This is a genomic window from Streptomyces virginiae (genome assembly GCF_040638905.1).
Lineage (GTDB): Bacteria > Actinomycetota > Actinomycetes > Streptomycetales > Streptomycetaceae > Streptomyces > Streptomyces virginiae_B.
Genome location: NZ_JBEZYV010000043.1, coordinates 1 through 48,466 on the forward strand (window position 1 = coordinate 1; position 48,466 = coordinate 48,466).

Genomic DNA, 48,466 nt, shown 5'->3' on the forward strand with positions numbered 1-48,466 from the left:
GCCCGCCTCCTCCACGAGGCCGCCCCGGCCGCCGAGGCCCGGACGGTGCCCCAGCCCGAGCGGGACCACGCCGAGCGGCGTAGCCCCGGGGCGCCTTCTCGCCTCCGCGCGCCTAACGTGGTGCGCAGTGAGTCCGTATACGTGAAGGGACACGCGATGACCGACACCGCATCAGGGGGCTCCCAGAAGGCACCCGGCGACCGGGGGCGCACGACCGTCGCGGACGGGGTGGTCGAGAAGATCGCCGGCCTCGCCGCCCGTGAAGTGGTCGGCGTGCACGCCCTGGGCAGCGGCCTGTCCCGTACGTTCGGCGCCGTCCGGGACCGGGTCCCCGGCGGCGGGAAAGCCGCGGTCAGCCGCGGGGTCAAGGCCGAGGTCGGCGAGGTCCAGACCGCCCTCGACCTGGAGATCGTCGTCGACTACGGCGTGTCGATCCGTGACGTCGCACGGGCGGTACGCGAGAACGTCGTCTCCGCCGTCGAGCGCATGACCGGCCTGGAGGTCGTCGAGGTCAACATCGCCGTGAGCGACGTCAAGCTGCCCGACGAGCGCGACGAGCCCGACGAGGAGCCGGAGTCCCGACTCCAGTAGCGAAAGGGAACTGGCACATGAGCATGGCGGTCGCCGGCATGTTGGCCGGCATGGCCCTGGGGTTCGCCGGCTATTTCGGCGGTTTCGGTGCCTTCCTGCTGGTCGCCGCCCTCGGAGCCGTCGGCTTCGTCGCCGGTCGCTTCCTCGACGGAGATCTGGATCCCGGAACCCTGTTCCGCCGCCGCGACGACCGGCGGCGGGGTGAGCCGCGGTGAGCACCCTCCCGCAGGCCACCCCGTCCGGCCCCACCCCACCGGGCCCCGCCGCGCCGCACACGGGCGTACGGGCCACTCCGGCCGCGGTGGCCGCCGGCGACCGGGGGGCCACCCGGATCGCCGACCGGGTCGTCGCCAAGATCGCCGTGCAGGCCGCCCGGGAGGCGCTCGCCCGAAGCTCCGGCGCGCCCCCGCACGCCACCGTCACCGTGCACCACGACATCGCACGGGTCCGGGTGAGCCTGGAGCTCGACTACCCCTCCGACCTCGCCGCCCAGTGCGCCGCCGTACGCAGCAGCGTGGTCCGCCGCGTCGAGGAGTGCGCGAACATGGCCGTACCCGAGGTGGACGTCGACATCGAGCACCTGCACTCCACCCTCGCCCGGACCGGTGCCGGCCGGGACCGGCGGCTGCGGTGACGGCACACCGCTTCCGCTCCGACCGCCGCATCCCCGCGGCCCTCGTCGCCCTGCTCGTACTCGGCGTGGCCGGCCTGTTCCTCTACGACCTGGCCGCCGTACGGGCCGGCCGCCCCGCCATGGCCTGGCGCCGCGAACTCGCCCACCGGCTGGCGGTCCACACCCCGGCCGACCCGGGCGTGCAACTGGTCGGCTGGGCCCTGGCCCTGGCCGGGGCGGTGCTCCTGCTGCTGGCCCTCACCCCCGGGATCCGCAGGATCCTGATGATGAGGAGCCCCGACCAGGACGGCGGCTTGGGCGGTGCCCAGGAAGCCCGCCCCCGGCTGCGGGCCGGGATCCACCGCAAGGACGCCGCCCAGGTGCTGCGCGACCGGGCCGTGGAAGTGCCCGGCGTACGGTCCGCCCGGGTCCGGATGGGCCGCTCCCGCGTCCGGGTGCGGGCCACGTCGCACTTCCGCGAACTGGACGAGGTACGGGCCGACCTGGACGCGGTGATCGCGGTCGGCATCGAGGAACTGGGCCTCGCGCACCCGCCGCGGCCCCGCCTGCGGGTCAGGAGGCGAGCGGATTGATCGGGACCGTCAACCGGATCCTGCTGGCGGTGGCCGGCGCGGTGCTGCTGGCGGCCGGGGTCGTACTGCTGACGGCCGTGCGGCCGCTGGGCGGCCGCGCCGCGCCCCTGCTGAGCGCCGCCGACCGGCGCCGGTACCCGCACGCCGAAGGCTGGTGGTGGTGGGCGCTGATCGCCGCGCTCGTCGTGTGCGTGCTGTTGGCCCTGTGGTGGCTGCTGTCCCAGCTCAAGAGCGCGCGGCTGCGGACGGTCGCCGTGGACACCGGGGACGGAGGCTTCGCGGTGCTGCGCGGCCGCGCCCTGGCGGACGCCGTCGCCGCCGAGGCCGGCGCCCTGGACGGGGTCGCCGGCTGTCGGGTCGTACTGCGCGGCCGGCGGGGCTCTCCCGCCCTGCGGGTGGCGCTGGAGCTGGAGCCCCATGCCGTCCCGGCCGGCACGCTGGCCGGCCTGGCGGGGCCGGTCCTGACCCACGCCCGGACCTCCGCGGGCCTCCCGGACCTGCCGGCGGAGGCCCGTTTCAAGGTCGCGTCCCACCGCGCCCGCCGCGTCAGCTGACGGCCGCCGGGCGGCGCCGGGCGGGCGCGCGCCGCGACGCGGGGTCAGAAGCCGTGCCGGGAGCCGCCGTCGACCGGGAGCATCACGCCCGTCAGGTACGAGGCGGCCGGCGAGAGCAGGAACGCCGCCGTGCGGCCGAACTCCTCCGGGGAGCCGTACCGGCGCAGCGGGATGCGGGACTCGTTGCCCGCGCGGGCCGCCCCGGCGTCGCCGGACAGCGCGTCCAGCTCCCGTACCCGGTCGGTGTCGATACGGGCCGGAAGCAGGCCGACGACGCGGATCCCGCGCGGACCGAGCTCCACCGAGAGGGACTTCGCGAAGCCGGCCAGGCCCGGGCGCAGGCCGTTGGAGATGGTCAGGCCGGGGATCGGCTCGTGGACCGAGCCCGACAGGACGAAGCCGATGACCCCGCCCTCGCCCAGCACCGCGGCGGCCGCCCGGGCGAGGCGCACCGCGCCGAGGAAGACCGACTCGAAGGCGGCCGACCACTGCTCGTCGGTGCTGTCGACGGCGAAGCCCGGAACGGGGCCGCCGACGCTGATGAGGATGCCGTCGAGGCGGCCGAAGCGCTCGTGTGCGGTGGCGATGAGCCGGCCGGCCGCCGCCGGGTCCGCGTTGTCCGCCGCCGCCCCCACGGCGTTCGGGCCGAGTGCGGCGGCCGCGTCGGCCGTCCGCTTCTCGTCGCGGCCCGTCACGAGGACCTTCGCGCCGTCGGCGACCAGTTCCCGGGCGGAGGCGAAGCCGAGGCCTCGGCTGGCCCCGGTGACGATGTAGACACGGTCTTTCAGTCCAAGATCCATGCCCGACACGCTACGCCGTCGCGGGCTCCTGTTCGGCGGCTTCGGCCCGGGCCGCCGCCTCCTCGCGGTCGCGCTTCTCGCGCCGGACGAGGACCAGCCAGCCCACCGGCACCGCGGAGGCGAACAGCCACCACTGGACCGCGTAGGCCATGTGCGCGCCGATCGAGTCGTGGTCGGGGTCGGCGACGGTCTCGGGGCCGGCGTCGCCCGGATCCGGATCGGTCAGCTCCAGGTAGCCGCCGAGTACCGGCCGGCCCAGGTACTCCGCCTGCCGGCCGCTGTTGATCAGCATCACCTGACGGTCGGGCAGGCCCTTGCGGTCCTTGATGCCGCTGCCGCCGCTCGTCTCGTCGGCCTTCAGCCGCCCGGTGACGGTGACCTCGCCCGAGGGCGCGGCCGGCACCGGCGGGTAGGCGCGCGGGTAGTCGCCGCCCGGCACCCAGCCGCGGTCGACCAACACCACCCGGCCGTCGCCGAGGACGAGCGGGGTCACGACGTGGAAGCCGACCTTGTCGCCGTTCGAGGTGCGCATCCGTACGACCACCTCGTGTGCGGAGTCGTACGTGCCGGTCGCGGTGACCGCGCGCCAGAAGTCGGCGCGGGGGACCTGGTGGCCGGGGGAGGTGACCTCGGTCATGGGGACGGGCTTCGCCCGCAGGTTCGCCTCGATCAGCTGGTTCTGCGCGACCCGGTGCACATGGCGGTGGTACTGCCAGAACCCCAGCTTGATCATCACGGGGATGAGGACGAGGGCGACGAGGGTGAGGCACACCCACTGCCGGGTCAGTACAAAGCGGTACACGCCCACGACGGTACCCCGGCCGACGAGGACCCCGGCGGCCGGGTGGCCCTCCGGGGTCGCGGGAAGGAGCGGGAAGGAGAAGGAGCGGCGGTCAGACGTGGTCGACGATGCCCACCTTCCCTTCCGCGCGGGCGCAGTGCCCGCCGCAGAACCACTGGCCCTCGACCTCGACGCCCTGTCCGATGATCTGGACCCGGCAGTGCTCGCAGATGGGCGCCATGCGGTGGATGGCGCACGAGAAGCAGTCGAAGACGTGCACCGCGCCCTGCGCGTGCACCTCGAAGGACATGCCGTAGTCGTTTCCGCAGACCTCACAACGTGCCATGCGCCGCATGCTGCGCACGGCGGAGCGGCGGAACAAGATCCACCCTGGTGAGTCGCCGCGCGGACACCCGGCCGGCCCAACAAGCGGTGGCCGGTCCGCTCAGTCCCCGGCCGGGGCCACGTCCCGCAGCAGCTGCGTGAAGGCCGCCTCGTCGACGACGGGGGTGCCGAAGGACTTCGCCCTGACCGTCTTGGAGGTCGCCGAGTCGGGGTCGTTCGTCACCAGCAGGCTGGTGAGCCGCGACACACTCGTCGCGACGTGCAGGCCCGCCTCGACCGCCCGGTCCTCCAGCAGCTCCCGCTCCACCGAGGTGTCGCCGGAGAACGCGATCCGCATCCCCTGCTTCAGCGGCTTGCCGTCCTCGAACCGCCCCGGATTGGGGTGCGGGCACGGCGGCCGCTTGCGCGAGGGCCGCCAGCTGCCGCCCCGGTACGAAGCCTGGTGCCCCACGCGCGGGGTGGCGGCTGAGTCCGACCACTCCGTCAGCGGCCGGCATTCCAGCAGGGGCAGCCGTACGCCGCCCTGCGCCGCCGCGTGGAGCGACGGACGGAAGGCCTCCGCGAGCACACGGGCGTCGTCGAGGGCGTGGTGGGCGCGCTGCTGGACCACACCGAAGTGCGCGGCGAGCGACTCCAGCTTGTGGTTGGGCAGCGGGAGGTTCAGCTCCTTCGACAGGGCGATGGTGCACAGCCGCTGACGGACCGGCGCGGTCGTCTCGGCGCGCGCGTACTCCCGGGCGATCATCTGCCAGTCGAATATGGCGTTGTGCGCGACCAGCACGCGCTCCGCGAGCCGGCCGGCGAACTCCTCGGCGATGTCCTTGAAGAGCGGCGCGCCGGCGAGCACGTCACTCGTCAGACCGTGGATCCACACCGGTCCCGGGTCCCGCTGCGGGTTGACCAGCGTGTACCAGTGGTCCTCCACGTTGCCCTGTGCGTCGAGCCGGTAGACGGCGGCGGAGACTATCCGGTCGTCGCGAGCGAGCCCGGTGGTCTCCACGTCGACGACCGCGTACCCCTGTGGGTACGCGGTCGGCCACGTCGTCTCTGCGGTCGTACGGTCGTCGAGCATGGTCACAGAGGATATCGGCACGGACTGACACCGCCGCCCCACCCTCGGTCAGCCCGGGGCCGGCGGCGCTGGCGCGAGGAGGGCCGCCACCAGCGCGCGTACGGACAGCAGGAAGAGCCGCTCCGGGTCGGCCGGCCGGGCCAGCGCGCGGGCGAGCCCCGGGTCGTCGGGGGCCGCGGCCGGGTCCCAGAGCTCGCTCTCGGCCGGGCACTGGGCGGGGGAGCGCTCGCGGTTGCGCTCGACGAGCAGGAAGCCGACGATCTGGAACTGCACCGCGCGCACCGCGTCGGCCGCCCGGGCGCCGCGCAGGCCGGCGGCGTGCACCTCGTGGACGAGCGTCTGCTGCGCCGGCAGGAACATCCGCTCCGTGAGACCGCGTTCGTGGACCATCGCGATCAGGTGCGGGCGTTCGCGCAGCTCGCGGCGCAGGATCCGGGCGACCGACAGGATCCGTTCGGCCGGGGTGCGGCCGGCGGGGCGGATCGCACCCATCTCCTGCACGGTCCGCTCCACGAGGGCGTCGAGCAGCGATTCGCGGTTGCCGACGTGCCAGTAGATGGACGTCACCGCGGTCCCCAGCTCGGCGGCGAGCCCCCGCATGGTGAGGGCGCCCGGGCCGCGCTGCTTGACCAGGGACGCGGCGGCGTCCAGTACCTCGTCGCGGGTCAGCGAGGATCTGGCCATGTCAGCGGTCCGCCGATCTGTCGATGCCATCTGTTGATACGTCAGTTTCCTTGCCTGCGAGGGTCTTTACCCTTCATCGGCAGCGGTGTAACTGTGTTACAGAACCGACTCCGCCCTAGACGAGAGATGGTGCGAGACATGGCACGCGTACGGTACGGAGCGCGGACCGAGGCCGAGATCGCCGCGTCGCGCGAGAAGAGTTCCAAGCTCCCCGACATCTGGTCCACCGGCGTGGTGGCCCTCTGGGAGACCGATCCGGACGTGGTCGCCGCGGTCCTCCCGCCGCCGCTGAAGCCGGCCGACCGGCCCCTCGTACGGGCGAACATCAGCAAGGTCGACCTGCCCGGCTACCCGCTCGGCGCCGGCTCGGTGGCCGTCGCCGCCCAACACGACGGCGTGCAGGGCTGGTACCCGCTGGTCATGCCGATGACCCACGAACGCGCCCTGATCGGCGGCCGCGAGGTCTTCGGCGAACCGAAGAAGCTGGGCGAGGTCACCGTCGAGCGCGACGGCCTCGTCGTCCGGGCCCTCCTCGCCCGCCACGGCATCGCCTTCGTCGAGGTGCGCGGCGCCGTGGACCGCCCGCTCCCGCTGCCCGAGCCCACCCGCAAGACCGACTTCTACTTCAAGTTCCTGCCCGCCGTGGACGGTTCGGACTTCGACGCGGAACCGGTCCTGGTGCACTGCGTCCGCAACGAGAAGGTCCGCAAGCTGGAGCACATCACCGGCGACGTCGTCCTGCGCGAGTCGATGTTCGACCCGGTCGCCGACCTTCCCGTACGCCGGATCGTGGAGATCACCATCGGCGAGAAGACCACCGACCAGAAGGGCCGCGTCGTCGAACGGGTCAGCGCCCGGGCCCTCCTCCCGTACGTCCACCAGCGCTACGACGACCCGATGCAGATCCTCGACGGACCCCCCGAAGGGAGCCTGTGATGCGGCTGGAACCCGGACAGGTGGCCGTCGTCACCGGAGCGGCAAGCGGCATCGGCCTCGCCATGGCCCGCCGCTTCGCCGCCGAGGGACTGAGCGTGGTCCTCGCCGACGTCGAGGAGGCCGCCCTGCGCAAGGCCGCCGACGAACTCGCCGCGGACGGGGCCCGGGTCCTCGCGCGGACCGTCGACGTCAGCGACCGCGACTGCGTGCTCGCCCTCGCCGACGCCGCGTACGACGCCTTCGGCGCCGTCCACGTGCTCTGCAACAACGCGGGCGTCGGCTCCGGCGCCGAGGGACGGATGTGGGAGCACGAGCCCAACGACTGGAAGTGGGCCTTCTCCGTCAACGTGTGGGGCGTCTTCCACGGCATCCAGGCCTTCGTCCCCCGCATGATCGCCGGCGGGGCCCCCGGCCACGTCGTCAACACCTCCTCCGGCGACGGCGGCATCGCCCCGCTGCCCACAGCCTCCGTGTACGCCGTCACCAAGGCCGCCGTGGTCACCATGACCGAGTCCCTCTACGCCCACCTCAAGGCGGAGGGAGCCGCAGTCGGAGCCTCCGTGCTCTTCCCCGGCCCGCACATGCTGCGCACCGGACTGTGGGAGTCCCACCGCAACCGGCCCGAGCGGTACGCGAAGCAGCGCCCGCGCAGGACCCCGTACCGCAGCCTCGACCAGTACGAGGCCGCCATGAGGCAGGCCGGCCACGAGGTGGACTTCACCCCGGTCGAGGAGGTCGCCGAGCACGTCGTCGACGGCATCCGCGCCGACCGCTTCTGGATGCTGCCCCCGAGCGAGCACAGCGACCGGCAGATCCGTGCCCGGTCGCAGTCGATGCTCGACCGCGCCAACCCCGCCTACCTGGAGAGCTTCATCCTCGACTGAGGAGCGTCCGCCATGAGTGACACACCGTACGAAGACCCGTACCTGATCATCTCCTCCGACTGCCACGCGGGCCTGCCCACCGAGCTGTACCGCCCCTACCTCGACTCCCGCTTCCACCCGCAGTTCGACGAGTTCCTCGGTCAGCGCGACGCCCGCCGCGCGGAGGCCACCCGCCTGGGCGTCCGCAACGAGGCCTTCGCCGAGAAGTGGTTCCACGATCACGAGGAGGGCCTGCGGGGAGGATGGGACACGGCGCAGCGGCTGAAGGAGCTCGACGGCGACGGCGTCGCCGCCGAGGTCGTCTTCCCCGACGCGGACGCCGTCGACAGCCAGACCGCGGCCCCCTTCGGGGTGGGGCTCGGGCTCTCCGGCGACCAGGACCCCGAGCTCGGCATGGCGGGCGCGCAGGCGCACAACCGCTGGCTGGCCGAGTTCGTCTCGCAGAACCCCGAGCGCCACTGCGGCGTCGCCCTGCTGCCCATCACGGGCGAGCCGGACAAGGTCGTCGCCGAGATCCACCGGGCCAAGGAGTCCGGGCTGGGCGCGCTGATGATCCCCGCCATGTGGGTGGACAAGGCGCCCTACCACGACCGCCGCTACGACCCCGTCTGGGCGGCGGCGGCCGAGACGCGGATGCCGGTCGTCACCCACTCCGGGTCCTCACCGCGCCACGAGTACGGCGACCACCTGGGCATCTTCGTCTCCGAGGTCACCTGGTGGCCGGCCCGCCCGCTGTGGTTCCTGCTCTGGTCGGGGGTGTTCGAGCGGCACCCGGGCCTGCGGTTCGGGGTCGCCGAGTCGGGCTGCTGGTGGCTGGCGAACCAGCTGTGGTTCATGGACCGGCTCTACCTCGGCGCGCACGGCGGCAAGAAGCTCTCGCCCTTCGAGGAGCTGAAGCGGCCGCCGAGCGAGTACCTGGACCGGCAGGTCTTCGTCTGCGCGACGAACACCAAGCGGCGCGAACTGGCCCAGCGCTACGAGATCGGCGTGGACAACATCCTGTGGGGCTCGGACTTCCCGCACCCCGAGGGCACCTGGCCCGACACCCGCAACTGGCTGCGGAAGACCTTCCACGACATCCCGGTCGACGAGACCCGGCGGATGCTCGGGCTCGCCGCGGCTGAGGTCTTCGGCTTCGACACGGAGAAGCTGGCCCCGGTCGCCCGCCGGATCGGCCCCACCCCGGCCGAGCTGGGCCAGTCCCCCGACCAGGCGGCGGTGGCGGCCTCCTGGGCGCGCTCGCGCGAGGTGGGCCGCCACTGGCTGACGGACCACGACTTCCCCGTCCTGGGGGTGGCGCGGTGACCGGTGACGACCGCTACACGGTGATCTCGGCGGACTGCCACGCGGGCGCCGACCTCCTGGACTACAAGCCGTACCTGGAGAAGCGGTACCACGACGAGTTCGACGCCTGGGCCGCCACGTACGTGAACCCGTACGAGGACCTCCTCGCGGACACCGCGGACCGCAACTGGAACTCGGCGCGGCGCCTGGCGGAACTGGAGGCGGACGGCATCGTCGCCGAGGTCGTCTTCCCCAACACCATCCCGCCGTTCTTCCCCGAGGCCTCCCTGATGGCGCAGCCGCCGACGGCCGAGGAGTACACGATGCGCTGGGCGGGCCTCCAGGCCCACAACCGCTGGCTGGCGGACTTCTGCGCGGACGCCCCGGGCCGGCGGGCGGGCGTCGCGCAGATCCTGCTGAACGACGTGGACGCGGCGGTGGAGGAGATCCGCCGCGTCCGGGAGGCCGGCCTGACGGGCGGCATCCTCCTGCCCGGCGTACCGCCCGGCTCGACGGTCCCCGAGCTGTACTCGGCCGCCTACGACCCCGTCTGGGCGGTGTGCGCCGAGCTCGGCGTCCCGGTCAACCACCACGGCGGCTCGGCGTCGCCGCCGCTCGGCGACGAGCCGGCGGCCCGGGCCGTATTCATGGTGGAGACCACCTGGTTCTCGCACCGCGCCCTGTGGCACCTGGTGTTCGGCGGGGCGTTCCGGCGCCACCCGGGCCTCAGGCTGGTCCTGACGGAACAGGGCTCAGGCTGGATCCCGGGCGTGCTGGAGATGCTGGACTACTACCACGGCCGCCTGGTCGCGGCGTCGGCCACGGCCGAGTCCAAGTTCGGGGCGGGCCTCGCCGAGGCGATGGGCAAGGGCCCGAGCGAGGTCTGGCGCGACAACTGCTTCGTGGGAGCGAGCTTCATGCGCCCCCACGAAGTGCCGCTGCGGGACCGGATCGGCCTCGACAAGATCATGTGGGGCAGCGACTACCCCCACGACGAGGGCACCACCCCGTACTCCCGCGAAGGCCTGCGCATCGCCTACGCGGGCCTCCCGCGGGACGAGGTCGCGGCGATGGTCGGCGGCAACGCGGCCCGCGTCTACGGCTTCGACCTGCCGCTGCTCGACGCGCTGGCCGCGAAACACGGCCCCCGGGTCTCGGAGGTCGCCGAACCCCTGACGCAGATCCCACCCGGTGCCACCAGTCCGGCCTTCGCCAAGGGCGGCTCGGTCCGGGTCTGGTGACGGACGGCCCCCGCCGGGGCGGCTCAGGTCATGGAGCGGAGCCGCTCCGGCGGGAACAGTTCGGTGCCGTGCCCGCCACCCGGAACAGAACCGTCTCGAATCCCGTCACTCCCCGCCCTCCCCGAACCGTCGGTAACCGCGATGGATACCGATCGGTAACAACCTCTAGCGGCACCCCCGAAGGCGCCTCTATGGTGCGGACATGCCGAACCTGCCCGATGTCGTGCTGTGGTCCATACCCGCCTTCGTGCTGCTCACCGTCATCGAGCTGGTGAGCTACCGCCTCCATCCCGACGAGGACGCGGAGGGCTACGACACCAAGGACGCCGTCACCAGCATCAGCATGGGGCTCGGCAGCATCGGCTTCGACCTCCTCTGGAAGATCCCGGTGGTCGCGGTCTTCACCGCCGTCTACGAACTCACCCCGCTGCGGGTGCCGTTGCTGTGGTGGACCATCCCGCTGATGCTGCTCGCCCAGGACTTCCTCTACTACTGGCAGCACCGCGGCCACCACGTCATCCGCATCCTGTGGGCCTGCCACGTGGTCCACCACAGCAGCCGGAAGTTCAACCTCACCACCGCCCTGCGCCAGCCCTGGACCAGTGCCACCACCTACTGGTTCTACCTGCCGATGGTGGCCGTCGGGGTGCACCCGGCCGTGATCCCCTTCTGCTACGGCATCAACCTGCTGTACCAGTTCTGGGTCCACACCGAGCGCATCGGGAAGCTGCCCCGGGCCTACGAGTACGTCTTCAACACCCCCTCCCACCACCGCGTGCACCACGCGTCCCAGGGCGGCTACCTGGACCGCAACTACGGCGGCATCCTGATCGTCTGGGACCGGATGTTCGGCTCCTGGGTGGGGGAGACCGACAGGCCCGTCTACGGGCTCACCAAGAACATCGGCACCTACAACCCGCTGCGCGTCGCCACCCACGAGTACGCCGCCATCGCCCGGGACGTCCGCGCCGCCCGAAGCTGGAGCGAGCGGGCCGGCCGGGTCTTCCGCGGCCCCGGCTGGCAGCCCGCCCCGGCCGAGGCCGCCACCGCCGCCGCCCCGGAGCCCGCGCGCGCCGAGGCCGTCACCCCGCCCGCCCCGGAGCCCGCGCGCGCCCAGGCCGTTACCCCGCCCGCCCCCGCTCCCGCCTCCGACCCGGCCGTACAGGAGACCAACGCGTGAGCACCGAGTCCCCCGGTCGCCCCGCACCCTCCTGGGCCGCCCCGCGGGCGGCGGCCGACCGGGCGCGCCTCGGCCGCCTCGCCCTCTACGGCTTCGCCGCCGCCACCGCCGTCGACCTCGGATCGCTGCTGGCCGGCTGGCACCTCGGGCACGTCATCGCCAAGCCACTGCTGATGCCGCTGCTCGTCGCCTACGTGATCACGCGCGGCGCGCCCCGCCTGCTGGTCGCCGCCCTGCTGTTCGGCTGGGGCGGGGACCTGGCCCTGCTCTTCGACGCCGAGGCCGCGTTCCTGGTCGGCATGGGCTCCTTCGCCCTCGGACACGTCTGCTACCTCGTGCTCTTCGGCAAGCGCCCCGCGAACCCCCTGCTCGGGGGCGCCTACGCCCTGGCCCTCCTGGGGACCGTCGCCCTGCTGTGGGCGGATCTGCCCGCGGACCTGCGGATCCCCGTGGCCGGCTACAGCCTGCTGCTCACCGCCATGGCCTTCCGCTCCAGCGCCCTCGGCCTGCGGGCCGGCATCGGCGGCGCGCTGTTCCTGCTGTCCGACACCCTCATCGCCACCGGTGTCGCCGAATGGCCGCAGCTGCCCCGCCCGGACTTCTGGATCATGGCCACCTATCTGGCCGCCCAGTACCTGCTGGCCACTGGCGCGACCTCCCGGGAAGCGGGCGTACGGTAGGACGGTTCCACAGTCGTACAAGACTGAACGATCTCGAACCGGAGGACTGCACCACCATGCGCGCCACCGTCATCCACGCCCCGCACGACATACGCGTGGAGGAGGTGCCCGACGCTGTGATCCAGCGCCCCGAGGACGCCGTCGTCCGCGTCCTGCGTGCCTGCATCTGCGGCAGCGACCTGTGGGCCTACCGCGGCGAAGCCGCGCGCCGGCCCGGCCAGCGCATCGGCCACGAGTTCCTGGGCGTCGTCGAGGAGACCGGCTCCGCGGTGTCCGGACTGCGCGCCGGCGACCTCGTCGTCGCGCCCTTCATGTGGTCGGACGGCACCTGCGAGTACTGCACCGAGGGCCTGTACACCTCCTGCGACCACGGCGGCTTCTGGGGCTCGGTCGGCCACGACGGCGGCCAGGGCGAGGCCGTGCGCGTCCCGCACGCCGACGGAACGCTGGTGAAGCTGCCGGCCGAGGCCGTCTCCGACGACCACCTGCTGACAGGTCTGCTCGCCCTCTCCGACGTCATGGGCACCGGGCACCACGCCGCGCTGGGCGCGGGCGTGCGCGAGGGCTCCACGGTCGCCGTGGTCGGTGACGGCGCGGTCGGCCTGTGCGGGGTCCTCGCCGCCAAGCGCCTCGGCGCCGAGCGGATCATCGCGCTGGGCCGCCACACCGTCCGTACCGACATCGCCAAGCTCTTCGGGGCCACCGACGTCGTCGCCGAGCGCGGCGAGGCCGCCGAGGCGGCCGTGCGCGAGCTCACCGGCGGCCGCGGCGCGCACTGCGTCATCGAAGCGGTCGGTACCGAGATGTCCATGCGCACGGCCGTGAACATCACCCGTGACGGCGGCGCCATCGGCTACGTCGGCGTCCCGCACGGCAGCGGCACCGGCCTCGACCTCGGCGTCATGTTCGACCGCAACATCACCCTGCGCGGCGGGGTGGCCCCGGTCCGCGCCTACATCCCGGAGCTGCTGCAGGACGTGCTCGGCGGCGTGATCGACCCGGCGCCCGTCTTCGACCGCGCCGTGTCCCTGGACGAGGTGCCTGACGGCTACCGCGCGATGGACGACCGCAGCGCGCTCAAGGTGCTGATCAAGCCCTGACCAGGGCCGCCGGAGTGACGGACGGGCCGGGCGGGGAGCACCCCGCCCGGCCCGTCCGTACGGGGTTGCGTACTACTTCACGGCCTTGAGGGCGTCCACGACGCCGTAGCCGTAGTAGCCGGTCTGGCCCCACTTGGCCTGGCAGGTGGTGGCGTTTATCAGCGTGCCCGTGGCGTCGTAGATCTGGGCCGGGCAGGCCGCCTTGGTGGACTGCGCCTTCAGCATCGCCTGGAGCTGGGACGGCGTGGCCGAGGGATGGGCACTCTTGAGCAGCGCCGCGACGCCCGCGACGTGCGGGGCGGCCATCGAGGTGCCCTGCTTGTATCCGTAGCCCCCGCCCGGGACGGTCGACAGCACGCGCCCGTTGGCGTCCGGCGTGGCCGGGACCTGCCACTTGTCGCCGCCGGGGGCCGCGACGTCCACGACCCCGAGGCCGTAGCTGGAGTAGTACGAGCGCAGGCCCTTGTCGCCGGTCGCGGAGACGGTGACCACGCCCGGCAGCTGCGTCGGCAGGTCCAGGCAGACCTTAGGGTCGATGGTGCGCGTCACCGGGGTGGTGTCGTTCGGGCTGGTGGTGTCCTCCAGGGAGTCGGCCGCCAGGTCCTGGTTGGAGTTGCCGGCGGACGCCACGTGCAGGGTGCCCTTGCGCTCGGCGTACTTGGTGGCCCGGCCGATGGCCTCCACCAGCGCCTTCTGGTCGTCGTCGGTCTTGCAGTTGAAGAGCCACGGGTCGACGTAGTAGCTGTTGTTGGTCACCTCGATCCCCTTCTCGGCGGCGAACATGAAGCCGCAGACGACCGCCTCGGTGTAGAAGAGGCTGGTCCCGGGCTCGCTCACCTTGATCGCGGCGATCTTCACGCCGGGCGCCACACCGCTGATGCCGACGCCGTTGCGCGGGGCGCCGATGGTGCCGGCGACGTGCGTGCCGTGGTCGCTGCCGTCGGGGTACGGGCGCCAGGCGCCGTCGGTGGTGTCGGCGACCCCGCCGACGCAGTTGGCCGACTGGCCCTTGGAGAAGTTCGGGGCGAGATCGGGGTGGGTGTCGTCCACACCCGTGTCGATGATGCCCACCGTGACGTCCTGGCTGCCATCGTTGATCTTGTGAGCCTCGTCGGCCTTGATCGTCCGCAGGTCCCACTGGTTGGGTTCGAGCGGCTCCTGACCCTCCTGTGCCCGCGCCGCCGCCTTGGCGGCGTCCGCCTCGCCCAGCAGCTGGGTCGCGCCCTCGTCGGTGGTCTGCACCGCCTGCATCGGGGCCGTCCGGGTGGCGCCCACCGACACGAACAGCCCACGCTGGGCGCGCAGCTGCTGGGCGAAGTCCGGGTTCTGGGAATGTGCGACGACGACCCCGATCTGCTCATAGGCCGTCACCACCGTTCCGCCGGCCCGCTCGACGGCCTTCTTCGCCGCCTTCATCGTGGCGTAGGTGTTCAGGTTCGCCACGTACGACAGCTTGGGGCCGGTGGTCGCGGCCTTCCCGGCCGTCGCCGCGTCCGCGGTGGTGCCCAGCGGGGCGGCGGAGGCCGACACCGAGGGCAGCAGGGCGAGCGAGGCGGTGAGCGCCAGGCCGACCGGCACGGCCAGGGCGCGCCGGCGGACGGATCCCAGATGAGCCATGGGTTCTCCAGATCATCGTCAAAAAGCCGTCCGCACGCGGTCACGTCGGACGGGTCCATGACAAGCGAACCTAGTGCCGCCGTTCCCCTCTCCGCCATCTGTTCGAGAAATCAGTTCTTCAAGAATCCACGGGTGTTGAACCGCCCCGACACGCCGGCCGTGCCGTTGACAGAGGGGGGTCAGCGCCATCGACCCGCCACACGGAGGTTGTTTTGTCCGTCGTCCCCACCGCACCTGCGTCACAAGGAGATTCCCCCGTGACCACCGAAGCAGCGCCGCCTCCGGGCAGCACGGGAACGCCCCTGGCGGGCCCCACGGCCGAAGAGTTCGTGAGCGTCCAGCAGAGCCCCGAGTTCGCCGAACTCCGCCGCTCCTACCGCTCCTTCGCCTTCCCGCTCACCGTGGCCTTCATCGCCTGGTACCTGCTCTACGTCCTGCTGTCCAACTACGCGGGCGGCTTCATGGGGACCAAGGTCTTCGGCAACATCAACGTCGCCCTCGTGCTCGGTCTCGCCCAGTTCGCGACGACCTTCCTCATCGCCTGGCTGTACGCGCGCCACGCCGCCGCCAGGCTCGACCCCAGGGCGGCGGCCATCAAGGCGCGGATGGAGGCCTCCGAATGAGCGGCACGCACCACGTGGCGACGCTCGCCGCAGGCGCCTCCGAGCACCGACCGCTCATCATCACGCTCTTCGGGCTGTTCGTCGTCGCCACCCTGATCATCACGGTCTGGGCCGGCCGCCAGACCAAGGACGCCGCGGACTTCTACGCGGGCGGCCGCCAGTTCACCGGCTTCCAGAACGGCCTCGCCATCTCCGGCGACTACATGTCCGCCGCGTCCTTCCTCGGCATCGCCGGAGCCATCGCCCTCTTCGGCTACGACGGCTTCCTCTACTCCATCGGCTTCCTCGTGGCCTGGCTGGTCGCCCTGCTGCTCGTCGCCGAGCCGCTGCGCAACGCCGGCCGCTACACGATGGGCGACGTCCTCGCGTACCGGATGCGCCAGCGCCCCGTCCGCACCGCCGCCGGCACCTCCACCATCGTGGTCTCGATCTTCTACCTGCTCGCCCAGATGGCCGGGGCCGGCGTGCTGGTCTCGCTGCTCCTGGGCATCACCAGCGACGGCGGCAAGGTGGCGGTCGTCGCGCTCGTCGGCGTGCTGATGATCGTCTACGTGACCATCGGCGGGATGAAGGGCACCACCTGGGTCCAGATGATCAAGGCGGTCCTGCTGATCGCGGGCGCCCTGCTGATCACCTTCCTGGTGCTGGTGAAGTTCGACTTCAACGTCTCCGACCTGCTGGGCAAGGCCGCCGAGAACAGCGGACAGGGAGCCAAGTTCCTCGAGCCGGGCCTGAAGTACGGCAAGGACTCCACCTCGAAGCTGGACTTCCTCTCCCTCGGCCTCGCCCTGGTCCTCGGCACCGCCGGACTCCCGCACATCCTGATCCGCTTCTACACGGTGCCCACCGCGCAGGCCGCCCGTAAGTCCGTGAACTGGGCCATCGGCATCATCGGCGCCTTCTACCTGATGACCATCGCCCTGGGCTTCGGGGCCGCGGCCCTGCTGGAGCGCGCGGACATCCTGGCCTCGAACAAGGCGGGCAACACCGCCGCGCCCCTGCTCGCCCAGGCGGTCGGCGGCGGCGCGGACTCCACCGGCGGCGCCGTCCTGCTCGCCGTGATCTCCGCGGTCGCCTTCGCCACCATCCTCGCCGTCGTGGCGGGCCTCACCCTCGCCTCCTCCTCGTCCTTCGCCCACGACCTGTACGTGAACGTGATCCGCAGGGGCAAGGCCACCGAGCAGGAGGAGGTGCGCGCCGCACGCTGGTCCACGGTGGTCATCGGCGCCGTCGCCATCGGCCTGGGCGCGCTGGCTCGCGACCTGAACGTGGCCGGACTCGTCGCGCTCGCCTTCGCGGTCGCCGCCTCCGCCAACCTGCCGACGATCCTCTACAGCCTCTTCTGGAAGCGCTTCAACACCCAGGGGGCGCTCTGGTCCATCTACGGCGGACTCATCTCGGCGGTCGGCCTGGTGCTGTTCTCCCCGGTCGTGTCCGGCAAGCCGACCTCGATGTTCAAGGACGCCGACTTCTTCTGGTTCCCGCTGGAGAACCCGGGCATCATCTCGATCCCCCTCGGCTTCCTCCTGGGATGGCTGGGTACCGTCCTCACCAAGGAGACGGCGGACCCGGAGAAGTTCGCCGAGCTGGAGGTGCGCTCCCTCACCGGAACAGGGGCGCACTGACATCGTCCGAACACCCAGCGTGGCCGCGTCGTAGGTCCCTACGACGCGGCCACGTCACGTCTCGTTCATTCGGGCATCACACAACGGCACACGCGTCCCGTAGTCTCGAAATAGAACGCGTGAAGTAGATCCAATGTCGCGCGTATGTCTACTTCCGGACAGGGGAGGGGGCCCACAGTGCTTCTCGACACCTATGGCCGCGTGGCCACTGACCTGCGCGTCTCGCTCACCGACCGGTGCAACCTGCGCTGCACGTACTGCATGCCTGAAGAGGGCCTGCAATGGCTCGGCAAGTCCGACCTGCTGACCGACGAGGAGATCGTCCGGCTGATCCGCATCGCGGTCACGCAGCTCGGCATCACCGAGGTCCGCTTCACCGGCGGCGAACCGCTGCTCCGCCCCGGCCTGGTCGGGATCGTCGAGCAGTGCGCGGCGCTGGAACCCCGCCCCATGATGTCGCTCACCACCAACGGCATCGGCCTCAAGCGCACCGCGCAGGCCCTGAAGGCCGCCGGCCTGGACCGGGTGAACGTCTCCCTGGACACCCTGCGCCCCGAGGTCTTCAAGACCCTCACCCGACGCGACCGGCACAAGGACGTCATCGAGGGCATGGCCGCGGCCCGCGACGCCGGCCTGACCCCCGTCAAGGTCAACGCCGTGCTCATGCCGGGACTCAACGACGACGAGGCCCCCGACCTGCTGGCCTGGGCCGTCGAGAACGAGTACGAGCTCCGCTTCATCGAGCAGATGCCGCTCGACGCCCAGCACGGCTGGAAGCGCGAGGGAATGATCACCGCCGGCGACATCCTTGCATCGCTGCGCACGCGCTTCACGCTCACCGAGGAGGGCGCCGACGAGCGCGGTTCCGCCCCGGCCGAGCGCTGGGTCGTCGACGGCGGTCCCGCCACCGTCGGCGTCATCGCCTCCGTCACCCGCCCGTTCTGCGGCGCCTGCGACCGTACCCGGCTGACGGCCGACGGCCAGATCCGTACGTGCCTGTTCGCCACCGAGGAGTCGGACCTGCGCTCCGCCCTGCGCTCGGGCGCCCCGGACGAGGAGATCGCCCGCCTGTGGAAGGTGGCGATGTGGGGCAAGAAGGCCGGCTCCGGCCTCGACGACCCCTCGTTCCTGCAGCCCGACCGCCCCATGTCCGCGATCGGCGGCTGACCCGCGCCGGCCGGTCCGCGCCCGCGGACCGGCCACAGCGCCGAATCAGTGCCGAATAAGCGCCGGATCAGCGCGGGCGCTCCGAGCCTTCGGGCTGCACCCACTCGTCGAGCTTCACCACGTCTTTGAGGAAACCGCGGACCCCCAGGAACTGGGAGAGGTGCTCGCGGTGCTCCTCGCACGCCAGCCACGTCTTGCGCCGCTCCGGCGTGTGCAGCGTCGGGTTGTTCCACGCGAGGACCCAGACGGCCGCGTCACGGCAGCCCTTGGCCGAGCAGGTGGGGATTTCGTCGGGAGCGGGGGAGTCGGAGGAAGTCACGACCTCACCCTAGGGGTGTCCCGAACGGAAAGGCGACGCCGAGCAGCCACGGGGGGAGCTGCCCGGCGTCGGTCCGTCGCTCCGACGGGGGATGCGGAGCGCGTGAGCAGTATGTCACGCAGGACCCGGTGCAGTGCACCGGAACTTCATGATTGATCTGAGCTTTTCTTGAGGTTTCCCGCGTCCAGCGCCGGACGGACCGGAGTCGGGACGAAATGCGAGGGCAGCGACGGCGTCGACTCGCGCCCCGCGTTGGCGATGACCACGGCCACGTAGGGCAGCAGGGCGCCCGCGACGAGCGTCACGACGGCCACGGGGCGGGACACGTTCCACAACAGCACGGTCGCGATGACCGACAGGGTCCTGACCGCCATGGAGATCACGTACCGGCGCTGACGGCCCCGCACGTCCTCGGCGAGCCCCATCCGGGCGCCCGTGATCCGGAAGACCTCGGCCCCGTTCCGCTTCTGTCGCTTCACCCGTTCCACGTCCTACCACCCGATCGCACGGCCGGGCGCTCCCCGGCCCGGACCCCTCCACGGTACGCGCCCCCCGTCGCCACCGGTACGGGGGGATCCCAACGGAACCGCCCGAAATGCGCGCTACGCCGGACCGGCCGACACTGGGCGCACGTGCGCACACCGCGCCAGGAGGAGGCTGGACATGAGCTGGTTGTGGGCGATCGTCGTCGGTTTCGTGCTGGGGCTGATAGCCAAGGCCATCCTGCCGGGCAAACAGCACCAGCCCCTGTGGCTGACCACGCTGATGGGCATCATCGGCAGCGTCCTCGGCAACGCCGTCGCCGGCTGGATCGGGGTCGCCGACACCCGCGGCATCGACTGGACCCGTCACCTGCTGCAGCTCGCGGGAGCGGTCCTCTTCGTCTTCCTCGGCGAGATGGCCTACAAGGCGATGCGCGGAGGCCGCCGCCAGATGACCTAGGGCCGTCCGCGTCACCCCCGGCGCACGGCGGAGGGGCCGGCCGGACCGGGAAGTCCGAACCGGCCCCTCGGCCGTGCCGTACGGGTCCGACGCGTCCCGGGACGCGTCAGGCGCCGGTGACCTCGACCGCCGCCAGGTTCTTCTTGCCCCGGCGCAGGACCAGCCAGCGCCCGTGCAGCAGGTCCTCCGCGGCGGGGACCGCGTCCTCGGCGGTGACCTTCGCGTTGTTCACGTAGGCGCCGCCCTCCTTCACCGTCCGGCGCCCGGCCGACTTGCTCGCGACCAGGCCGGTCTCCGCGAAGAGGTCCACCACCAGGGCCAGCTCCGACACCTTGGCGTGCGGCAGCTCCGACAGGGCCGCGGCCAGCGTGGCCTCGTCCAGCTCCGCCAGGTCGCCCTGGCCGAACAGCGCCCGCGACGCGGCGATCACGGCGGCGCACTGGTCGGCGCCGTGCACCAGCGTGGTCAGCTCCTCCGCCAGCGCCCGCTGGGCGGCGCGCGCCTGCGGCCGCTCGGCGGTCTGCGCCTCCAGCTCCTCCAGCTCCTCGCGGGACTTGAAGGAGAGGATCCGCATGTAGGTGGAGATGTCCCGGTCGTCCACGTTCAGCCAGAACTGGTAGAACGCGTACGGAGTGGTCATTTCCGGGTCCAGCCAGACGGCCCCGCCCTCGGTCTTGCCGAACTTGGTGCCGTCCGCCTTGACCATCAGCGGGGTTGCCATCGCGTGGACGTGCGCGTCCGGCTCGACCCGGTGGATCAGGTCGAGGCCGGCCGTCAGGTTGCCCCACTGGTCCGAGCCGCCCTGCTGGAGGGTGCAGCCGTGGCGCCGGTACAGCTCCAGGAAGTCCATGCCCTGGAGCAGCTGGTAGCTGAACTCCGTGTAGCTGATGCCCTGGTCCGACTCCAGCCGCTTGGCGACCGAGTCCTTCGTCAGCATCTTGTTGACGCGGAAGTGCTTGCCGATGTCCCGCAGGAACTCGATGGCGGACATGCCCGCCGTCCAGTCCAGGTTGTTGACCAGGACCGCGGCGTTCTCGCCCTCGAAGGACAGGAACGGCTCGATCTGCGAGCGCAGCCGGTCCACCCACTCCGCGATGACCGCGGGGTCGTTCAGGGTGCGCTCGGCGGTCGGACGGGGGTCACCGATCTGACCGGTGGCCCCGCCGACCAGCGCGAGCGGCCGGTTGCCCGCCAGCTGCAGCCGCCGCATCGTGAGCACCTGCACCAGGTGGCCGACGTGCAGCGAGGCGGCGGTCGGGTCATAGCCGCAATAGAACGTGACCGGACCGTCCGCGAAGGCCTTGCGCAGCGCTTCTTCGTCGGTGGACTGGGCGAAGAGCCCGCGCCACTTCAGTTCGTCGACGATGTCCGTCACGGTCTCTCGACTCCTTACGTTTTGTGGAAATGCCGTGCTCAGTCTAGGTGGGTCAGACGCCCCTGCTCACCGAACTCATGTTGAAGTCCGGGATGCGGACAGCCGGCATCGCAGCCCGCGTGAACCAGTCGCTCCACTCGCGCGGCAGGGTCTTCTCCGTGCGGCCCGCCTCCGAGGCCCGCGACAGCAGGTCCACGGGGGACTCGTTGAAGCGGAAGTTGTTCACCTCGCCCACGACCTGCCCGTTCTCCACCAGGTAGACCCCGTCCCGGGTCAGGCCCGTCAGCAGCAGCGTGGCCGGGTCCACCTCGCGGATGTACCAGAGGCAGGTCAGCAGCAGGCCCCGCTCGGTGTCCGCGACCATCTCGTCGAGGGACTTCTCGCCGCCGCCGTCCAGGATCAGGTTCCCGAAGCCGGGGGAGACCGGCAGGCCGGTCAGGCCGGCCGTGTGCCGGGTCGTCGACAGCCGGGCCAGCTCGCCGTCCCGGATCCATTCGGTCACCGGGACCGGCAGACCGTTGTCGAAGGCCGAGACGTCGTCGCCGGAGCTGTGCGCGATGACGAACGGCGCGGACTCCAGGCCCGGCGCGTTCGGGTCGCTGCGCAGCGTCAGCGGCAGGTCGGTCAGCTTCTCGCCGAGCCGGGTGCCGCCGCCGGGCTTGGAGAAGACCGTACGGCCCTCCACCGCGTCCCGGGCCGACGCCGACCACATCTGGTAGATCAGCAGGTCCGCCACGGCCGTCGGCGGCAGCAGCGTCTCGTACCGACCGGCGGGCAGCTCGATCTTCCGCTCCGCCCAGCCCAGCCGTACGGCGAGCTCCGCATCCAGCACGGTCGGGTCCACGTCCTTGAAGTCCCGGGTGGAGCGGCCGGCCCAGGCCGAACGCCGGCGGTCCGGGGACTTCGCGTTGAGCTCCAGGGTGCCGTTGGGCTGGTCGTGGCGCAGCCGAAGGCCCGTCGAGGTGCCGACGTACGTGGAGACCAGCTCGTGGTGGGCGAAGCCGTACAGCTCCCGGCCGCCCGCCCGGGCCCGGGCGAAGGCCTCCCCGAGGGCCGGGGCGAAGTCCGCGAACACGGCGGAGGTGGTCTCGGCCGGGGCGTCGGTGAAGTCCGGCGACACCGGGGTCCCGGTGACCAGCGGCTGGGCGTCCTCGGCGGGTCCGGCGCCCCGCGCGGCCGCCTCGGCGGCCCGTACGAGGGGCTCCAGGTCCTCGGCGGTGACGGCGGAGCGCGACACGACCCCCGAGGCCGTGCCCTCCTTGCCGTCGACCGTGGCGATGACCGTCAGGGTCCGGCCGCGGGTGACCCCGTTGGTCGTCAGGGCGTTGCCGGCCCAGCGCAGGTTGGCGCTCGACTCCTCGTCGGCGATGACGACGCATCCGTCGGCGGTGGACAGCTCCAGGGCCCGCTCGACGATCTCGTGCGGCTTGGTCGATCGGCTCATCGGCCTGCCTCCTGCGTGGTGTTCGGACTGTGCTGTCCCGGGGGGCGACCCCCGGACCCCCGGCAGATCTCGTGGTGATCGTGCGTGGTCATCGGCCGGCCTCCTGCGTGGTGTTCAGGATGTTCACGTCGCGGAACAGCGCGGACGGGCAGCCGTGCGAGACCGCCGCGACCTGGCCCGGCTGGGCCTTGCCGCAGTTGAAGGCGCCGCCCAGGACATAGGTCTGCGGACCGCCGACCTTCTCCATCGAGCCCCAGAAGTCGGTGGTGGTGGCCTGGTAGGCGACGTCGCGCAGCTGCCCGGCCAGCCGGCCGTTCTCGATCCGGAAGAACCGCTGCCCGGTGAACTGGAAGTTGTAGCGCTGCATGTCGATCGACCAGGAGCGGTCGCCGACCACGAAGATGCCGCGCTCCACCCCGCCGATCAGGTCCTCGGTCGACAGTCCGCCGGGATCCGGCTGGAGGGACACGTTCGCCATCCGCTGGACCGGCACGTGCCCGGGGGAGTCGGCGAAGGCGCAGCCGTTGGACCGCCCGAGGCCGGTCAGCTTCGCGATCCGCCGGTCCAGCTGGTAGCCGACCAGGGTGCCGTCCTTGACGAGGTCCCAGCTCTGCGCCTGGACGCCCTCGTCGTCGAAACCGACGGTGGCCAGCCCGTGCTCGGCGGTCCGGTCGCCCGTCACGTTCATGATCGGGGAGCCGTACCGGAGCTTGCCCAGCTGGTCGAAGGTGGCGAAGGAGGTCCCCGCGTACGCCGCCTCGTAGCCCAGCGCCCGGTCGAGCTCGGTGGCGTGGCCGATGGACTCGTGGATGGTGAGCCACAGGTTGGACGGGTCCACCACCAGGTCGTAGCGCCCGGCCTGCACGCTCGGCGCCCGCATCTTCTCGGCGAGCAGGCCGGGGATCTCCTCCAGCTCGGCGTTCCAGTCCCAGCCGGTGCCGGTCAGGTACTCCCAGCCGCGGCCGGTGGGCGGGGCGATGGTGCGCATCGAGTCGAACTCGCCGGTGGTGCCGTTGACGGCGACCGCCGTGAGCTGCGGGTGGATCCGGACCCGCTGCTGCGTGGTCGTGGTGCCCGCGGTGTCGGCGTAGAACTTGTTCTCGTGCACCGCGAGCAGCGAGGCGTCCACGTGCGCGACGCCGTCGGCCGCCAGCAGCCGGGAGCTCCAGTCGGCGAGCAGCGCCGCCTTCTCCGCGTCCGGCACCTCGAAAGGGTTCACCTCGTAGGAGGAGATCCACGTCTTGTCCGCGTGCACCAGCTCGTCGGCGAGCTCCACGCGCTCGTCCGAACCGGCGGCCTTGATCACCTGGGCGGACAGCTTCGCCATGGCCACGGCCTGCGAGGCCACCTTGGCGGCGCCGTCCATGGTGAGGTCCACGCCGGAGGCGAACCCCCAGCTGCCCCCGTGCACGACCCGGACCGCGTAGCCGAGGTCGGTGGTGTCGGACCCGCCGGAGGGCTTGGCGTCGCGCAGCCGCCACGAGGCGCTGCGGATCCGCTCCAGCCGGAAGTCGGCATGGTCGGCGCCCAGCGCGCGGGCCCGGGCGAGCGCCGCGTCGGCGAGCGCCCGCAGGGGCAGCGCGGTGAAGGCCGCGTCGATGGAATGGGGCACGGAAGTCCTCCCGGGGTCGGGGACGGTCGCCCCGATCATGTCGCGATCGGGGCCCTTGTGCCTACATCTTTCTGTAGGGACTCGACAGAGCCCGCTGCGAGGCCCTGTCGGGGCTCGATTCTCCGTACGAGCGATGCGACCTATAGGTTTTCGGTATTCAGACCGCTAGCGAAAGGGTGATCCGTTGAGCCGCTCGGTTCTCGTCACCGGAGGAAACCGGGGCATCGGCCTCGCCATCGCCCGAGCCTTCGCGGAGGCCGGCGACAAGGTCGCGATCACGTACCGGTCGGGTGAGCCGCCGCAGGCCCTCACCGAGCTCGGTGTCCTGGCGGTGCGGTGCGACATCACCGACTCCGAGCAGGTGGAGCAGGCCTACAAGGAGATCGAGGACGCGCACGGCGCGGTCGAGGTGCTCGTCGCCAACGCCGGCATCACCAAGGACACGCTGCTGATGCGCATGTCCGAGGAGGACTTCTCCTCGGTCCTCGACACCAACCTCACGGGCACCTTCCGGGTGGTCAAGCGCGCGAACCGCGGCATGCTCCGTGCCAAGAAGGGCCGCGTCGTCCTGATCTCCTCGGTCGTCGGGCTCATGGGGTCGGCGGGGCAGGCCAACTACGCGGCCTCCAAGGCCGCGCTGGTCGGCTTCGCCCGCTCGCTCGCCCGCGAGCTGGGCTCCCGCAACATCACCTTCAACGTCGTCGCGCCCGGTTTCGTGGACACCGACATGACGAAGGTCCTCACCGACGAGCAGCGCGCGGGCATCGTGGCGCAGGTGCCGCTGGCCCGCTACGCGCAGCCCGAGGAGATCGCGGCAGCCGTCCGCTTCCTGGCGTCCGACGACGCCGCGTACATCACCGGAGCCGTCATTCCCGTTGACGGCGGATTGGGCATGGGTCACTGATCACCATGAGCGGAATTCTCGAGGGCAAGCGCATCCTCATCACGGGTGTGCTGATGGAGTCCTCCATCGCCTTCCACGCGGCCAAGCTGGCACAGGAGCAGGGCGCCGAGGTCATCCTCACCGCGTGGCCGCGTCCGTCGCTGACGGAGCGCATCGCGAAGAAGCTGCCCAAGCCGGTCAAGGTGATCGAGCTCGACGTCAGCAACGACGAGCACCTGGCCCGCCTGGAGGGCCTCGTCCGTGACGAGCTCGGCGGCCTCGACGGTGTCGTGCACTCCATCGGCTTCGCGCCGCAGGACGCCCTCGGCGGCAACTTCCTGAACACGCCGTTCGAGTCGGTCGCCACCGCCATGCACGTCTCGGCGTTCTCGCTGAAGTCGCTGACGATGGCCTGCAAGCCGCTCTTCCCGGCGCAGGGCGCGGCCGTCGTCGGCCTCACCTTCGACGCGCAGTTCGCCTGGCCGCAGTACGACTGGATGGGCCCGGCCAAGGCCGCGCTGGAGGCCACCAGCCGCTACCTCGCCCGCGACCTGGGCAAGGAGAACATCCGCTGCAACCTGGTCTCGGCCGGCCCGATCGGCTCCATGGCCGCGAAGTCCATCCCGGGCTTCGGCGAGCTGGCCGAGGTCTGGAACACGCGCTCCATGCTGGAGTGGGACATGAGCGACCCGGAGCCGGCGGGCAAGGGCGTCGTCGCCCTGCTGTCGGACTGGTTCCCGAAGACCACCGGCGAGATCGTCCACGTGGACGGCGGCGTGCACGCGATGGGCGCCTGACCCCCGGTCAGGACCCCGTGTCCGTACGGCGGCGGCCGCGCTTCCCCCCGGGGAGGCGCGGCCGCCGCCGTTCTCGTGTCCGCGCACGGGGGGCCGGGGCCCGGAGGGCCGGCTTCGCTCGCATGTTCACCGGCTGACCGGATCTTCCCGAGTCGAAAACCGGGGCAGATGCCTGCAAACTGGCCAGGTCGGGATCTTCCCGGCTCCGGCGGGGAGGAGGCAGGAGTGCGCACCAGGCCGAGCCGAGCGGTATCGATGCTGGTCACGTCGGTGATCGTGACCGGACTCCTGATCCCGGCCGTCGCCGCGCAGCCCTCCGGAGACGAGGCCGCCCCCGGCCCCGAGGTGGCGGGCCCGGCCGTCGTGGAGTTCTCCGACATCCCCGCCGAGCCCCCCGTGCAGCCCTCGCCGCCCGCCGCCCGTGAACTCTTCGGCGCCGACTGCGCCACCTCGATCGAGGGCTCCCAGGTGACCGCGCACTGCCACAACGCCTACCCGGAGACCGACCTGGTGAGCCTGCACGTGGAGTGCGACCGCTGGTGGGACCTGGACGGCGACGGCGCGGCCGTCGCCGTCGGCCCGACCGGCCGGGCCGAGCTCACCGGCCGCTGCTGGAAGGAAGTCCGCGCGGCCTGGGTCAGCCACCGGCGGGCGTGACCGGAGCCCCCTGGGCGTCCGTGCGGTCCTTGCCGTCCGTGCCGTCCTTGCCGAGGCAGACGAAGGGGTAGCCCGCGGCCTCCGAGGCCGCCGCGTCCCCGTCACCGCGCCGGATCGCGTCGATCAGGCGGGCGTGGTCGAGATGGGCGGCGGGATCCAGCACGGTGCCCACGTCGGCCCGCAGCCAGTCGGCCACCAGCTCGCCCAGGTCCGCGTACAGCTCGATCAGCACGTCGTTGTGCGAGGCCGTCACCACCGCCATGTGCAGACTCACGTCCGCCGCGACGAAGACCTCCGCGTCCCCGCCCGCCCAGGCCTCCTCGCGGCGCGCCAGCAGGGCGTCCAGCTGGCCCAGGTCCCGCTCGGTACGCCGCTCGGCCGCCAGTCGGGCCGCCGAGGACTCCAGCGTGGAGCGCAGCTCGGCGATGTGCCTCGGATCGGCCCCGGCGAAGCGCCTGTGCATGACGCCGGCCAGCTCGCTGGTCGCGATGACGTACGTGCCCGAACCCTGCCGGATGTCGAGGAGGCCGTTGTGCGCCAGTGCCCGCACCGCCTCGCGCACGGTGTTGCGGGCGACGCCCATCAGCTCCACCAGCTCCGGCTCGGTGGGGATGCGCGAGCCGACCGGCCACTCGCCGGAGGTGATCTGGTTGCGCAACTGGGCGATCACCTGGTCGACGAGCGCGGAGCGCCGGGGCGAGGTCAGCGGCATGGGTTCCTCTCACGTACGGGCTGCGACTGGACAACCAATCATCCCATGATTCTATGATGGTTGAATGTCCGAGGAAGAAACCACGACGCTCGACCGGCCCACCGCAGACCGCGCCACGGTCGCCACCCCGCCCGCTACGGCGCAGCCGACCTGGCTCGGCCCGGTGCTCATCGTCGGAATCGTGCTGGCCGCCCTCAACCTGCGCCCCGCCATCACCAGCCTCGGCGCCCTCTTCGAGGAGACCCGCACCGGCCTGGGCATGAGCGGCACGGTCGCCGGACTGATCACATCCGTCCCGGCCCTGTGCTTCGCCGTCTTCGGCGTCACCGCGCCCCGGCTCTCCCGCCGCTTCGGCCCGGTCGCCGTCGTCTGCGCCGGCATGGCCGCCGTCACCGCCGGACTGCTGATCCGGCCCTTCGCGAACGGTGCCGCCGGCTTCCTCGCCGCCAGCGCCCTGTCGCTGGCCGGCATAGCGCTCACCAACGTCCTGCTCCCGGTGATCGTCAAGCGCTACTTCCCCGACCGGGTCGGCACCATGACCGGCCTCTACTCCATGGCCCTGGCCGCCGGCACCTCGCTCGCAGCGGCCGCGACCGTCCCGCTGACCGGTGCCCTCGGGGGCAGCTGGCGCACCGGCCTGCTGATGTGGGCCGCCCTCGCGGTCCTCGCCGTCCTGCTGTGGCTGCCCCTCGCCCGCGCCGCCCGGCGCGCCGACCGGGCCGCTGCGGCAGCCGCAGCCGGCTCGGGCGCCAGCGCCGCCGTACGGACCGACGCGGGCCCGCGGGTCGCCCGTAGCCGTACCGCCTGGGCCCTCGCCTGCTACTTCGGCCTCCAGGCCACCGGCGCGTACGTCACCATGGGCTGGCTCCCGCAGATCTTCCGCGACGCCGGCGTCTCCGCCTCCACCGCCGGCGTGCTCCTCGCCGTCACCATGGTCATGGGCGTCCCGCTCGCCTTCGTCATCCCGGGCCTGGCCGGCCGTATGAGGAACCAGGGGGCCATCGCCGTCACCCTCGGCGTCTTCGGCCTCACCGGCTACCTGGGGCTCTACTTCGCCCCCGCCGCCGGAGCCTGGGCCTGGGCGCTCCTGCTCGGCGTCTCCAACTGCGCGTTCCCGCTGGTCATCACCATGATCGGGCTGCGCGCCAAGTCCCCGGCCGGCGTGGCCAAGCTGTCCGCCTTCGCCCAGAGCACCGGCTACCTCATCTCCATCCCCGGCCCGCTCGTCATCGGCACCCTCTACCAGCACGGCGGCGGCTGGGACCTGCCGCTCGCCCTGATGGCCGGCCTGCTCGTCCCGCAGATCGCCCTCGGCGTGCTGGCGGGACGGGACCGCACGATCGAGGACGAATGCGGCGTGCGAGACTGACCGCATGTCGCCCGTACTCGAACCGAACCCGCAGGACGGCCGCAAGAAGCTCGGCATCGTCCTCGGTGTCTTCCTCGGCATCACCGTGATCATCTCCGTCATCGCGACGATCGCCTCGCCCTGACGCCGGCCACCCCCCCCGGCTGGTGGGGATATCCCCACCAACCCCTAGGGGGCCAGGCTCAGGGTGAAGTGGGGTGTGGCCCGGATGGGAACCGGCGTCCCGGATCCATAGATTCGTAGGCAGCAAGCCAGCCCGGTCCACACACCCACGGAGGCGGCCATGTCGGCCCCCACGCACACACGGTCCCTCCCGTCCGCCCGCCGGGTGAGCGCCACCACCGTGGCGAGCACCCGGCTGCACTGGTGGGCGCCGGCCCTGCCCGCACTCGCCTTCGGGCTGCTCCTGCTGCTCCTCGCCGGATCCGGCGAGGCCCACGCGGCCACCGGCGAGGTCTCCGGTCTCGTCCAGGTCGCCGAGCAGTTCCTGCGCGCCGCCGGCTGACCTCCCGAGCGCCCCTCACCACCTGGGACGAGCCCCCAACAGCCTGCGCCCCACGGCCCGTTTCATGGGAAGCTGGGAGCCATGAGCGCAGACACACCCCGCAGGATCGCCCTCCTCCGGCACGCCAAGGCCGACTGGCCCGAGGTGCCCGACCACGACCGTCCGCTGGCGGAACGGGGCCGCAAGGACGCGCCGGCCGTCGGTCTGAAGCTCGCCGAGACCGGCATCGCCTTCGACCTGGCCCTCTGCTCCACCGCGGCCCGCACCCGCGAGACCTGGAAGCTCGCCGTCCAGGAGATGCCGCACCGGCCGAAGACCCATTACGAGGAGCGGATCTACGACGCCTCGCCGGGCGAGCTCATCGCCCTGCTGAACGAGACCTCCGACGAGGTCTGCGACCTCCTCGTCATCGGCCACAACCCGGGCATGCACGCCCTCGCCGACGCCCTCTCCGGGCGGGCGGAGGGCGACACCCTGGCGCGGATGAACCGCACGGGATTCCCGACCGCCGCGCTCGCCGTCGTCTCCTTCACCGGCTCGTGGAAGTCGCTGGAGCACGGGGTGGGCACCCTGCTGGACTACTGGACTCCCAAGGGCCACTGACCGGCGCCGCACGCGAAGGGGCCCCGGCGGCCGCACCGGCCGCCGGGGCCCGCTCATGTCCGGGATCGGGGTGCCCAGGCCGTCCCTTCCGGATCCTGTCGGGCGGGGCGGGCCCGGCGGGGGCCGAAAGGGGCGGGCTCGGGGCACCGACGGGGGATCAGGCCAGGTCGGCTGCCTCGACCTCCTCGCGGGTGATCCCCAGCAGGTACAGCACCGCGTCCAGGAACGGCACGTTCACCGCCGTGTGCGCCGCCTCGCGGACCACCGGCTTGGCGTTGAAGGCCACGCCCAGCCCGGCCGCGTTCAGCATGTCCAGGTCGTTGGCGCCGTCACCGATGGCCACCGTCTGGGCCAGCGGCACGCCGGCCTCGGCGGCGAAGCGGCGCAGCAGCCGGGCCTTGCCCGCCCGGTCCACGATCTCCCCCGTGACCTTGCCCGTCAGCTTCCCGTCGACGATCTCCAGGGTGTTGGCGGAGGCGAAGTCCAGCCCCAGCCGCTCCCGCAGGTCGTCCGTCACCTGGGTGAAGCCGCCGGACACCACGCCCACCTGGTAGCCGAGCCGCTTCAGCGTACGGATCAGGGTCCGCGCGCCCGGGGTCAGCTGCACCTCGGCGCGGACCTTGTCGACGACGGAGGCGTCCAGGCCCGCCAGCAGCGCAACGCGGGCGTGCAGCGACTGCTCGAAGTCCAGCTCGCCGCGCATGGCCCGTTCGGTGACCTCGGCGACCTCGGCCTCGCACCCGGCGTGGGCGGCGAAGAGCTCGATGACCTCGTCCTGGATGAGCGTCGAGTCCACGTCCATGACGACCAGGCGCTGCGCCCGGCGGTGCAGGCCGGCCGAGACGACGGCGATGTCCACGCCGATGTGCGCGGCGGCCGTGGCCAGCGCCGTGCGCAGCGGCGCGGTCTCCACACCGGAGACGGCGAACTCCACCGCGGTCACCGGATACTTGGCGAGCCGGAAGATACGGTCGATGTTGCCGCCGGCCCCGGTGATCTCCGCGGCGATGGCGGCCGTGGACTCGGCGGTGAGCGGGTGGCCGAGCACCGTGACGTGGGACCGGCCGCTGCCGCGCGGCCGGTTGTCACCGGTACCGGAGAGGATCTCGGCCTGCAGCTTGAGCGATTCGGCCCAGCTGTGGACGGTGGCCCGCAGGTCGCCCTCGGTGCCGCCGACGGGCTTGGTGACGAGGGCGCACAGGACGATGCGGCCACGGGTGACGACCTGCTCGATGTCGACGACGTCGACGGAGTAGGCGGCGAGGGTGTCGAACAGCCCGGCGGTGATCCCGGGACGGTCCTTGCCGAAGATCTTGACGAGGAGGGTGGGGACGTCGGAGGTCTGCGATGCGCTCATGGTGCCATCACCGTATCTTCCCGGCCCCCGGGACAGGACCCCCGTCCCATTTCCTGAACGTGCCGCGTCCCGCTTCCGAACGCGCGGCGTCCCGCTCCCGAACGCGCCGCGTCCGGCGCGGGCGTCACCGCGTCACCGGGACGGAGCCGGCGGCTCCGGCGGTTTCGGCGGCGGCGGAGCGCCCGGCGGGGGCGGCGGCGTGACGGGCGGCCGCTGCGGGCCGGGTACGCCGCGGCGGGTGCGGCGGGACGCCGGTGACCGTCACGTCCCAGGAGACGTCCGGATCCAGGTACGGCACGGCGCACTCGGGCGGCGGCGGACCCTGCCCGCCCCGGCCCTCGCGGCCGCCGCCCCGGCCGCCCCGCCCCGGCCGGCCGGGCGGGCCCGCGGCCGCGTGACCCGTCGGATCAGCGGCCGCCCGGCCCCGGCCGGCCGGCAGCGCACCGGCCCCGCCGGCCGCCGCACCCCACACCGAGCCCAGCAGCAGGGCGTACGGGACGTCCTCGCGCAGCTCCACCCCGGCATCCACCAGGTCCACCCCCGGCACCGCCGGCGAGGCGTCCGCCGACAACCGCGTCAGCCGCACCAGCACCACCAGCGCCACCCCCGTCACCGCCCTCATCCGCACCGCGCACTCCGCGACGCCGCGCCCGGGGGTCCGTACGGCCGCCGGCACGCCCGCGGCGAGCAGCAGCGGGAACACCCCCACCACCAGCAGCCAGACCCGCCCGTCGTACTCCGCGAGCCGGGCCACCGTCACCGGCTCCCGCGTGGAGGCGGACAGCAGGTCGTCCAGCGGATCCGGCAGCAGCCGGGCCGGCTCTCCCGTGGCCCCGCCGCGCACCGGCACGAACAGCCCCAGCAGCACCCCCAGCCAGTTACCGTTCGGTGCGCCCAGCAGCGCGGCGCCCAGCACCCGCCCGGGTCGTTCGTCGCCCAGCGCCGCCCACACCGCCGCGGCCGGCCCCGCAGCCACCGCGACCAGCCCCGCCACCACCGCGGAGGCGGCGGGCCGCACCCGGGCGAGTACGGCCGGCCCGCGCCGAGACCAGCAGCGCCACCGCCGGCACCGCGAGCGCCCGCAGGCCCGCGCCCCAGCAGGGTCGGCCCGGGTGCCACGGAGAAGCCCACCCGGGTCCGCGCCTCGACCAGGTCCCCGGCGCGGTCCGGGAGCAGCCCGCCGATGTCCCCGATCCCGGACACCTCGACCTTCACCGGGGTCCTCGGCAGGCCGCGCCGTCGAGGGTGACCGCGTCGTGCCCGGCCCACGCCAGACCTCCCGCCGTCGCGACGAGCAGCGCCGTGAACGCCACGGCTCTGGCGGCCGTCCCACCCGCGCCCGCCCCGGCCCGCAGCGAGCGCGGGAACACCCCCGCCAGCACCAGGGCTCCGCCAGCGACACCCCCAAGGGCATGGCGTCCAGGGAGGTTTGGGCCCCCGCCCCGGCAACTCCGAGGACCGAGACGTCACCCGAAGGGTCCACGGTTCCACCGACCGCGAGGACCACCACCACGGCGGCCGCCATCGGCCCGAGCGAACCCCCGGCCGCGTCCGCGCCCAGCAGGTGCAGGCCCAGGCCGGCCACCCCCGCCGTCACGATCAGGGACCAGCCGAGCGGTACGCGACGGAAACCCCGGGCGAGAAGTCCCGTATCTCACTCTCCGGGTGACTTTCGACCCCGTCAACGGGCAGACGTGGACGCCCGGGCAAGGCCCGGATTCCACATACGGCGGCAGGCCTGAAATAGTTCCCCCGGATGTTCGCCATCCCTAGACTCCCTGACGTCATGGGGGATTCTCGGGGGACTTAAGTGGGGCTGGAGTGCCGGAACTCGTACTGGAATTGAATGGCAGGACCTGGACGCTCGATCCGTCCAGGTCGTACTCACTGGGGCGCGACCCCCAGGGAGACGTGGTGATCGACGATGCCCGGGTGTCGTGGCGGCACGCCACCATCGCCTGGAACGGCCAGGGTTGGGGGCTCGAGGACCACGGCAGCACCAACGGCACCTACGTGCAGGGGGCCAGAGTCCAGCAGACCGCGCTGGTGCCCGGCACGCCGGTCCACCTGGGCAACGCCACCGACGGACCGCGGCTGAATCTGAGCGCCGCCGCCGCGCCGCAGCCCGCCGTGGCGCAGCAGCAGGCGCAGCAGACCCCGGCCCAGGCGTACGCCCAGCCGCAGGCGGCGGCCTACCAGGCTCCGCAGCAGCAGCCCCAGCAGGCCTGGAACCAGCAGCCTCAGCAGCCGCAGGTCCACGTCCCGCAGCAGCAGGGCGGCGGCGCCGCGCCCCGCCAGCCGCAGGCCGCAGCGCCGGGTTACGCCGGAGACCGCAGCCCGACGACGTTCCACCAGCTCTCGCTGGGCCACGTCATGCGGATCGGCCGTGCGCTGGAGAACGAGCTGGTGGTCTCCGACCTCCAGGTCTCGCGCCACCACGCCGAGTTCCGCTCGATGCCCGGCGGCCGCTTCGAGATCCGCGACCTCGGCAGCCACAACGGCACCTACGTCAACGGTCAGCCGCTGGCGAAGTCCGGCACCCAGCTCCTCGGCCCGAACGACATCGTCGGCGTCGGCCACTCGACGTTCCGCATCGTCGGGGACCGCCTCGAGGAGTTCGTCGACACCGGTGAGGTCTCCTTCTCGGCCCGCCACCTCACCGTCACGGTCGAGGGCGGCAAGCAGATCCTCAAGGACGTCACCTTCGGCGTCCCGGAGAAGTCGCTGATCGGCGTCATCGGCCCGTCCGGCTCCGGCAAGTCGACGCTGCTCAAGGCGCTGACCGGCTACCGGCCCGCCGACCAGGGCGACGTCCTCTACGACAACCGCAACCTGTACAAGCAGTTCGCGGAGCTCCGCCAGCGCATCGGCCTGGTCCCGCAGGACGACATCCTGCACAAGGAGCTGAGGGTCAACACCGCGCTCAAGTACGCGGCCAAGCTCCGCTTCCCCGGCGACACCGCCGAGTCCGAGCGCGCCGCCCGCATCGACGAGGTGCTGCGCGAGCTCAAGCTCGACATCCACAAGGACAAGAAGATCACCGCGCTCTCCGGTGGTCAGCGCAAGCGCGTGTCCGTGGCCCTGGAGCTGCTCACCAAGCCTTCGCTGATCTTCCTGGACGAGCCGACCTCCGGCCTCGACCCGGGCATGGACCGCGACGTCATGCAGCTGCTGCGCGGCCTCGCCGACGACGGCCGCACGGTCCTCGTCGTCACGCACTCCGTCGCCGAGCTGTCGCTGTGCGACAAGCTGCTCGTCATGGCCCCGGGCGGCTCGGTCGCCTACTTCGGGCCGCCGGACGAGGCGCTGAACTTCTTCGGCTACAGCACCTGGGCGGACGTCTTCTCGGCCTTCGAAAACTACCGCGACTACGACTGGGCGGGCCGCTGGAAGGGCTCCCAGCACTACCAGCTCTACGCCGCCGAGCTCGACGCGGTCGCCCCGCAGCCGGTGGTCATGCCGTCGGCGCAGCAGATGCGCCCGACCAAGCCGCAGGGCTGGGGCTCGCAGCTGTGGACGCTGATCCGCCGCTACGTCTCGGTGATCGCGTCGGACAAGGGCTTCATGGGCCTGATGCTGATCCTGCCGGCGGTCCTGGGCGTGGTCTCCACGGTCATCCCGGCGACCTTCGGCCTGGCGCCGCCGACCCCGCCGTCGCGCTTCAACGGCGACGCGGGCACGATCATGCTGATCCTCGCGGTCGGCATGTGCTTCTCCGGCGCCGCCAACTCGGTCCGTGAGCTGATCAAGGAACGCGTCATCTACGAGCGCGAACGCGCGACCGGCCTGTCCCGGACGGCGTACCTCATGTCGAAGGTGATCGTCCTCGGCGTCATCACGGCCATCCAGGGCGTGATCATCTGTGCGATCGGCTTCGCCCCGCGCGACCTGCCCGCCGAGGGCCTGCTGATGCCGCCGGCCGTCGAGCTGTGCGTGTCGGTCATCGCGCTCGGCTTCACCTCGATGATGTTCGGCCTGGTCATCTCCTCGCTGGTGAAGACCGCCGAGAAGACCATGCCGCTGCTCGTCATGTTCGCGATCGTCCAGGTCGTCTTCACCGGCATCCTCTTCCAGGTCTACGACTCCCCGGGCCTGGAGCAGTTCGCCTGGCTGATGCCGTCCCGCTGGGCGGTCGCCGCCGCCGGCACCACGCTGAACCTCGGCAAGCTCATGCCGCCGTGGGACCAGGACAACCCGACCAACACCGACCCGCTCTGGGACGCCACGGTCGGCCAGTGGAGCCTGAACATCATCATCCTGCTGGCCATCGGCATCGCGTGCGGGTTCCTCGTGCAGCGCCTGCTGCGCCGCCACGAGCCCGAGGTCATGCGCGCGGGCAAGTAGTCGCCGGCGCGCAGTACGCGCAACGCCGAAGGGCGGCACCCGGGATCCGGGTGCCGCCCTTCGGCGTTGCGTGCGGGGTGGGCGAGGACCGCCGAAGGCCTAGTAGGCGCTGTTGACGTTGTCCATCGAGCCGTACCGGTCGGCCGCGTAGTTGCAGGCGGCGACGATGTTGGCGACCGGGTCGTACTGGTCGAACTTGGTGCCCTTGACGTGGTACGCCTTGAAGGTCGGGAGGATGACCTGGAGCAGACCCTTGCTGGGGATGCCGTTCTGGGCGTTGATGTCCCAGTTGTTGATCGCCATCGGGTTGCCGCTGGACTCACGCATGATGTTGCGGTGAATACCGGCGTAGGTGCCCGGAATGCGCTCCTTCTTCATGATGAAGAGGGCTTCCTTGATCCAGCCGTCCAGGTTGTTCGCGAACACCGGGGTGCGGGCGGCGGAGCGGCTCGCGGCGGCCTTCTGCTCGCGGGCCTTCTTCGCGGCGGCCTCGGCCTTGGCCTTGGCGGCGGCCTTGGCCTTGGCGTCGGCGTCGGCCTTGGCCTTGGCGGCGACAGCGGCGGCCTTGGCGTTGGCGTGGGCGATGACCTGCTGGGTGGAGAGGTGGCCGTACAGCGCCTTCGTCTGCGTGCCGTTGACGGCCTGGGCCCAGGCGACGGGGGCGGCGGAGATGGTGGTCTCGGCCTCGGCGGTCTCGGCGGGGACGAGGGAGAAGGCGACGGCGGCGGCGCTCAGGGTGGCGACACCGGCGATGGACAGCTTGTGTGCCTTCGTCAGACGACTGTGACCAGGGGTGCGGGAAGCAGACATGGCGGGGCAACCTCTTCGAATAGCGGGGGCCGCAGGAAGGCGCCGAGCGGATCCGGGATCCGCGGCGCCTGGCGACGGGAGCAATTCTTAGCGGCGGCAAAATGCTGTGGCAAAGGTGTGACGTACGATCCCGCTTAGTGGATCAGGGCCGGGCGCCGGGGCCCGCTGTGCGGCCCCGGCGCTACGCCTGCCCGACCTGACAGGACCTGCGCTCTTCCACTAGGGAGCTTCGTAAGTGATGTGGGTCCTATGCCGGGGCTCACATCGCCCTTACGCCGTTCTCACCACGCGTTGCTTCAGCAATGCACTCCGTGACGGTCGTCCTCCTTGAGTAGCAGATGCACGTCACCGAACTCGTGCCAGAGGCAGAGCCGGGCGAGCGCCTGGGCATACCCGAGCCGTACGGCGGCCCGACCCGCGACCGCCTCCAGCATCAGCAGGTGGGACGCCTCGGGCTCGTGCAGCCCGGTCAGCAGACCGTCCACCGCCCGCACACCGCGCTCCGGCGTCACCACCAGGTCGGTCCACCCGCCCGCCGCGCGGACCACCCCGCGCGCGTCCGCCGCCGACTCCAGCGCCCGCACCGCCGTGGTCCCCACCGCGATCACCCGCCCGCCGCCCGCCCGCGCGGCGTTCACCAGCGCCGCCGTCGTGGCCGGCACCGCGTACCGCTCCGGGTACGGCGGCTCGTGCGCCTCCTGCGAGGCCACCCCCGTGTGCAGGGTCAGCGGCGCGAACTGCACCCCCCGGCTCACCAGCCGCGCCACCAGCTCCGCCGTGAAGGGCCGGCCCGCGCTCGGCATCTCGGCCGACCCCGACCCGTCGGCCGCCGGCACCGCGAACACCGTCTGGTACGCCGACAGCGGCTGGTCGCGCTCCGTATAGGCGTACCGGATCGGCCGCCCGTGCTCCCGCAGCAGCTGCGGGACCCCGTACGGCGCGGAGGAGGGTCGCGCCCACCACAGCCGGTCCGCACCCGCCGCCAGGGGCTCCTCCAGCACCAGGCGGCGCCCGCCCGGCAGCTCCACCACCGCCCCCGCCGGCCCGCCCGGGCGCTGCCGGGTGGTCCCCCGGCCCGCCGGAGCGCGCAGCTCCACCGCCCAGCGGCCGTCGTCACCCCGGGTCGAGAAGTGCACCACCACGTCTTCGCCGCCCAGCCGGGCGTCCACGGCGGCCGCGAGGGTGGCCGAGGTGTTCACCACCAGCACGTCACCGGCGCGCAGCAGGTGCGGCAGCTCTCGGAACGCGTGCAGCGACGGCTGCGCACCGCCGGGGGACACCAGCAGCCTCACCGCGTCCCGCCCCAGCCCCGGACCGCGCTGTTCGGCCGGCACACGAGCCAATAGTTCGCGCGGAATGTCCGTTATATACAGTCCTGAAATCGACCCGCCCCCGGTCGCCCCGCTGCCGTTCATCGCTGCGGCCCGCCGCCCGCCGGGGACCCGGCCAGCCCCTCCGCCGTGTACCGCCCGCTCGGCAGGCCCTGCGCCAGCAGCCGCAGCAGCACCGGAGCCACCTCCTCCGGCGCCGGCAGCCCCGCCAGGTCCTCTCCCGGCTCGGCCGCCGCCATCATCCGCGTCCGCATCGAGCCCGGATCCGCCCACCACACCCGCAGCTCCGGCTCCTCCACCGCCAGCACCGCCGACATCAGGTCCACCGCCGCCTTGGTCGCCCCGTACGCACCCCACGTGGCGTACGGAACGACCGCGGCGTCCGAGCTGACGTTCAGCACCGCCCCCGCCGCCGAGGCGCGCAGCAGCGGCAGCCCCTCCTGGACCAGCCCCAGCGGCCCCACCACATTGACCTCGAACGCCTCGCGCAGCCCGCCCGCCGGCTGGACCGCCAACGGCACCAGCGGCTCCGCACCGAGCACCCCCGCGTTGTTCACCAGCAGGTCCAGCCCGCCCAGCCCCCGCGCGGCCGCCACCAGCGCCGCCCGGTGCGCCTCCGAGGACACGTCCCCGGCCACCGCCACGACCCGCACCCCCTCGGCCCGCTCCAGCCCGGCCGCCGTCTCCTCCAGCGCGGCCGCGCCGCGCGCGCTCAGCACCAGGTCCCAGCCCCGCGCCGCCAGCTCCCCGGCCAGCGCCCGGCCGAGCCCCCTGGACGCCCCCGTCACGATCGCCACCGACATGACAGCACCATCGCCTTCGTTCCGATCAGCAGATGCCCTCAACCTAGGAACGGCCGGGCCGCCGCCGCGTCGGCCGCCGGCCCCACCCCCACGGGTCCCTTCGGCCTAGGTCGTATGGGGTGCCCCGGGTCCCCCCACCGCCCGATCCGGCAGGCCACGGCCGCCGGTACGGTGAGGCCATGACCGCAAGCCCCCTGCCGGGCGGACCCCGCAGCGGCCTGGCCGCCGTGAGCACCGCACTGCTCGCCATGAGCCGCCGCCTGGAGGTCCGCGACGTGCTGCGCACGATCGTGGTGTCCGCCCGCGAGCTGCTGGACGCCGAGTACGCGGCCCTGGGCGTCCCCGACGACCACGGCGGCTTCGCCCAGTTCGTCGTCGACGGCATCAGCGCGGAACAGTGGCGTCGGATCGGCCCCCTGCCCCGGCAGCACGGCATCCTCGCCTCGATGCTCCACGAGAACGGCCCCGAGCGGCTCACCGACGTGCGCGAGGACCCCCGCTTCGGCGGCTGGCCCGCAGCCCACCCCGAGATGTCCGACTTCCTCGGGATGCCCGTCCGGGACGGCGAGGAGATCCTCGGAGCGATCTTCCTGGCGAACAAGCGCAGCGCGTCCGACGGCAGCGGGCGCGTCTTCACCGACGAGGACCAGGAACTCCTCTCCCTCCTCGCCCAGCACGCCGCGATCGCCCTCACCAACGCCCGCCTCTACGAACGCAGCCGCGAGCTCACCATCGCCGAGGAGCGCTCCCGCCTCGCCCACGAGCTGCACGACGCCGTCAGCCAGAAGCTGTTCTCCCTGCGCCTCACCGCCCAGGCCGCCGCGACCCTCGTCGACCGCGACCCGGCCCGCGCCAAGGACGAGCTCCAGCAGGTCGCCGTCCTCGCGGCGGAGGCCGCCGACGAACTGCGCGCCGCCGTGACCGAGCTGCGCCCGGCCGCCCTGGACGAGGACGGCCTGGTGGCCACGCTGCGCACGCACGTCCACGTACTCGACCGTGCGCACACCGCGCACGTCACCTTCACCTGTGACGGCGTACGGGCCCTTCCCGCGACCCAGGAGGAAGCGGTGCTCCGCGTCGCCCAGGAGGCCCTCCACAACGCCCTGCGCCACTCGGACGGCGACCGCGTCGAGGTCACCCTCGCCCGTACACCCACCGGTGGCGCGGTCCTCCAGGTCGTCGACTCCGGGAAGGGCTTCGACCCCGGGGCAGTACGCCGGGCGGGCCGCCATCTGGGCCTGGTCTCCATGCGGGACCGCGCGAGCGGCGTCGGAGGCCGCCTCGCCGTGCACTCGGAGCCCGGGCAGGGCACCACGATCGAGATGGAGGTCCCCGGTGGCTGACAGCACCGGCCGCAGCGGCAGCCCCATCCGGGTCCTGCTGGTGGACGACCACCAGGTGGTCCGGCGGGGCCTGCGCACCTTCCTGGAGGTCCAGGAGGACATAGAGGTGGTCGGGGAGGCCTCCGAGGGTGAGGAAGGCATCGCCCGCGCCGAGGAGCTGCGGCCCGACGTGATCCTCATGGACGTGAAGATGCCGGGCACCGACGGCATCGAGGCCCTGCGCCGGCTGCGCGAGCTGGCGAACCCGGCGCGGGTGCTGGTCGTCACCAGCTTCACGGAGCAGCGGACCGTGGTCCCCGCCCTGCGCGCCGGCGCGGCCGGATACGTCTACAAGGACATCGACCCCGACGCCCTGGCCGGAGCCATCCGCTCCGTCCACGCCGGCCACGTGCTGCTCCAGCCGGAGGTGGCGCAGGCCCTGCTCTCCCAGGACGACCAGGGCTCCCCGGCGGGCCGGCCCGGCTCGCTGACCGACCGGGAGCGCGAGGTCCTCGGCCTCATCGCGGACGGCCGCTCCAACCGGGAGATCGCCCGCGCCCTGGTGCTGTCCGAGAAGACGGTCAAGACCCACGTCTCGAACATCCTGATGAAGTTGGACCTTTCCGACCGGACCCAGGCCGCATTGTGGGCGGTCAGGCACGGAATCGCAGACTGAGGAGTCCGAATCGGACCGTCTCCTTTCCGGGCTGAGATTCATACTGTCGGGTGTATGTAGCCCACATGGCGTATCCCCGAGGGCGGGGCGGCCGTTCTTCATGGCGTGTCGCGACGGCTGGTCGCGGCCGACGTACTGGAGGAACGCGAACGTGAAGAACTTCAAGAAGGCCGCAGCCGTCACCATGATCGCGGGCGGCCTCCTCGCCGCCGGCGCCGGTGTCTCCTCGGCGCACGGCGGTGCGTCGGCGGAGGGCGAGGCCCTGAACTCGCCCGGCGTGGCCTCGGGGAACCTGCTCCAGGTGCCGGTGCACGTCCCCGTGAACGTCGTGGGCAACACGGTCAGCGTGATCGGTCTGCTCAACGGCGCCTGGGGCAACACCGGCGTGAACGCCTGACCCCACCCCGACCTGCGGCCCCGCTTCCCCCTCTCCCCGGAAGCGGGGCCGCACCCGCATGGGCCCGGCGGTGAACCGGACGGCCGCGCGCTGTACGTCGCCAACGCCGGTGCCGGCAGCGTCTCCGTGATCCACACCGACACCGGCACGGTCACCGGCGCCTTCCACGCCAGGCGGTGATCCCCCTGCTCCGGCCCTCGCCACCCCGAACGGCCGTCGCCTCCACGTCTCCCACCTCAGCTCCCACGACGTGTGGTGGTCGACACCCGGCACCGGAGGGCGACCGACCGCACCCCGCTCGGGGACCGGCCCGCACATCGAGCGCCGCCGGCGGTGCGGGCGCAGGGTGTGGGGCGGAGCCCCACGAAGCCCGGGCGCAGCCGCCCGGGGCCGTCCGCGCGACGGCGCCGTACCGTGAGCCCGCGCCTCAGCCCCGCTCGCGCGCCTCTACGGCCGAGTTGTACGCCGCCACCAGCGCCCGCCGCGCCACCCGCTCCACCGGCCGCAGCGCCTCCGCCCGCGCCGCCATCTCCGACGCGGCCACCGCACCCCCGTGCCCGCTCTCGTACGCCAGCGACACCATCAGGTCCACCCGCTGCGCCAGCGCCAGCACCCGTACCGCCCGCGCCGGATACCCCGGCGCCAGCGCGTCCTGCCCCGCCTCGGCCCGCGCCCGGTACGCCGACAGCGCCGCCTCCGACATCGGCCCGGACCCCGCCACGTCCAGCCGGGTCAACACCACGGTCGCCTCGCGCAGCGCCTCCGCCAGCTCCCGCTCCGCCTCGCCCAGCGACGGCACGTCGGCCGGCGGGGCCTCCCGTACCGGCAGCACGTGCCAGGTCACCGACACGTGGACGTCCCCGGCCGGACCGGCCTCGGCCACCTCCGGCACCAGCCCCACCGCCGCACCCACCGTGACGACCGCCTCCTCGGCCTCCAGCGCCCGCGCGTTGAACTCCGGCGGTCCGCTCAGCCCCAGCGGATGCCCCGGCGCCGGCAGCGCGACCCGCAGACCCGTGACCCCCAGCGCGCGCAGCCGGCCGAGCGCCAGCGTGAGCCCCACCGGGCCCGCCTCGCCCGGCAGCCCCTCCACCCGGTGCACGGCGTCCTCGCCCACGATCGACATCGCGGCCTCGTCGGGCGAGACCAGACCGGCCAGCAGCGCGTTCCCCCAGGCGGCCAGCCGCCCTGAACGTGGTTCGAAAAGCATCCCCCCACTTTACGGATCGCCACCCGCACCGGGCCCCGGCCCCGGACCCCATCGCGAGTGGCGTAGGTTTTCCCCTGGGGCTGCGTCTACCGGCGCACAGTGAACCGTGACTGCAAGGGGTGACAACACGCTCATGAGCGATGTTCTGGAGCTGGTGGACGTATCCGTGGTCCGCGAGGGCCGGGCTCTGGTGGACCAGGTCTCCTGGTCGGTGAAGGAGGGCGAGCGCTGGGTGATCCTCGGCCCCAACGGCGCCGGCAAGACCACACTGCTGAACCTCGCCTCCAGCTACCTCTTCCCCACCACGGGCTCCGCCACCATCCTCGGCAGCACCCTCGGCAAGGTCGACGTCTTCGAGCTGCGCCCCCGCATCGGCGTGGCCGGCATCGCCATGGCCGACAAGCTCCCGAAGCGGCAGACCGTCCTGCAGACCGTCCTCACCGCCGCCTACGGCATGACGGCGACCTGGCAGGAGGAGTACGAGGCGGTCGACGAGCAGCGCGCCCGTGCCTTCCTCGACCGCCTCGGCATGACCGAGTACCTCGACCGGAAGTTCGGCACCCTCTCCGAGGGCGAGCGCAAGCGCACCCTGATCGCCCGCGCCCTGATGACCGACCCCGAGCTCCTGCTCCTCGACGAGCCCGCCGCCGGCCTCGACCTCGGTGGCCGCGAGGACCTCGTACGCCGCCTCGGCCGCCTCGCCCGCGACCCGCTCGCCCCCTCCATGGTCATGGTCACGCACCACGTCGAGGAGATCGCCCCCGGCTTCACCCACGTCCTGATGATCCGTCAGGGCAAGGTCGTCACCGCGGGCCCCATCGACCTCGAACTGACCTCCCGCAACCTCTCGCTCTGCTTCGGCCTCCCCCTGGTCGTCGAGCGCAACGGGGCCGACCGCTGGACCGCCCAGGGCCTGCCCCTCGGCTGAGCCGGAGCCCCGCGCCGGAGCCCCGAGCCGGAGGAACCCGCACGGTCACGCTCCGGGTACGGTCCCCCGCACCCTGTCCCGACCGCGCCCGATCGACCTACCATGACCACGTGGACATCGACGCGTGGGTGTGGTGGCTCATCGGCGCGGTCGGACTGGGCATCCCCCTTGTCCTGACCGCCATGCCGGAGTTCGGCATGTTCGCCGTCGGGGCGGTGGCGGCAGCCGTCACGGCGGCCCTGGGCGGGGGAGTGGTGGCCCAAGTCCTCGTGTTCGTGGTCGTGTCGGTCGCGCTCATCGCCGTCGTCCGGCCCATCGCCAACCGCCACCGCGACCAGCGCCCCCAACACCGCAGCGGCATCGACGCTTTGAAGGGCAGGAGCGCCGTCGTCCTCGAACGCGTCGACGGCGGCGGCGGCCGGATCAAGCTCGCCGGCGAGGTCTGGTCCGCCCGCACCCTCGACGCGGACACCAGCTTCGAACCCGGCCAGTCCGTCGACGTGGTGGAGATCGACGGGGCGACCGCCGTCGTGATGTGAAAGCAGCCTGCTCGCGGCCCCCAGGTCTGCGAGACTCCGATCAACGGGGCAGCACAGACAGCCGGAAGGGCACGGGGAACCGCATGCAACCGATCATCATCGTCCTGATCATTCTGGTGGTTCTGGTCTTCATCGCACTGGTCAAGACGATCCAGGTGATCCCGCAGGCCAGCGCCGCCATCGTCGAGCGGTTCGGCCGCTACACACGCACCCTCAACGCGGGCCTCAACATCGTCGTCCCGTTCATCGACTCGATCCGCAACCGGATCGACCTGCGCGAACAGGTCGTCCCCTTCCCGCCGCAGCCCGTCATCACCCAGGACAACCTGGTCGTCAACATCGACACCGTCATCTACTACCAGGTGACCGACGCGCGCGCGGCCACGTACGAAGTGGCCAGCTACATCCAGGCCATCGAGCAACTCACCGTCACCACGCTGCGCAACATCATCGGCGGCATGGACCTGGAGCGCACCCTCACCTCCCGCGAGGAGATCAACGCCGCCCTGCGCGGGGTCCTCGACGAGGCCACCGGCAAGTGGGGCATCCGCGTCAACCGCGTCGAGCTCAAGGCCATCGAGCCGCCGACCTCCATCCAGGACTCGATGGAGAAGCAGATGCGCGCCGACCGCGACAAGCGCGCCGCGATCCTCCAGGCCGAAGGTGTCCGGCAGTCCGAGATCCTGCGCGCCGAGGGTGAGAAGCAGTCCTCCATCCTGCGCGCCGAGGGTGAGGCCAAGGCCGCCGCGCTCAGGGCCGAGGGTGAAGCACAGGCCATCCGTACGGTGTTCGAGTCCATCCACGCCGGCGACGCCGACCAGAAGCTCCTCGCCTACCAGTACCTGCAGATGCTCCCGAAGATCGCCGAAGGCGACGCCAACAAGCTCTGGATCGTGCCCAGCGAAATCGGCGACGCCCTCAAGGGCCTCTCCGGTGCCATGGGCAACTTCGGTCCACTGGGCGGCGGTTCGGGCTTCAATCCGCAGAACTCCGGCAAGGACGGCGGCGGCATCCCGGCCGCCCGGGACAAGGACGCCGCGGACCGCCGCGAACAGCCCCCCATCGACTGACCCGCCACCCCTTCCTGCATGATCAGTGAGACCCCTCGACCTTCATGGCGGGGAGGCGACTCACTCATGCGAAGGGGATGGCACCGTCCATGTCCATCTGGGAACCACTCGCGATCTTCGCCGCCGGCATCGGCGCGGGCACGATCAACACCATCGTCGGCTCCGGCACACTGATCACCTTCCCGGTGCTCCTGGCCACCGGCCTGCCACCGGTCACCGCCAACGTGTCCAACACCCTCGGCCTCGTGCCCGGTTCGATCAGCGGAGCGATCGGCTACCGCAAGGAGCTCCAAGGGCAGCGCGCCCGCATCCTGCGCCTCGGCTCCGTCTCCCTCGTCGGCGGACTCGCGGGCGCGGTCCTGCTCCTCACCCTGCCGTCCGACTCCTTCGACACGATCGTGCCCGTCCTGATCGCACTGGCCCTCGTGCTCGTCGTCCTCCAGCCCCGGCTCGCCGCAGCCCTGCGCCGACGCCAGGAAGCCGCCGGAGGCGACACCGGCCACCCCGACGGCGGCCCGGTCCTGCTCGGCGGCATGCTGTTCTCCAGCGCCTACGGCGGCTACTTCGGCGCGGCCCAGGGCGTGCTCTACCTCGGCCTGATGGGCCTGCTGATCCGCGACGACCTGCAACGGATCAACGCCGTCAAGAACGTCATCGCCGCCCTCGTGAACGGCATCGCGGCCGTCTTCTTCCTCTTCGTCGCCGAGTTCGACTGGACGGCCGTCCTGCTCATCGCCGTCGGCTCGACGATCGGCGGCCAGATCGGCGCCAAGGTCGGCCGCCGGCTCCCGCCGACGGTCCTGCGCGCAGTCATCGTGACGGTCGGAATCCTCGCGATCGTCCAGTTGTTGGTCCGCTGAGCGACGTAGATCAGCTACGCCGCTCAGCGCAGGCGGCCTAGGCGGAACGCTCCAGCCACTCCGGGAGAGCCTCCTGTCCGGCCACCCCCAGCGCGAGGAGCATGGCGTCCGCCGGAGACGGTACGAAGGGCTTCCGCAGGAGCGGCATCCCCGCCTCCTCCGGAGTCCGGGCCGCTTTGCGGTGGTTGTCCTCGGCGCAGGACGCCACCGTGTTCAGCCACGTGTCCCCACCGCCCTGGGCCCTGGGCAGCACGTGGTCCACCGTGGTCGCCCGCCTGCCGCAGTACGCGCACCGGTGCTGGTCCCGGACCAGCACCCCCCTCCGCGACCAGGGCGCATGTCTTCGGAAGGGCACCCTGACGTACCGGCAGAGCCGGATCACCCGCGGCATCGGAAGGTCCATGGTGGCGGCGCGGACACGCAGATCCGGGTGCGACTGCTCGACGACGGCCTTGTCCTGGAGCACCAGGACGACAGCCCGGTTCAGCGTCACCGTCGACAGCGGCTCGAAGCTCGCATTCAGCACCAGCGTGTCCCGCATCTCGCCCACCTCCCGTGTGCAGGCCCGCAACCACGATGGCGGCAGGCCCGCGACCACTCTCGCCGCGCGCGCCACGCGGGACAACGCAATAAAAATGCCCGGTCCTGGCCTTCTTTAGACCAGGACCGGGCGAACGCCGGGCGAACGATCAGCGCGCGCCGGGCGCCTCGTACTCGGCGACGAGCTGCGCACGCCCCAATGCGTGGAACCGCAGATGGAAGCCGACGACCGCCGGCGAGGAGTCCTCGTCCGGACCGAGCTGCTCCCGGTCCACCGCGTACACGGTGAACACGTAGCGGTGCCGCTCCCCGCGCGGCGGGGCCGCGCCGCCGAAGTCCCGCGTCCCGTAGTCGTTCCGGGCGTGCACGGCGCCCTCCGGCAGGCCCACGAAGTCCCCGGAGCCCGCCCCGGCCGGCAACTCCGTCACGGAAACGGGCAGGTCGAAGAGGACCCAGTGCCAGAACCCGCTGCCGGTGGGCGCGTCGGGGTCGAAGCAGGTCACGGCGAAGCTCTTCGTCCCCTCCGGAAAGCCCTCCCAGCGCAGGTGCGGCGAGACGTTCTTCCCCGTGAGGACCTGGGCGGCGTGCAGGTCGGCACCGTGGGAGACGTCATCGCTCGTCAAGGTGAAGGACGCGACCTCGGGGTGGAAGTCGTGCGGAAGGGGCGCCCTGCTCTGCTCTGACACTGCTGAACCTCCGGAAGGGGGGACATCGGACCGCGCCCGCGCATCGGACGCGATCCGAGCCTAGGGGGTGCCTTGGCGATCGGGCCGGATCACCAAGCCACCCCCTTAGAACCAGTTGCGCTGCGAACCGACGCTCGCAATCCACTGGTTCAGGTACGCCGTCCAGTCCGTGCCCTGGTACGACTGCAGACCCACCTGGAAGCAGCGGTAGGTGTCGCTGCCCTCGCTGAACAGCCCCGGCTTCTTGTCCATCTCCAGGACGACGTCCATCTCCCGGCCGTCCGAGACGAAGGTCAGCTCGACCTGGTTCAGACCGCGGTACTGCGACGGCGGCAGGAACTCGATCTCCTGGTAGAAGGGCAGCGTCTGCCGCGTCCCGCGGATGTGCCCCCGCTCCATGTCGGCGCTGCGGAAGGTGAAGCCGAGCTGGCGGAAGGCGTCCAGGATCGCCTGCTGCGCCGGCACCGGGTGCACGTTGATCGGGTCGAGGTCGCCCGCGTCCACCGCACGCGCGATCTCCAGCTCGGTGCTGACCCCGATGTTCATGCCGTGCAGGTGCTGACCCCCGAAGTGGGTGATCGGCGTCTCCCAGGGGATCTCCAGCGCGAAGGGCACCACGTGCAGCGCGCCGGCCTGCACCTGGAAGGCACCGCCGAGGCGCTGCTTGGTGAAGACGACGTCCTGCTTGTACTCCTGGTCACCGCCCTCGACCTCGACCCGCGCCTGCAGCCCGACGGACAGACCCTCGATCTGCTGCTCCACGGATCCGCCCTGGATCCGGACCTCGCCCTGGACGATCCCGCCCGGTACGACGTTCGGCTCGGTGATGATCGTGTCCACCGAAGCACCACCGGCACCCAGGCTCGCGAACAGCTTCTTGAAGCCCATGCTCAAACTCCCCTTGAACGATCTGGCGACTACGCCGCGACTACCCCTTACAAACGCGGAACCTTAAGTCCCGGTTGCAGGTGAGCGCGTTCCACTACGCTCGACCGGATGAGCGCGCGTCCCGACCGTACGCCCCTGCCCCGGTCCTTCTTCGACCGCCCGGTCCTCACCGTGGCCCCGGACCTCCTCGGCCGCACCCTGGTCCGTCGTACCGAGGAGGGCCTCCTCGAGCTGCGCATCACGGAGGTCGAGGCGTACGAGGGGGAGTCCGATCCGGGTTCGCACGCCTACCGCGGGCGCACGGCACGGAACGCCTCGATGTTCGGCCCTCCCGGACACGCGTACGTCTACTTCATCTACGGCATGTGGTTCAGCCTCAACCTGGTGTGCGGTCCGCCGGGCCACGCGAGCGGGGTCCTGGTGCGGGCGGGCGAGATCACGGTCGGTGCCGACCTCGCCGCCAAACGTCGAGTTTCAGCCAGAAACCCGCGAGAGTTCGCCAAAGGCCCGGCCCGTCTGGCCACGGCTCTGGACGTGGACCGCTCGCTGGACGGGACTGACCTCTGCGGGGGCCCCGATTCCCCCTTGTCCCTCCTCGCGGGTACGCCCACCTCGCCCGACCTGGTGAGCAGCGGTCCGCGCACGGGAGTCGGCGGAGCCGGCGCGGACCACCCGTACCGCTTCTGGGTCACCCACGATCCGACGGTGAGCCCGTACCGCGCCCACGCGCCGCGCCGCCGCTCAACTTGACTCGTCCTTGCCGGACGCCTAACGTAGTTCGAGCCGCTTTTACGGGGCACTGCCATCGGCAGACCCCCGGAGCGGCCAACCCACTACCTACGACTTGCCCCTGGCGGGGTCCTGTTCGGCATGCCCGAATTCCCGGCCGGTGACTCGATTATGAGTCGCAAGGAGAAAGCGCTAACGTAGTGGAAGCCGAAAGGCAAAGACCCCCAATGGTCACCGAATTCAAATCCGAACCGACTGCGACTTTCGAGAAGCAGGGCGCGGAAATGATCTGGTAGAGTCGGAAACGCAAGACAGCAGAACGAAAGCCCGGAGGAAAGCCCGCGAGGGTGAGTACGAAGGAAGCGTCCGTTCCTTGAGAACTCAACAG

Annotated in this window: 55 protein-coding genes and 1 pseudogene; 33 read left to right on the forward strand and 23 right to left on the reverse strand. The window is 72.1% G+C overall.

The genetic code is table 11. The annotated features are described in order from the left end of the window. The first annotated feature begins 156 nt into the window (after positions 1-156). The 5 genes from AB0F82_RS34065 to amaP all read left to right on the forward strand — a co-directional run bounded on the left by AB0F82_RS34065 (position 157) and on the right by amaP (position 2,351). The gene (locus tag AB0F82_RS34065; protein WP_356815103.1) at positions 157-591 is read left to right on the forward strand and encodes an Asp23/Gls24 family envelope stress response protein; all 435 of its coding nucleotides are present in this window, start codon (positions 157-159) and stop codon (positions 589-591) included. A 17-nt stretch (positions 592-608) separates the two neighbouring features. Then, on the forward strand, positions 609-806 hold the full coding sequence (locus tag AB0F82_RS34070; protein ID WP_362634684.1) for a hypothetical protein: 198 nt from the start codon (positions 609-611) through the stop codon (positions 804-806). An 86-nt stretch (positions 807-892) separates the two neighbouring features. Further along, positions 893-1,225 carry a hypothetical protein gene (locus tag AB0F82_RS34075; protein WP_362634756.1) on the forward strand — a complete coding sequence of 111 codons (333 nt, stop codon included), beginning with the start codon at positions 893-895 and terminating at the stop codon, positions 1,223-1,225. Continuing rightward, positions 1,126-1,797 (forward strand): DUF6286 domain-containing protein, encoded by a 672-nt coding sequence (locus AB0F82_RS34080; RefSeq protein ID WP_436842238.1) that lies wholly within the window; start codon positions 1,126-1,128, stop codon positions 1,795-1,797. The genes AB0F82_RS34075 and AB0F82_RS34080 overlap by 100 nt, the downstream gene beginning before the upstream one ends. Beyond that, positions 1,794-2,351 (forward strand): alkaline shock response membrane anchor protein AmaP, encoded by a 558-nt coding sequence (amaP, locus tag AB0F82_RS34085; RefSeq protein WP_362634689.1) that lies wholly within the window; start codon positions 1,794-1,796, stop codon positions 2,349-2,351. Before AB0F82_RS34080 ends, amaP begins: the two co-directional genes overlap by 4 nt. Positions 2,352-2,395: 44 nt before the next feature. Here the strand turns inward: amaP and AB0F82_RS34090 are convergent, their stop codons facing one another. The 5 genes from AB0F82_RS34090 to AB0F82_RS34110 form a co-directional block, all read right to left on the reverse strand. Next, entirely contained in the window at positions 2,396-3,151 is a 756-nt protein-coding gene (locus AB0F82_RS34090; protein ID WP_356815107.1) for an SDR family oxidoreductase, read from the reverse strand. A gap of 10 nt (positions 3,152-3,161) precedes the next feature. Further along, on the reverse strand, positions 3,162-3,953 hold the full coding sequence (locus tag AB0F82_RS34095; RefSeq protein WP_362634692.1) for an SURF1 family cytochrome oxidase biogenesis protein: 792 nt from the start codon (positions 3,951-3,953) through the stop codon (positions 3,162-3,164). Positions 3,954-4,044: 91 nt separating this feature from the next. After that, complete coding sequence (locus AB0F82_RS34100; protein ID WP_075972011.1) at positions 4,045-4,278, reverse strand: hypothetical protein; 234 nt, start codon at positions 4,276-4,278, stop codon at positions 4,045-4,047. Positions 4,279-4,377: 99 nt separating this feature from the next. Next, on the reverse strand, positions 4,378-5,349 hold the full coding sequence (locus tag AB0F82_RS34105) for a DEDDh family exonuclease (protein ID WP_362634695.1): 972 nt from the start codon (positions 5,347-5,349) through the stop codon (positions 4,378-4,380). 48 nt (positions 5,350-5,397) lie between these two features. Continuing rightward, complete coding sequence (locus tag AB0F82_RS34110) at positions 5,398-6,033, reverse strand: TetR/AcrR family transcriptional regulator (RefSeq protein ID WP_362634698.1); 636 nt, start codon at positions 6,031-6,033, stop codon at positions 5,398-5,400. A gap of 138 nt (positions 6,034-6,171) precedes the next feature. On the opposite strand from AB0F82_RS34110, the gene AB0F82_RS34115 reads away from it, so the two are divergent. The 7 genes from AB0F82_RS34115 to AB0F82_RS34145 all read left to right on the forward strand — a co-directional run bounded on the left by AB0F82_RS34115 (position 6,172) and on the right by AB0F82_RS34145 (position 13,338). Next, the gene (locus tag AB0F82_RS34115) at positions 6,172-6,969 is read left to right on the forward strand and encodes an acetoacetate decarboxylase family protein (protein ID WP_362634700.1); all 798 of its coding nucleotides are present in this window, start codon (positions 6,172-6,174) and stop codon (positions 6,967-6,969) included. Next, positions 6,969-7,853 carry an SDR family NAD(P)-dependent oxidoreductase gene (locus AB0F82_RS34120; RefSeq protein ID WP_356815112.1) on the forward strand — a complete coding sequence of 295 codons (885 nt, stop codon included), beginning with the start codon at positions 6,969-6,971 and terminating at the stop codon, positions 7,851-7,853. The genes AB0F82_RS34115 and AB0F82_RS34120 overlap by 1 nt, the downstream gene beginning before the upstream one ends. 12 nt (positions 7,854-7,865) lie before the next feature. Beyond that, positions 7,866-9,158, forward strand: coding sequence for an amidohydrolase family protein (locus AB0F82_RS34125; RefSeq protein ID WP_356815113.1), 1,293 nt, complete (start codon positions 7,866-7,868; stop codon positions 9,156-9,158). Beyond that, complete coding sequence (locus AB0F82_RS34130) at positions 9,155-10,378, forward strand: amidohydrolase family protein (protein WP_362634703.1); 1,224 nt, start codon at positions 9,155-9,157, stop codon at positions 10,376-10,378. The genes AB0F82_RS34125 and AB0F82_RS34130 overlap by 4 nt, the downstream gene beginning before the upstream one ends. 202 nt (positions 10,379-10,580) lie before the next feature. Continuing rightward, the gene (locus AB0F82_RS34135) at positions 10,581-11,558 is read left to right on the forward strand and encodes a sterol desaturase family protein (RefSeq protein ID WP_362634704.1); all 978 of its coding nucleotides are present in this window, start codon (positions 10,581-10,583) and stop codon (positions 11,556-11,558) included. Then, positions 11,555-12,238 (forward strand): lysoplasmalogenase, encoded by a 684-nt coding sequence (locus AB0F82_RS34140; protein WP_436842239.1) that lies wholly within the window; start codon positions 11,555-11,557, stop codon positions 12,236-12,238. The genes AB0F82_RS34135 and AB0F82_RS34140 overlap by 4 nt, the downstream gene beginning before the upstream one ends. A 56-nt stretch (positions 12,239-12,294) precedes the next feature. After that, complete coding sequence (locus AB0F82_RS34145; protein ID WP_362634707.1) at positions 12,295-13,338, forward strand: zinc-dependent alcohol dehydrogenase family protein; 1,044 nt, start codon at positions 12,295-12,297, stop codon at positions 13,336-13,338. Positions 13,339-13,410: 72 nt separating this feature from the next. Here the strand turns inward: AB0F82_RS34145 and AB0F82_RS34150 are convergent, their stop codons facing one another. Then, positions 13,411-14,955, reverse strand: coding sequence for a S8 family serine peptidase (locus AB0F82_RS34150; RefSeq protein ID WP_362634709.1), 1,545 nt, complete (start codon positions 14,953-14,955; stop codon positions 13,411-13,413). Positions 14,956-15,212: 257 nt separating this feature from the next. On the opposite strand from AB0F82_RS34150, the gene AB0F82_RS34155 reads away from it, so the two are divergent. From AB0F82_RS34155 to moaA, 3 genes are all read left to right on the forward strand, one after another. Further along, positions 15,213-15,578, forward strand: coding sequence for a DUF485 domain-containing protein (locus tag AB0F82_RS34155; protein ID WP_356815118.1), 366 nt, complete (start codon positions 15,213-15,215; stop codon positions 15,576-15,578). Beyond that, complete coding sequence (locus AB0F82_RS34160; protein ID WP_362634712.1) at positions 15,575-17,203, forward strand: solute symporter family protein; 1,629 nt, start codon at positions 15,575-15,577, stop codon at positions 17,201-17,203. Before AB0F82_RS34155 ends, AB0F82_RS34160 begins: the two co-directional genes overlap by 4 nt. A gap of 177 nt (positions 17,204-17,380) precedes the next feature. Beyond that, positions 17,381-18,370 (forward strand): GTP 3',8-cyclase MoaA, encoded by a 990-nt coding sequence (gene moaA / locus AB0F82_RS34165; RefSeq protein WP_362634715.1) that lies wholly within the window; start codon positions 17,381-17,383, stop codon positions 18,368-18,370. A 67-nt stretch (positions 18,371-18,437) separates the two neighbouring features. Here moaA and AB0F82_RS34170 read toward each other — a convergent pair whose 3' ends face one another. Together AB0F82_RS34170 and AB0F82_RS34175 are read right to left on the reverse strand one after the other, a co-directional pair. Next, positions 18,438-18,689 carry a hypothetical protein gene (locus AB0F82_RS34170; RefSeq protein WP_362634717.1) on the reverse strand — a complete coding sequence of 84 codons (252 nt, stop codon included), beginning with the start codon at positions 18,687-18,689 and terminating at the stop codon, positions 18,438-18,440. A gap of 146 nt (positions 18,690-18,835) precedes the next feature. Beyond that, a complete protein-coding gene (locus AB0F82_RS34175; RefSeq protein WP_356815131.1) occupies positions 18,836-19,114 on the reverse strand; it encodes a DUF3099 domain-containing protein in 279 nt (92 codons plus the stop codon). Between the two features lie 238 nt (positions 19,115-19,352). Here AB0F82_RS34175 and AB0F82_RS34180 point away from each other — a divergent pair, with 238 nt between their 5' ends. Further along, entirely contained in the window at positions 19,353-19,631 is a 279-nt protein-coding gene (locus AB0F82_RS34180; RefSeq protein ID WP_362634719.1) for a GlsB/YeaQ/YmgE family stress response membrane protein, read from the forward strand. A 106-nt stretch (positions 19,632-19,737) separates the two neighbouring features. Here the strand turns inward: AB0F82_RS34180 and tyrS are convergent, their stop codons facing one another. The 3 genes from tyrS to AB0F82_RS34195 all read right to left on the reverse strand — a co-directional run bounded on the left by tyrS (position 19,738) and on the right by AB0F82_RS34195 (position 24,062). Then, positions 19,738-21,006, reverse strand: a complete 1,269-nt coding sequence (tyrS, locus tag AB0F82_RS34185) for a tyrosine--tRNA ligase (protein WP_356815123.1) — start codon at positions 21,004-21,006, stop codon at positions 19,738-19,740. Positions 21,007-21,058: 52 nt separating this feature from the next. After that, positions 21,059-22,450: a metallopeptidase TldD-related protein gene (locus AB0F82_RS34190; protein ID WP_362634722.1), complete on the reverse strand. Its 1,392-nt coding sequence runs from the start codon at positions 22,448-22,450 to the stop codon at positions 21,059-21,061. Positions 22,451-22,538: 88 nt separating this feature from the next. Next, entirely contained in the window at positions 22,539-24,062 is a 1,524-nt protein-coding gene (locus AB0F82_RS34195) for a TldD/PmbA family protein (RefSeq protein WP_362634725.1), read from the reverse strand. Between the two features lie 184 nt (positions 24,063-24,246). On the opposite strand from AB0F82_RS34195, the gene fabG reads away from it, so the two are divergent. The 3 genes from fabG (at position 24,247) to AB0F82_RS34210 (ending at position 26,399) form a co-directional block, all read left to right on the forward strand. Beyond that, positions 24,247-24,966, forward strand: coding sequence for a 3-oxoacyl-[acyl-carrier-protein] reductase (fabG, locus tag AB0F82_RS34200; protein WP_356815126.1), 720 nt, complete (start codon positions 24,247-24,249; stop codon positions 24,964-24,966). Positions 24,967-24,971: 5 nt separating this feature from the next. Further along, positions 24,972-25,742, forward strand: coding sequence for an enoyl-ACP reductase FabI (gene fabI, locus AB0F82_RS34205; RefSeq protein ID WP_356815127.1), 771 nt, complete (start codon positions 24,972-24,974; stop codon positions 25,740-25,742). 225 nt (positions 25,743-25,967) lie between these two features. Continuing rightward, positions 25,968-26,399, forward strand: a complete 432-nt coding sequence (locus tag AB0F82_RS34210; protein ID WP_362634729.1) for a hypothetical protein — start codon at positions 25,968-25,970, stop codon at positions 26,397-26,399. Here the strand turns inward: AB0F82_RS34210 and AB0F82_RS34215 are convergent. Then, positions 26,380-27,111 (reverse strand): FadR/GntR family transcriptional regulator, encoded by a 732-nt coding sequence (locus AB0F82_RS34215; RefSeq protein WP_362634730.1) that lies wholly within the window; start codon positions 27,109-27,111, stop codon positions 26,380-26,382. The two genes, AB0F82_RS34210 and AB0F82_RS34215, sit on opposite strands and share 20 nt — an antisense overlap. Positions 27,112-27,175: 64 nt before the next feature. On the opposite strand from AB0F82_RS34215, the gene AB0F82_RS34220 reads away from it, so the two are divergent. From AB0F82_RS34220 to AB0F82_RS34235, 4 genes are all read left to right on the forward strand, one after another. Further along, positions 27,176-28,480 carry a CynX/NimT family MFS transporter gene (locus tag AB0F82_RS34220; RefSeq protein ID WP_362634733.1) on the forward strand — a complete coding sequence of 435 codons (1,305 nt, stop codon included), beginning with the start codon at positions 27,176-27,178 and terminating at the stop codon, positions 28,478-28,480. 4 nt (positions 28,481-28,484) lie between these two features. Continuing rightward, positions 28,485-28,604 (forward strand): SGM_5486 family transporter-associated protein, encoded by a 120-nt coding sequence (locus AB0F82_RS34225; protein ID WP_356815958.1) that lies wholly within the window; start codon positions 28,485-28,487, stop codon positions 28,602-28,604. 159 nt (positions 28,605-28,763) lie between these two features. After that, on the forward strand, positions 28,764-28,985 hold the full coding sequence (locus AB0F82_RS34230; RefSeq protein WP_362634735.1) for a hypothetical protein: 222 nt from the start codon (positions 28,764-28,766) through the stop codon (positions 28,983-28,985). A gap of 81 nt (positions 28,986-29,066) precedes the next feature. Beyond that, positions 29,067-29,588, forward strand: coding sequence for a SixA phosphatase family protein (locus AB0F82_RS34235; protein WP_356815960.1), 522 nt, complete (start codon positions 29,067-29,069; stop codon positions 29,586-29,588). 157 nt (positions 29,589-29,745) lie between these two features. On the opposite strand, the gene serB is transcribed toward AB0F82_RS34235, so the two are convergent. From serB to AB0F82_RS34255, 4 genes and pseudogenes are all read right to left on the reverse strand, one after another. Beyond that, the gene (gene serB / locus AB0F82_RS34240) at positions 29,746-30,945 is read right to left on the reverse strand and encodes a phosphoserine phosphatase SerB (protein WP_356815961.1); all 1,200 of its coding nucleotides are present in this window, start codon (positions 30,943-30,945) and stop codon (positions 29,746-29,748) included. 124 nt (positions 30,946-31,069) lie between these two features. Continuing rightward, a complete protein-coding gene (locus AB0F82_RS34245; protein WP_362634760.1) occupies positions 31,070-31,963 on the reverse strand; it encodes a streptophobe family protein in 894 nt (297 codons plus the stop codon). 193 nt (positions 31,964-32,156) lie between these two features. After that, complete coding sequence (locus AB0F82_RS34250; RefSeq protein WP_362634770.1) at positions 32,157-32,327, reverse strand: hypothetical protein; 171 nt, start codon at positions 32,325-32,327, stop codon at positions 32,157-32,159. Between the two features lie 68 nt (positions 32,328-32,395). Further along, positions 32,396-32,542: pseudogene (locus AB0F82_RS34255) on the reverse strand (streptophobe family protein); the annotation flags it as partial. A gap of 224 nt (positions 32,543-32,766) precedes the next feature. On the opposite strand from AB0F82_RS34255, the gene AB0F82_RS34260 reads away from it, so the two are divergent. Next, a complete protein-coding gene (locus AB0F82_RS34260; RefSeq protein WP_436842240.1) occupies positions 32,767-35,289 on the forward strand; it encodes an FHA domain-containing protein in 2,523 nt (840 codons plus the stop codon). 99 nt (positions 35,290-35,388) lie between these two features. Here AB0F82_RS34260 and AB0F82_RS34265 read toward each other — a convergent pair whose 3' ends face one another. The 3 genes from AB0F82_RS34265 to AB0F82_RS34275 all read right to left on the reverse strand — a co-directional run bounded on the left by AB0F82_RS34265 (position 35,389) and on the right by AB0F82_RS34275 (position 38,233). Beyond that, positions 35,389-36,099 carry a transglycosylase SLT domain-containing protein gene (locus AB0F82_RS34265; RefSeq protein ID WP_362634739.1) on the reverse strand — a complete coding sequence of 237 codons (711 nt, stop codon included), beginning with the start codon at positions 36,097-36,099 and terminating at the stop codon, positions 35,389-35,391. 296 nt (positions 36,100-36,395) lie between these two features. After that, complete coding sequence (locus tag AB0F82_RS34270) at positions 36,396-37,514, reverse strand: S-adenosylmethionine:tRNA ribosyltransferase-isomerase (RefSeq protein WP_362634742.1); 1,119 nt, start codon at positions 37,512-37,514, stop codon at positions 36,396-36,398. After that, positions 37,511-38,233, reverse strand: a complete 723-nt coding sequence (locus AB0F82_RS34275; protein ID WP_356815425.1) for an SDR family NAD(P)-dependent oxidoreductase — start codon at positions 38,231-38,233, stop codon at positions 37,511-37,513. The genes AB0F82_RS34270 and AB0F82_RS34275 overlap by 4 nt, the downstream gene beginning before the upstream one ends. A 194-nt stretch (positions 38,234-38,427) precedes the next feature. Between AB0F82_RS34275 and AB0F82_RS34280 the strand changes: the two genes are divergently transcribed. The 4 genes from AB0F82_RS34280 (at position 38,428) to AB0F82_RS34295 (ending at position 40,808) form a co-directional block, all read left to right on the forward strand. Continuing rightward, positions 38,428-39,576 carry a GAF domain-containing sensor histidine kinase gene (locus tag AB0F82_RS34280; RefSeq protein WP_362634765.1) on the forward strand — a complete coding sequence of 383 codons (1,149 nt, stop codon included), beginning with the start codon at positions 38,428-38,430 and terminating at the stop codon, positions 39,574-39,576. After that, positions 39,569-40,231 (forward strand): response regulator transcription factor, encoded by a 663-nt coding sequence (locus AB0F82_RS34285; RefSeq protein WP_362634745.1) that lies wholly within the window; start codon positions 39,569-39,571, stop codon positions 40,229-40,231. Before AB0F82_RS34280 ends, AB0F82_RS34285 begins: the two co-directional genes overlap by 8 nt. Before the next feature lie 151 nt (positions 40,232-40,382). Next, the gene (locus tag AB0F82_RS34290; protein ID WP_356815427.1) at positions 40,383-40,628 is read left to right on the forward strand and encodes a chaplin; all 246 of its coding nucleotides are present in this window, start codon (positions 40,383-40,385) and stop codon (positions 40,626-40,628) included. A gap of 12 nt (positions 40,629-40,640) precedes the next feature. Then, positions 40,641-40,808, forward strand: coding sequence for a hypothetical protein (locus AB0F82_RS34295; RefSeq protein WP_362634768.1), 168 nt, complete (start codon positions 40,641-40,643; stop codon positions 40,806-40,808). 247 nt (positions 40,809-41,055) lie between these two features. Here AB0F82_RS34295 and AB0F82_RS34300 read toward each other — a convergent pair whose 3' ends face one another. Further along, positions 41,056-41,838, reverse strand: a complete 783-nt coding sequence (locus AB0F82_RS34300; RefSeq protein ID WP_356815428.1) for a hypothetical protein — start codon at positions 41,836-41,838, stop codon at positions 41,056-41,058. A gap of 133 nt (positions 41,839-41,971) precedes the next feature. Here AB0F82_RS34300 and AB0F82_RS34305 point away from each other — a divergent pair, with 133 nt between their 5' ends. The 4 genes from AB0F82_RS34305 to AB0F82_RS34320 all read left to right on the forward strand — a co-directional run bounded on the left by AB0F82_RS34305 (position 41,972) and on the right by AB0F82_RS34320 (position 45,235). Continuing rightward, on the forward strand, positions 41,972-42,766 hold the full coding sequence (locus AB0F82_RS34305; RefSeq protein WP_356815429.1) for an ABC transporter ATP-binding protein: 795 nt from the start codon (positions 41,972-41,974) through the stop codon (positions 42,764-42,766). Between the two features lie 110 nt (positions 42,767-42,876). Then, entirely contained in the window at positions 42,877-43,305 is a 429-nt protein-coding gene (locus AB0F82_RS34310; protein WP_030829464.1) for an NfeD family protein, read from the forward strand. Between the two features lie 83 nt (positions 43,306-43,388). After that, positions 43,389-44,375, forward strand: coding sequence for an SPFH domain-containing protein (locus AB0F82_RS34315; RefSeq protein ID WP_356815430.1), 987 nt, complete (start codon positions 43,389-43,391; stop codon positions 44,373-44,375). 89 nt (positions 44,376-44,464) lie between these two features. Then, on the forward strand, positions 44,465-45,235 hold the full coding sequence (locus AB0F82_RS34320) for a sulfite exporter TauE/SafE family protein (protein WP_362634750.1): 771 nt from the start codon (positions 44,465-44,467) through the stop codon (positions 45,233-45,235). A 37-nt stretch (positions 45,236-45,272) separates the two neighbouring features. Here the strand turns inward: AB0F82_RS34320 and AB0F82_RS34325 are convergent, their stop codons facing one another. From AB0F82_RS34325 to AB0F82_RS34335, 3 genes are all read right to left on the reverse strand, one after another. Further along, positions 45,273-45,776 carry an HNH endonuclease gene (locus tag AB0F82_RS34325; protein ID WP_356815432.1) on the reverse strand — a complete coding sequence of 168 codons (504 nt, stop codon included), beginning with the start codon at positions 45,774-45,776 and terminating at the stop codon, positions 45,273-45,275. Between the two features lie 148 nt (positions 45,777-45,924). Beyond that, positions 45,925-46,461 carry a YbhB/YbcL family Raf kinase inhibitor-like protein gene (locus AB0F82_RS34330; RefSeq protein ID WP_356815433.1) on the reverse strand — a complete coding sequence of 179 codons (537 nt, stop codon included), beginning with the start codon at positions 46,459-46,461 and terminating at the stop codon, positions 45,925-45,927. Positions 46,462-46,566: 105 nt separating this feature from the next. Then, positions 46,567-47,349 (reverse strand): sporulation protein, encoded by a 783-nt coding sequence (locus tag AB0F82_RS34335; protein WP_362634753.1) that lies wholly within the window; start codon positions 47,347-47,349, stop codon positions 46,567-46,569. Between the two features lie 108 nt (positions 47,350-47,457). Between AB0F82_RS34335 and AB0F82_RS34340 the strand changes: the two genes are divergently transcribed. Beyond that, the gene (locus AB0F82_RS34340) at positions 47,458-48,099 is read left to right on the forward strand and encodes a DNA-3-methyladenine glycosylase (protein ID WP_356815435.1); all 642 of its coding nucleotides are present in this window, start codon (positions 47,458-47,460) and stop codon (positions 48,097-48,099) included. Positions 48,100-48,466: the final 367 nt, after the last annotated feature.

Excerpts from the sequence above, each read along its gene's own strand:
- AB0F82_RS34065 (WP_356815103.1), top strand. The coding sequence starts at position 157 with ATGACCGACACCGCATCAGGGGGCTCCCAGAAGGCACCCGGCGACCGG.
- AB0F82_RS34100 (WP_075972011.1), bottom strand. The coding sequence starts at position 4,278 with ATGGCACGTTGTGAGGTCTGCGGAAACGACTACGGCATGTCCTTCGAG.
- AB0F82_RS34215 (WP_362634730.1), bottom strand. The coding sequence starts at position 27,111 with ATGCCGCTGACCTCGCCCCGGCGCTCCGCGCTCGTCGACCAGGTGATC.
- AB0F82_RS34230 (WP_362634735.1), top strand. The coding sequence starts at position 28,764 with ATGTCGGCCCCCACGCACACACGGTCCCTCCCGTCCGCCCGCCGGGTG.
- AB0F82_RS34110 (WP_362634698.1), bottom strand. The coding sequence starts at position 6,033 with ATGGCCAGATCCTCGCTGACCCGCGACGAGGTACTGGACGCCGCCGCG.
- AB0F82_RS34180 (WP_362634719.1), top strand. The coding sequence starts at position 19,353 with ATGAGCTGGTTGTGGGCGATCGTCGTCGGTTTCGTGCTGGGGCTGATA.
- AB0F82_RS34175 (WP_356815131.1), bottom strand. The coding sequence starts at position 19,114 with ATGGGGCTCGCCGAGGACGTGCGGGGCCGTCAGCGCCGGTACGTGATC.
- AB0F82_RS34125 (WP_356815113.1), top strand. The coding sequence starts at position 7,866 with ATGAGTGACACACCGTACGAAGACCCGTACCTGATCATCTCCTCCGAC.
- AB0F82_RS34340 (WP_356815435.1), top strand. The coding sequence starts at position 47,458 with ATGAGCGCGCGTCCCGACCGTACGCCCCTGCCCCGGTCCTTCTTCGAC.
- AB0F82_RS34315 (WP_356815430.1), top strand. The coding sequence starts at position 43,389 with ATGCAACCGATCATCATCGTCCTGATCATTCTGGTGGTTCTGGTCTTC.
- AB0F82_RS34120 (WP_356815112.1), top strand. The coding sequence starts at position 6,969 with ATGCGGCTGGAACCCGGACAGGTGGCCGTCGTCACCGGAGCGGCAAGC.
- AB0F82_RS34145 (WP_362634707.1), top strand. The coding sequence starts at position 12,295 with ATGCGCGCCACCGTCATCCACGCCCCGCACGACATACGCGTGGAGGAG.
- AB0F82_RS34150 (WP_362634709.1), bottom strand. The coding sequence starts at position 14,955 with ATGGCTCATCTGGGATCCGTCCGCCGGCGCGCCCTGGCCGTGCCGGTC.
- serB (WP_356815961.1), bottom strand. The coding sequence starts at position 30,945 with ATGAGCGCATCGCAGACCTCCGACGTCCCCACCCTCCTCGTCAAGATC.
- AB0F82_RS34190 (WP_362634722.1), bottom strand. The coding sequence starts at position 22,450 with ATGAGCCGATCGACCAAGCCGCACGAGATCGTCGAGCGGGCCCTGGAG.
- AB0F82_RS34160 (WP_362634712.1), top strand. The coding sequence starts at position 15,575 with ATGAGCGGCACGCACCACGTGGCGACGCTCGCCGCAGGCGCCTCCGAG.
- AB0F82_RS34300 (WP_356815428.1), bottom strand. The coding sequence starts at position 41,838 with ATGCTTTTCGAACCACGTTCAGGGCGGCTGGCCGCCTGGGGGAACGCG.
- AB0F82_RS34070 (WP_362634684.1), top strand. The coding sequence starts at position 609 with ATGAGCATGGCGGTCGCCGGCATGTTGGCCGGCATGGCCCTGGGGTTC.
- fabI (WP_356815127.1), top strand. The coding sequence starts at position 24,972 with ATGAGCGGAATTCTCGAGGGCAAGCGCATCCTCATCACGGGTGTGCTG.
- AB0F82_RS34135 (WP_362634704.1), top strand. The coding sequence starts at position 10,581 with ATGCCGAACCTGCCCGATGTCGTGCTGTGGTCCATACCCGCCTTCGTG.
- AB0F82_RS34225 (WP_356815958.1), top strand. The coding sequence starts at position 28,485 with ATGTCGCCCGTACTCGAACCGAACCCGCAGGACGGCCGCAAGAAGCTC.
- AB0F82_RS34305 (WP_356815429.1), top strand. The coding sequence starts at position 41,972 with ATGAGCGATGTTCTGGAGCTGGTGGACGTATCCGTGGTCCGCGAGGGC.
- AB0F82_RS34235 (WP_356815960.1), top strand. The coding sequence starts at position 29,067 with ATGAGCGCAGACACACCCCGCAGGATCGCCCTCCTCCGGCACGCCAAG.
- AB0F82_RS34270 (WP_362634742.1), bottom strand. The coding sequence starts at position 37,514 with ATGAACGGCAGCGGGGCGACCGGGGGCGGGTCGATTTCAGGACTGTAT.
- AB0F82_RS34275 (WP_356815425.1), bottom strand. The coding sequence starts at position 38,233 with ATGTCGGTGGCGATCGTGACGGGGGCGTCCAGGGGGCTCGGCCGGGCG.
- AB0F82_RS34090 (WP_356815107.1), bottom strand. The coding sequence starts at position 3,151 with ATGGATCTTGGACTGAAAGACCGTGTCTACATCGTCACCGGGGCCAGC.
- AB0F82_RS34115 (WP_362634700.1), top strand. The coding sequence starts at position 6,172 with ATGGCACGCGTACGGTACGGAGCGCGGACCGAGGCCGAGATCGCCGCG.
- AB0F82_RS34335 (WP_362634753.1), bottom strand. The coding sequence starts at position 47,349 with ATGGGCTTCAAGAAGCTGTTCGCGAGCCTGGGTGCCGGTGGTGCTTCG.
- AB0F82_RS34320 (WP_362634750.1), top strand. The coding sequence starts at position 44,465 with ATGTCCATCTGGGAACCACTCGCGATCTTCGCCGCCGGCATCGGCGCG.
- AB0F82_RS34220 (WP_362634733.1), top strand. The coding sequence starts at position 27,176 with ATGTCCGAGGAAGAAACCACGACGCTCGACCGGCCCACCGCAGACCGC.
- AB0F82_RS34105 (WP_362634695.1), bottom strand. The coding sequence starts at position 5,349 with ATGCTCGACGACCGTACGACCGCAGAGACGACGTGGCCGACCGCGTAC.
- AB0F82_RS34265 (WP_362634739.1), bottom strand. The coding sequence starts at position 36,099 with ATGTCTGCTTCCCGCACCCCTGGTCACAGTCGTCTGACGAAGGCACAC.
- AB0F82_RS34325 (WP_356815432.1), bottom strand. The coding sequence starts at position 45,776 with ATGCGGGACACGCTGGTGCTGAATGCGAGCTTCGAGCCGCTGTCGACG.